Origin of the sequence: Campylobacter sp. CFSAN093246 (assembly GCF_012889415.1) — a bacterium.
In the GTDB taxonomy this organism is placed as follows: Bacteria; Campylobacterota; Campylobacteria; order Campylobacterales; family Campylobacteraceae; genus Campylobacter_D; species Campylobacter_D jejuni.
Genome location: NZ_CP040613.1, coordinates 114,872 through 171,247 on the forward strand (window position 1 = coordinate 114,872; position 56,376 = coordinate 171,247).

The window sequence follows — 56,376 nt, forward strand, 5'->3', positions numbered from 1 at the left end:
CAAGCTTTTGCACAATTTGCTAGTGATTTAGATGAGGCAAGTAGAAAACAACTTGAACGTGGACAAAGAATGGTTGAACTTTTAAAACAACCACCTTATTCTCCGCTTAGCGTTGAAAAACAAGTAGTTTTAATTTTTGCAGGAACCAAAGGTTTCTTAGATGATATTGCTGTTTCTAGAATTAAGGAATTTGAAGATGGAATTTATCCTTTTATTGAGGCAAAACATCCAGATATTTTTGAGCAAATTCGCTCTAAAAAAGCTTTAGATTCTGATTTGGAAGAAAAACTAGCTAAAGCCATTAATGAGTTTAAAGCAAATCATTTATAAGGTCTTTTATGTCTAATTTAAAAGAAATTAAAAGAAAAATTAAAAGTGTTCATAACACTCAAAAGACTACAAATGCTATGAAGCTAGTTTCTACTGCTAAGTTAAAAAAAGCAGAAGAAGCAGCTAAAAGATCAAAAATTTATGCACAAAAAATCGATGAAATTTTGAGTGAAATTTCATTTCAGATCAATAAAATTGTTCACAATGAAGATGATGTGCGTTTATCTTTGTTTCATAAAAAAGAACAAATTAAAACCGTAGATTTAATATTTATCACTGCAGATAAAGGCTTATGCGGTGGTTTTAATATTAAGACTTTAAAAACAGTAAGTGAAATGCTAAAAGAATATGAAGCAAAAAATATTAATATTCGTCTTAGAGCTATAGGTAAAACTGGGATTGAATATTTTAATTTTCAAAAAATAGAATTGTTAGAGAAATATTTCCATCTTAGTTCTAGTCCTGATTATGAGAAAGCATGTGAAGTAATTCATGCTGCTGTAGATGATTTTTTAAATGGAAATACAGATGAAGTGATTTTAGTTCATAATGGTTATAAAAATATGATTACCCAAGAACTTAAAATTAATCATCTTATTCCAGTTGAGCCAAAGAGTATTGAACAGACTCATAATTCTCTTTTAGAGCTTGAACCGGAAGGAACTGAGCTTTTAAAAGATTTAATGAAAACGTATTTTGAGTATAATATGTATTATGCGTTAATCGATTCTTTGGCGGCAGAGCATAGCGCAAGAATGCAAGCTATGGATAATGCAACTAATAACGCAAAGGCAAGAGTGAAACAACTAAATTTAGCTTATAACAAAGCAAGACAAGAATCCATTACTACTGAGCTTATAGAGATTATCAGTGGTGTTGAATCAATGAAATAGTAAAATTTTAAGGAGAAGATAAATAATGCAAGGATTTATTTCACAGGTATTAGGTCCGGTTGTTGATGTAGATTTTAACGACTATTTGCCTCAAATTAATGAAGCAATTGTTGTAAATTTTGAAAGCGAAGGAAAAAAACATAAACTTGTTTTAGAAGTAGCAGCTCATTTAGGAGATAATAGAGTTAGAACTATTGCTATGGATATGACAGATGGTTTGGTAAGGGGCTTAAAAGCTGAGGCTTTAGGTGCTCCCATTAGTGTTCCTGTTGGTGAGAAAGTTTTAGGAAGAATTTTCAATGTTACTGGAGATTTGATCGATGAAGGTGAAGAAATTTCTTTTGATAAAAAATGGGCAATTCATAGAGATCCACCAGCTTTTGAAGATCAAAGCACAAAAAGTGAGATTTTTGAAACAGGGATTAAAGTTGTAGATTTACTTGCTCCTTATGCAAAAGGTGGTAAAGTAGGTCTTTTTGGTGGTGCAGGTGTTGGTAAAACTGTTATTATTATGGAGCTTATTCACAATGTTGCATTTAAGCATAGCGGCTATTCTGTATTTGCAGGTGTGGGTGAGAGAACTCGTGAAGGAAATGACCTTTATAATGAAATGAAAGAAAGTAATGTTTTAGACAAAGTTGCTCTATGTTATGGACAAATGAATGAACCACCAGGGGCAAGAAATCGTATTGCTTTAACAGGTTTAACAATGGCTGAGTATTTTAGAGATGAAATGGGTCTTGATGTGCTTATGTTTATTGATAATATCTTTAGATTTTCACAATCAGGTTCTGAAATGTCAGCACTTTTAGGAAGAATTCCATCAGCTGTGGGTTATCAACCAACCTTAGCAAGTGAAATGGGTAAATTCCAAGAAAGAATTACTTCAACTAAAAAAGGCTCAATCACTTCAGTTCAAGCTGTTTACGTTCCAGCTGATGACTTAACAGACCCAGCTCCAGCAACTGTTTTTGCTCACTTAGATGCTACAACGGTTTTAAATAGAGCTATTGCTGAAAAGGGTATTTATCCTGCAGTTGACCCACTTGACTCAACTTCAAGAATGCTTGACCCAAATATCATTGGAGAAGAACATTATAAAGTTGCTCGTGGTGTTCAATCAGTGCTTCAAAAATACAAAGATTTACAAGATATCATCGCCATTTTAGGTATGGATGAGCTTAGCGAAGAGGATAAACTTGTAGTTGAAAGAGCAAGAAAGATTGAAAAATTCTTATCACAACCATTTTTCGTTGCAGAAGTTTTCACAGGTAGCCCAGGAAAATATATAAGCCTTGAAGATACAATAGCAGGATTTAAGGGAATTTTAGAAGGTAAATATGATCATTTACCAGAAAATGCTTTCTATATGGTTGGAAATATAGATGAAGCTATTGCAAAAGCGGATAAATTAAAAGGTTAATTTATGAACGATTTGATTAATTTCGAGATAGTTACGCCTTTGGGTGTAATCTATCAAGGAGAAGTAAAATCTGTTACTTTACCGGGTAGTGAAGGAGAATTTGGCGTGCTTAAAGGACATGCTGCTTTGGTTTCTTCTTTAAAATCTGGAGTAATTGATATTGAAAAAGCTGATTTAAACCATGAATTAATTGCTATTGATGCTGGACATGCAAAGGTAGATGAAGATAAGATTTGCGTGTTAGCAAAGGGTGCGGTTTGGGTTTGTGGAAGTGATGAAAGTGAGATTGAAAAAAATCTTGCTCAAGCAAAAGATTTGATTAAATCTATGAGTTCTGATAATGCAGCTTTAGCAGCAACTTTTTCAAAACTTGATAATGCAAGGATGCATTAATGAATTTTGAAGCTATATTTCATTTTTTCAATAGTTCAAGTATTATTACTTATATAGTTTTATTATGGCTTTCTTTATATTTTATTTTAGCATTTAGTATTTTGTTTGCTAGATTGACTTATTTGGCTACATGGAGAAATAAAGAAAAAGAAAGTTTAGAAACTTTGCTCTTGGGTGAGAAGGATTTAAGTCGTACTGATTCGATTTTAAGAAAATGTAATGATACAACTTCAAATCATTTAGAAATCTATAAAAATTTAGCAAGTCGCCGCGCTTCTGCTGGACTTACTTGGCTTAGTATTATTGCTTCAACTTCACCTTTTATAGGTCTTTTTGGGACAGTTATTTCTATACTTGAAACTTTTGGTGGGCTTGGAACTCAAAATTCTTTAAGTATCATAGCTCCTAAAATCAGCGAGGCTTTAGTTGCTACAGGTTGTGGTATTTTAGTAGCAATTCCTGCTTATACATTTCATCTCATCATTAAAAGAAAAGCTTTTGAACTTTTAAGCATTATTGATAGCGAGATTAAAGTTATAAGTTCGAGTAAATAAGGTTAAAAATGCCATTTGATGATGAAAAACCTGAACTTAATATCACACCTTTAGTAGATATTATGCTTGTATTGCTTGCGATTTTAATGGTAACAGCTCCAAGCATTACTTATGAAGAAAAAATTAATCTTCCACAAGGTAGTCAAAAAAATACCAGCACTCCAACTGTTAAGAGTTTAATTATTAGTATTAATGCAAAGAAAGAAATTTTTTTAAATCAAGAAAAATACGATTTTATAAGTTTTGCTGATAATCTTGCTCAAAGAAAAGCACAATTTAATACCGAAGATCCGGTTTTTATACGCGCTGATAAAAGCTTAAAATATGACGATGTTATTTCAGTCTTAAGAAGTGTAAAAAATTTAGGATTTAATAAAGTTGCTTTACAGACTGAATAATCATGAAAAATTATGGTTTGAGTAATTTAAATTCGTTTTTACTTGCTTTAGCAATATATATTAGTATAGTAATTCTTGTTTTTTTTAGACTTGTAAGCGAGGTTGAACCTGCTATACAATATACTGATATAAAAGATAGTTTTGTAGATATTGAACTTGCTGAACCATCAAAACAAGTTATTACTCAAAGCAACACTCCTAAAGAAATACAAAAACCAACAGAGCAAATTGATATAGAAAAGCTTTTTGCTCAGACTACAAATAAAACAGTTAAAACTGAAGATATTGACCAAAAGGCAAGTAATTTTAATGAGCTTTTTGGAAATATTAAAGAAATACAAGAAGAAAAGACTACAAAAATTCAATCAAGTGCTAAATCAGGAATTTCTAGTGCCCCAAAACCTCAAGCTTCTGAACTTGTAAAACAACTTAATGATAGTTTACTTCAAGAAGAAAGTTCAACGCAAGGCGAAAGCACAAAGGCGCAAAAGATTGGAATTTATGATGAATTTTTAGGGAAAGTTGTGCGTATTATCACTCAAAGATGGACTCAGTATTATCCAAATAGTGAAAAAATTTCTGTTAAGGTAAAAATTTTTATTGATGAAAATGGAAAATTTGGCTATACTTCAGTTGAAAAAAGTGGGAATCCTTTATATGATGCTAAAGTGGCTGAATTTTTAGAAAGTCAAAAAGGTAAATTTATTACTTATCCTCCGCAAAATAAAAATATAAGCATTACCATGAATTTAAGAGATGAAGTAAAAGTTAAAAATGATTAGGAGAAAAAAATGAAAAAAATTGTAGCAATTTTTTTAGTCTTTTTAGGAAGTCTTTGGGCAGAAGATCCAGTGATTGATGTTGTTAATTCTGGTGTAGTTTTACCAAAGATTATTGTTAAAGACAATTCAAATTTAAGTGATGAGAATTTAAAGAAAAGCTTTTATAATATCATTGTGAACGATTTGAAAGTAAGTTCAAACTTTGAAGTTGTTGCTAATGCAACTGAGACAAGTAATTATATTTTTGAATACACTTTAAATAAAAATGGTAACACTTTGAGTTTAAATGTAAAAATAAAAGCTGGCGGTTCTGATAAGTCAGAGCAAACTTATACTTTAAATGGTTTAGAGCAATATCCATTTTTGGCACATAAAAGTGTCAAAGCTTCTGTAAATGCGTTAGGACTTGCACCTGTTGATTGGATGGATCATAAAATTTTGATCGCGAGAAATTCTAGCTCTAAAAAAAGTCAAATTATTATGGCTGATTATACTTTAACTTATCAAAAAGTTATTGTTGATGGTGGACTTAATTTATTTCCAAAATGGGGAAATAAAGAACAAACTCTATTTTATTATACAGCTTATGATCATGATAAGCCAACTTTATACCGTTATGATTTAAATACCAATAAAGCTAGTAAAATTTTATCAAGTGGCGGTATGGTTGTAGCAAGTGATGTGAATGTAGATGGAAGTAAACTACTTGTTACCATGGCTCCAAAAGATCAGCCTGATGTTTATTTATATGACTTAAATACCAAAAATCTAACACAATTAACTAATTATTCTGGTATTGATGTTAATGGAAATTTTATTGGCTCAGATGATAGTAAAGTGGTATTTGTAAGCGATCGTTTAGGATATCCTAATATTTTTATGCAAGATTTAAATAGCAATAGTGCTGAACAAGTTGTTTTTCATGGTAGAAACAATTCGGCTGTTTCGACTTATAAAGATTTTTTGGTTTATTCAAGTCGTGAACCAAATCAAGCAGGTGTTTTTAATATTTATTTGATGTCAATTAATAGTGATTATATTCGTCAACTTACAGCAAATGGAAAAAATTTATTTCCAAGATTTTCTAGTGATGGTGGAAGTATAGTATTTATCAAATATTTAGGTGCGCAAAGTGCTTTGGGTGTTATTCGTGTAAATGCAAATAAGACTTTTTATTTTCCTCTTAGGGTTGGAAAAATTCAATCAATTGATTGGTAAAAATTTCAATTTTAGGTTAAAATTAATTAAAAATTAGATATAATAATAAGAATTTATTAACTTTGAAAGGTCATAAATGAAAAAAATTCTTTTTACTTCAATCGCAGCTCTTGCAGTTGTTATTAGTGGTTGTAGCACAAAAAGCACTAGCGTAAGCGGTGATAGTAGTGTTGATTCAAATCGTGGTTCAGGTGGAAGTGATGGTTGGGATATTGATTCAAAAATTTCTCAACTTAATGATACTTTAAATAAAGTATATTTTGATTTTGATAAATTCAACATTCGTCCTGATATGCAAAATGTTGTAAGCACAAATGCTAATATTTTTAACACTGAAGTAAGCGGTGTAAGTATTACTGTTGAAGGAAACTGCGATGAGTGGGGAACCGATGAATATAACCAAGCTCTAGGTTTAAAAAGAGCAAAAGCTGTAAAAGAAGCTTTAATCGCTAAAGGTGTAAATGCTGATAGAATTGCTGTTAAAAGCTATGGAGAAACAAATCCTGTGTGCACTGAAAAAACTAAAGCTTGCGATGCGCAAAATAGACGTGCTGAATTTAAATTATCAAGATAATTAATGAAAAAAATATTCACAGTAGCTCTTCTTGGAGCTACTTTACTTTATGCAGAAAGCTCAGCTTTTGGTGCAGGAGATATAACAAGCAATTCTTCTTATGGTTTAACTTCAAATGAAAAATTATTTAAAGAAAAGTTAGATAATTTAAATAATGAAAATATACAAACAAATGCTAGAATTAATGAAATTAACGAAAGAATCGAGGGTTTACAAAGCACTTTAGAAGGTATAAATTCTCAATATGCCAAATCAAATTCTAGATTAAGTCAAGTTGAAGAGAATAATCAAAATATTGAAAATAATTTTACTAGTGAAATTCAAAAATTAAAGGCTTATGTTGAAGAAAGTAGAAAAATTCAAGAAGCTAATAATAAGCAAGTAAAAAAAGTTTTAGCCGAACTTAGTTCTTTAGTAGATGCTATTAATGCAAATTATGTTTCTAAAAACGAATTAAATGATGCAAATTTAAGCGTTAAAACTATTACACCTAGTGTTGTTGTTTCAACTACAGATTCAAATAGTACCATTGAAAACAATAATACTCAAAATACCCAAGATGATAAAGCAAAACAAATTGATGAATCTTGGAAAAAGAAAAAAAATAATGAAATTTTAGAATTAGCGATAAAAGATGTTGATAAAAATGCTTTTGAAGATTCCAAAGCAAAATTAAATTTTCTCATAACAAAGCAGTATAAACCTGCAAGAGCAAATTTTTGGTTAGGGGAGATCGAGTATAAACAAAAAAATTATAACAATGCTATTGTTTATTATAAAAAAAGTTCTTCTTTGAGTACAAAAGGAGATTATTTCCCAAAACTTTTATATCATACTGCCATTTCATTGGATAAAACAGGTGATACAAAAACAGCAAATGGTTTTTATAAAGCTTTAAAAACTAATTATCCAAATTCACCCGAAGCAAAAGCTTCACCTAATAGAAAATAAATTAAGGAGATAAAATGGCTATAGAAAAAAATAGTGTAGTTTCAATGTTTTATGAGTTAAAAGATGCAAATACAAATGAAGTTTTAGAATCAAATTTATATTCTCAACCTATTTCTTTTATTTTAGGCAAAGGTCAGATTTTAGAAAGCTTAGAAGAAGAAGTGATGAAGCTTGATTGCCCTAGCAATGCTGATGTGGTAATTAAAAAAGAAAAAGGTTTAGGCGAATACGATGAAAATGCCGTTCAAACTTTACCAAAAGAGCAATTTGCAGGTATTGATTTAAAAGTAGGTATGGAGCTTTTTGGCGAAGGTGAAAATGGCGAAACCGTTCGTGTAACTGTAAAAGAAATTGGTGAAAATGATGTGACAATTGACTATAATCATCCTTATGCAGGTCGTGATTTGCTTTTTTCTTTAAATATCGTAGATGCTAGAGTTGCGAGTGAAGATGAAATTCTTACAGGTATTATCGCAGGAAGTCATAGTTGTGGTTGTGGAAGCGGACATGGACACGATCATCATCACGGACATGGACATGGTGGCGGCGGTTGCTGTGGTGGCGGCGGTTGCGGTTGTCATTAATGAATGCTGCGTTTATATTTCCAGGTCAAGGCTCTCAAAGTCTTGGCATGGGAAAAGATTTTTATGAAAACTCTATAAAAGCCAAAGAACTCCTTCAAAACGCAAGTGATTTTTGTAAGATTGATTTTAAACATTTGCTTTTTGAAGAAAACGAAAAACTCAATCAAAGTGAATTTACTCAACCCGCCATCGTTTTAAATTCCTTAATGGCTTATAGTGTTTTACTTGAAAAAAAACCTGATTTAAGTTCGAAATTTGCTTTAGGGCATTCTTTGGGAGAATTTTCAGCCTTAGCTGTCAATGGTGCTTTTGATTTTTTAGAGGCTCTTTCTTTGGTCAATAAAAGAGGGCTTTTCATGCAAGAAGATTGTGCAAAAGTTGAAGCAGGTATGATGGTGGTTTTGGGGCTTGATGATGAAAAGGTTGAAGAGCTTTGTCAAAAAGCACAAAAAGAAAACAAGCAAATTTTCGCTGCAAATTATAACTGCGATGGACAAATCGTTGTAGCAGGTTTAAAACCTGATTTAGCAAGTTATGAAAGTGTATTTAAAGAAGCAGGAGCTAAAAGAGCTATGCTTTTAAATATGAGCGTGGCAAGTCATTGTCCTCTTTTGGAAAATGCTTCAGCTAAGCTTTGTGTGGAGCTTGAAAAGGTGTTAAAACCAAATTTTAAAGCCGTAATTTCTAATGCAAATGCCAAAATTTATACAAGCAAAGAAGAAGCCCTTGAGCTTTTAAAAGCACAACTTATCTCTCCTGTGCTTTATAAACAAAGCATTAAGGCATGTGAAAATGAAGTAGATTATTTCATAGAATTTGGCGCAAGTGTGCTTAAGGGTTTGAATAAAAAAATCACTTCAAAAGAAACTTATGCTTTAACAAATATGAATGATATTGATGAATTTTTAAAGGTTGTATGATGAAAATAGCAATTTTAGGAGCCATGAGTGAAGAAATCACTCCTTTACTTGAAACACTTAAAGATTATACGAAAATAGAACACGCTAACAATACTTATTATTTTGCAAAGTATAAAAACCATGAACTTGTTTTAGCGTATTCTAAAATTGGCAAGGTAAATTCTACTCTTAGTGCTAGTGTGATGATAGAAAAATTTGGCGCACAAGCTTTGCTTTTTACAGGAGTTGCAGGTGCTTTTAATCCTGAACTTGAAATTGGCGATTTGCTTTATGCAACAAAATTAGCTCAATACGATCTTGATATTACTGCTTTTGGACATCCTTTGGGTTTTGTTCCAGGTAATGAAATTTTTATCAAAACCGATGAGAAATTAAACAATCTTGCTTTAGAAGTTGCTAAGGAATTAAATATCAAACTGCGTGCAGGCATTATTGCAACGGGTGATGAGTTTATTTGCGATGAAGCAAAAAAAGCAAAAATTAGAGAAATTTTCAATGCGGATGCTTGTGAAATGGAAGGCGCAAGTGTGGCTTTGGTTTGTGATGCTTTAAAGGTGCCTTGTTTTATCTTAAGAGCTATGAGTGATAAAGCAGGGGAAAAGGCTGAATTTGATTTTGATGAGTTTGTGATCAATTCAGCTAAAATTTCAGCCAATTTTGTGCTTAAAATGTGCGAGAAATTATGATAAATCTTAGCAAAAAACTCATACGCCAAGTTGCACAAGCTAATGCTAAATTTGGACTTATTAAAGATGGAGATAGGGTTCTTTTAGGGCTTAGTGGCGGGAAAGATTCTTTGGCTTTAGCCCATCTTTTAAATCGTATGCAAGCTCACGCTCCTTTTAAATTTGAACTTGAAGCGGTAACTTTGAGTTATGGTATGGGCGAGGATTATTCTCATCTTCATGCACATTGTGAAGAACACGGCATTAAACATAGCGTGCTTGATTCAAATATTTATGAAGTTTCAGGCGATACCATAAGAGAAAATTCAAGTTTTTGTAGTTATTTTTCGAGAATGCGTCGTGGAGCTTTATATACTTACGCTCTTGAAAAAGGTTTTAACAAGCTTGCTATAGCTCATCATTTAGATGATGCAGCAGAAAGCTTTTTTATGAATTTTATTCATAATGGAGCTTTAAGAACCTTAGCGCCTATTTATCAAAGCAAACGCGGTATAACCGTGATACGCCCTTTGATTTTTGTGCGAGAAAGACAGCTTAGGGATAATGCTACGCAAAATGAACTTAGCGTGATAGGAAATGAATTTTGTCCTGGTATGAAACTCAGCGAAAAAAATGTGAAATTTCCACACGCTAGAGAAGAAGCTAAACAGCTTTTAGCAAATTTAGAAAAAGATCATCCTAAGCTTTTTACAAGCTTAAAAACTGCTTTTACAAATTTACACACAGAAAGTTTTTGGCTTCAAAAGGCATAAAAGCATGAAAAAAGCTTTTGTTTTAGTGGATTATCAAAATGATTTTATTGATGGAAGTTTAGGTTTTGATAAGGCTTTAAAAATCAAAGAAAATATTTTTAAAGCCTTAAATCAAATCGATTTTAATAACACGCATTTGCTTTTAACCTATGATACGCATGATGAGCATTATCTACAAAGTAAAGAAGGTTTAAATTTACCTGTAAAACATTGCATTAAAGAGAGTTTGGGTTGGCAAATGCCAAAGGAATTTGAACCTTTTTTACAAAAAGCTCATAAAATTTTTTATAAAAATACTTTTGGTAGCTTAGAATTAGCTAATTTCATACAAAAAAGTGATTATGAAGAACTTCATTTTGCAGGGCTTGTTTCTCATATTTGTGTGTTTTGTAATATTATTTTAGCTTTTGGTGCTAAGCCTAATGCAAGGATAATTTTACACCAAAATTTAAGTGCAAGTTTTGATGAAAATTTAGAAAAATCCGCTTTTGATATACTTAGGGCTTATGGTATTGAAATTGTTTAATGCAAGGCTTTATACTTCATACTCAAAAAGTTAAAGATGAGGATTTGATTGTTTATATTTTAAGTCCTAAAATGCTTATTAAGGCTTATCGTTTTTATGGACTTAGACATTCTAGTATTTTAAGCGGCTATAAAATCGACTTTGCTTTAGAAGAAAATCCTAGTTTTTTACCAAGACTTAAAGATGTATTGCATTTGGGATTTTTATGGATTATGCAAAGGGATAAAATGCTTATTTGGCAAGAATTTATCCGTCTTTTATATAGGCACTTAAAAGATGTAGAAGAGCTTGATAGTTTTTATTTTGATTTACTTGATGAGTGTGTGAAAAGGTTTGAAAAACAAAATCCAAAGCGTGTTATTGTTGATGCTTATTTAAAAATTTTGGAATTTGAAGGAAGATTGCATAAAGATTTTTTTTGTTTTGCCTGTGATGAGAAAATTCAAAATTCCATTACATTGCTAAGGGCTTTTTTACCTTCGCATTCTCAATGTGCTTTAGGATTTGAGTTTGAAGAGAAAAAACTAAAACAATTTTATAGTAGTAAAAATTGTGCGATTTTTGATGATGAAGAAATAGAAAATTTATATCATTTGATTAAGGAAGGTTTATGATATTAAGTGATGAAAAATGTGATTTTTTAGAATCTATAGCAAGTTTTTTAAGTCCTAAAGATGTGGAGCTTGTCTTTGTGGATAGTAAAGAAATGCAAGAAATTAACTTAGAGCAAAGAAAACAAGATAAAACCACTGATGTACTTTCTTTTCCACTTGAAAATATCGATGAGAGTTTGCCTTTGGGTTCTGTTGTGATCAATGTGGATTTGGCAAAAGAAAAGGCTAAAGAGTTAGGGCATAGCTATGAAGAAGAAATAAGCTTGCTTTTTATCCACGCTATGCTTCATTTGTTAGGTTTTGATCATGAAAATGATAATGGAGAAATGAGAGAAAAAGAGAAAGAACTTATAGAGCATTTTAATTTACCTAAAAGTTTGATTGTAAGGACTTTGGAAGATTAAGTAAGATTTTTTTCAAGGGCTAGAAGACTTGCGCTTTATATTTTAAATATATGAGTAAAAATATTAAAAAAAATCATTTTTGCCGATTTACTTTAGAATAAAATTTATTCCAAGGTGATAAAGATGATAGTATTTCCTCTAAGCTCTTTTAATAGATATTTTGGAAACAATCCTTTGCAAACACTTACCAAAATAAGAGATGAAAGTATTGAAAATGGAAATCCCGAGCTTACAAAAAAACAAAGAGAAGAATTAGGTAATGATTTGATAGATTTGTATAAGATTTCTAAAAAATTCAGCGATAAAATAGAATTAGTCGAGGGTTCAATAGAAGATAAGCTTAGAAACAATGAATTACCAGAATCAGAAGTTAAAAATTTATTTCAATGGATGGATGAAAATGCTAAACACCCTCGTTGGATGCATATTGATGGCGTGAGTTATGATGAAGCTTATGTTAAAATTTTTCACACAAGCAAAAGTATAGATGAATTTAAAGAAAAATATCTTGAGCTTCAAAAAAAATATTTTGTTGATTTTAACAATATTGATTCATCGCAGAAAAAACTGCAAGAAACTTCAGAAGAAGACAAAAAAGCTTTCAAACCTATACAAGTAGAAAGTAAAAGCGAAACCTACAAAGATGATAATAAAATGAATGAGCTTTTAAGAAAACTACTAGAAACTAAATTTGGCACAAGCGATGAGCTAGAAATTCTTTTTGGTATGAATTTTAGCAATGATAATGCAGGGGAATTTAATAAAATTCTTTCTCAAAACACTTCAGCAAAAATTATAGATATTAAGGCTTAAGATTTTTTAAATTATAAAAATCAATCAAGTTAAACTAAAAAATTCTTCTATTTTTTTTCGCATTTCTTCGACATTGTCGATACGATTAACGGTATCTCTAAAGGCTGAAGCGTCTTTATGCCCTTTAGAATACTCGTGTAAATGCTTGCGAAATATACTTACGCCTTGATCTTTGTAGTGTTTTATCATTTCATCAAAATGAGTGAGTATGATTTCTTTTTTGAGTTTTTCATCTACACTTTTACCGCTTTTGATTTCATAAAATATCCAAGGATTTCCTACGCTCGCACGCCCTATCATGAGTCCATCACATTTTGTGATTTTATAAACTTCTTTAGCGTTTTGTGCGTTAATATCGCCATTTGCAATCACAGGAATTTTCACGCTCGCTTTAGCACTAGCAATGGATCCATAATCGGCTTTTCCGCTATAAAGCTGTTTTCTTGTGCGTCCGTGGATACTTATAAAATCCACCCCCAAGCTTTCACAAATTTTAGCCATTTTTTCAGGATATTTTTCATTAAATCCTAGTCGAAATTTCACACTTGTAAGGCTTTTTTTATTGTTTTCTTTAATCACTCCTACAAGATTTTTAAAAAGCTCTAAATTTTCTAGCAAAGCACTGCCAGCACATTGTTTAACAACTTTATTTACAGGGCAACCGCAATTAAAATCGATCCCATCTACAAAATCCATTTCATTTAGCATTTGCACTGCTTTTTTTAGCACTTCTTTATCTCCACCTGCAATTTGGACTATATAAGGATTTTCTAATTCAGCTCTTTCTAGCATATGTAAAGTTTTAGAACTTTCATAAACTAAGGCATTAGAACTTATCATTTCACTTATGGTAATATCAGCACCAAATTTTTTTACTACATTACGAAAAGGCAGATCTGAAAAACCTGCCATAGGGGCTAAAAACAGGGGTTTTTTGCTAAAATCTATCATTGTATGAGTTGATTTAGATCGATTTTGATATTTTTTTCACGCAAGGCTAAAAAGGCTTTAAAATCATTAAATTTTTTATCATCATTGTGAATTTGTTCTCTTAACTCATCTAAAAGTCCAAATTCAGCCAAAAGATATAAATATGCTCTTAAAGCTTCGCTTTTTTCATTTTTAATTTTGTTAAAAATTCCTAAAATAGCATCAGGATTTAAAAGTTTAGTACTTAGTTTTGCTGCGTTAAGATAGTCTTTTTCGCTTAATATGTTGTGTGAAAGTAAAACTTCATATTCTGCTACACTAAGTTCTAAATTTCCTTCTTTAAAACGCTTAATAAGTGTGAGAACTTCAGAAGGCTTTTTAGGGATTTTTACATTTTTAATTTGCTCATAACTAGCTTTTTCTATAAGAGTGTTAAAAGCAATTTCTTCAAATTCATCTTTGATTTCATTAAGGTTTTTAAGTTTGTTATAGGCATAATTTGCATCATTTTTGAGATGATTTTTTTCATTTTGCAAATATAAAACATTGTTATTTTCGAGTTTAAATTTGCTAAGGTTAAAAAATTCGTTTTTATTTAAACCATCAATAAGATCTAAAATTTCATTGATTTTATTTGAGTGTGGAATTTTTTCATGTGTTTTTATGGTTTTAAAAAGTTGTGCTACAGATCTAAATTCTTTTGTTTGAAAAGTGGTTTTAAGATCTTTTTCAAGGAGTAAATCTTGAGTATAAGCTTCAAATTTAGCTGCATCTTTAAAAAAATGCTTAAATTTTAAATAACGCAAAAATCCATAAAATGCTATGTGTAAAACGGCTAAAATCATATAAATAAATAAAGGAATAACAAGCCATATCATAATAGGTAGTTCAAAGGTATAAGTGCTGATATTTAGAGTATAGCTTCCTAGTTCTAGATGCCAAGCAAAGGCAAAAATAAGTGCTATATAAATAAAACTTGCAAGTAAGAAGAGTTTAATTTTCATGTTTTTTTCCTTGTTCTGCAATTTGACGGCAAGTGATACAATATCTTGCGTGAGGTTTGACTTTTAGTCTTTGAGAGTCGATTTCATCATCGCAAGATTCGCAAATTCCATAAGTGCCGTTTTTGATTTTATCTAAAGAATCTTCGATTTCTATAAGTTCTTCTTTGAGATTGGTGCTGATAGCAAAGTCAATTTGAGAGCCTGTTTCTATGACAGAAAAATCTACACTATCGCTTGGGACGCTATTGTGAAGAGCTTCGATTTCATTTGAATTGCTTTGCAAATTTTCTAAGATGGCTTTTTTTCTTTCTTCTAAAATATTTTTGAAATTTTGTATTTCATTTTTTTTCATTTTAAAACTTTCTATTTGTGATAAGGGTGATTGTTGTTGATGCAAAATGCACGATAAATTTGTTCTAAAAGTAAGGTTTTAACAAATTGATGTGCTAAAGTAAGTTTGCTTAATGATAGTCTAAAATCCAAACTTTGATTAAATTCTTCTCTTAAACCATAAGCACCTCCTATAAAAAAACTTAATTCATTTTTATCTTGGATGAGTTTTGCAAATTCTATACTTGTAAGATCTTTCCCTTTTTCATCAAGAGCGATACAATAGCCTTTTTTATAAGGCATAAAAGCTTCTTCATAGCTTTTTTTTGCTTCTATGGCATTTAAATTTTGAGCTAAGGCTATTTTTTTATTAAAAACATTTATTTCTTTTAAAGTGGCGTATTTGGAGATGAGTTTAGAGTATTTCTCACTACAAGTTTTAAATTCATCACTTTTTTGAATACAAAAGATATTAACTTGCAAATTATTTTCCACTAAAAAATTTTAGTACATCGCTAAGATATTGTTTTTGTTCTCCTCTTTCAACTATGGCATCTATAAGTCCATGTTCTAACAAGAACTCTGCTTTTTGAAAACCTTCAGGTAAATCTGCTCCTATAGTTTGTTTAATAACTCTTGCGCCAGCAAAACCTACTAAAGCTTCAGGTTCAGCGATGATTAAATCTCCAAGCCAAGCAAAAGAAGCACTTACTCCACCCATAGTAGGATCGGTTAAAATGCTAATATAAGGAAGTTTTTCTTTGCTAAGAAGTTTAAGTGCAGCACTAGTTTTGCTCATTTGCATCAAAGAATAAGTACTTTCTTGCATTCTAGCTCCACCGCTTGCACTTACGATGACAAGAGAAGTTTTGCTTGTGATAGCTCTTTGTATAGCTCTAACAATTTTTTCTCCTTCAACAGAACCTAAAGATCCGCCCATAAAAGAAAAATCAAATACAACAAGTTGGGTTTTTAAACCATTGATTTCACATTCTCCACTGATGACAGAACTTTTTCTACCTGTTTTACTTTCACCTTCGCTAAGGCGTTTTTTATAGGATTTGCTATCAACAAATTTTAAAGGATCTATAGCTTCTAAATTTGCATCATACTCAATAAAACTGCCTTCATCGCTTAAAAGTTTAATACGTTCATCAGCTGAAATTCTCATGTGATAATTGCATTTAGGACAAACATTAAAACAAGATTCTATTTCTTTATAATACATCAAAGCATGACAACTTTGGCACTTTACCCAGTGATTTGGCGCTTCTTTAACGCTAGGTTGTTGTCTTCTTATTTTTGAAAAAATATCTGCAAAATTCATATATTCACCTAATTATTTTTTAAAAATTCTAAGATTATATCAAAAATTTTTTTGTCTTGGCTTAGGAGAAGGAAATTTTCATTTTTTTCTATATATAAATTTTGATGAATTGCTAAAGCAGCTGCTGTATCAAAAATTCGTGTTTTTCCAAGAATTAATACAAAACTAAAATACGAAGCATAAGCAAGACTTAAGGCTGTTGCACCCAAAGAGCGAAATTTTAATTGATTTTTTGTTAAAAAATCGAGAAGTTCTGGATAAAGTGAAATTTTTTCAACTATACCTATTTTAGAAAATAGATTAGGTGTTAAGGGTGAGTATTTTGGATCGGAAAGATTGGATTTAAAAGCTTGTTTGTTATTAAAAGCAAAAATTTCTTGACTGACAAGATTGCAAACAAAAGCACTTTTTGCCTGATCTTTTTCCATAAGAGCTATAGAAGTTCCATAAAATGGTATTTTAGAAACAAAATTTGAACTTCCATCCAAAGGATCAAGAATCATTTGTTTTGGGCTAGCTTTTCCGATCAATCCGCTTTCTTCAGAAAAAATTTGTCCAAAACAACTAAGATATTTTATGAAAATTTGTTCATATTTTAAGTCAAGCTCATAGCCTTGATTTTTATCATAGCCTAATTTAGAGCAAAGTTTAAGATCATTTTGTGGGATATTGTTTAGATACTTGCGTATTTGCAAATTTGCATTCAAGCAAGCATCTAAAAATTCTTTCATTAAAAGCGTGTTCCAAGATTAAATTCAAAACTATTAGTATCATCACCTTTTTTATCATTAAGAGGTTTGGCAAATACAAGTTGTAAAGGTCCAATAGGTGTAATCCATTCAATGCCTATACCTGTACTCATTCTTTTTATTTCATCTAAATTTTTACGCCCTATCATACCATAATCAAAAAACACGCTACCACGAAGTTTGATTCTATCAATCAAAGGAAAACTAAGTTCTACGGAATTGGCAAAAGCTATGGTTCCGCCTATTTCATCTCCCCATTGATTTTTAGGACTTACTGTTCTGCTTTCAAAACCGCGTATCGATCTAATACCACCTAAATAAATTCTTTGGTTAATTGGTAAATAACCTTCATCCCATACTTTATAAAAACTCGCTTTATAGCGATAAATAAGATCATATCCTATATAGTCTTGCAAACCTTGATAAAAGTTAAATTTAGAGCTTGATGAAATAAATTCTTGATCTCCGCCAAGTCCAGCGTATTCTAAACTAGTTGAAGCAATAATACCTGATCGTGGCAGATAATAATCATCTGTATCGTTAAAGGTGATTGCTGGAGTTATAGAGCTTTTAATACTTTTGCCAAGTTCATATCCTGTTCTTAAAAGAGTTGGACTTAAGTGATATATATCGCTTTGTTCAAGATTATAAGTTAAGCTTACATTATAGTATCTTGCAAATTGGCGTCCAATTGTTATATCAAAGCCGTAATTTTTTTCTGAATAATTATCCCATTCATAGTCATTTGAATAAAGTGTTCCACCCAGACTATATTGACTATCAAGAACGCGTGGATTTACGAGACTAATCCTTCCCGATAAAGTATCATCGCTTTTATCTACGCTTACAGAGCTTTTTATTCCTGAACCAAAGATATTTGTATCCGATAAAGAAGCGTTAAGCAAAATACCATCGCTTGATCCATAGCCAATGCCTCCAGAAATAGCTCCTGTAGAAGCTTCTTTAACATCAACAATCAAATCAATATGTGTATCATCAACTTTTTCTTCTTTGATATTTACATCGTCAAAATAAGAAGTTCTTTTTAAAGCATTTTTTGACTCGCTTAAGTCTGTTCTATTGTATAAATTACCTTCTGTTATATATAATTCTCGGCGTATGACGCGATCTACGGTGCGTGAATTTCCTGAAATAATAACATTTCTTATATAAACTTTATCGTGAGGGATTACTTTAAATACAACGGTGGCTTCTTGAGTTTGATCATTTTTTTGAATATCAGGATAGACTTCTACAAACGCATAACCCAAATCAGCACTTTGTGTTTCTATGGTTTTAACATCTTTTCTAATGTCTTCGATATTGATAGTTTTGCCAGCGCTTGATCTTAAATCTTTTACGGTTTGTGCATTTTGCTTATCATCAAATAAAGGATTTTCTATGCTTATACTTTTAATTTTATAAGGCTTTCCTTCTTTGATAAAATAAGTCAAATTTGCTTGATAAGTATCTGTGTAGGTTTTAAGATAAGGGGAGGATACTTGAACATCTAAATATCCTTTTTTCATATATTCATCAGCAATTCTTGAACTATCGTTACTAAGTTCAAAAACTTTTAATTTTCCATCATTGCGTCCCCACATCCATCCCATAAATTCTTTTTCTTTGTTAACAACAGCAGGTTCTATATCAGAATATGAAAATTTCTTTGCTCCACTTAAATGAACATTATCAATAATGATATTTTCACCACGATTTACTATAAATTCAAGCTCTAGTCCATCAGTATTTTCTAAAGTCTTTTTTTTGTATTCTACAATAGTATCAAAATAACTTTTTGCTTCATAATAAGCTTTAATGCGTTCAATAGCTTCTTTTATATTTCCTTCATCAAGTAGTGTACCTCTTTTAATCCCTAAAATACTTTCAACTTGTTTTCTATCATTTGAAGCTATACCTGTGATAGTAACCTTTGCTATAGTTGGTTTTTCAGTAACTATAATTTCCAAAATTCCATTGTTGTTTTCTACTGCAATATTTTCGAAATAATTTTGTTTATAAAGATTAAGAATAGCAGTGTTGATTTTTGCAGGATTTATTTCCTCGCCTATTTTAAGCCCCGCGATATTTATAGCGCTTGTGTTCGATAAATGATTTAATCCGATAAATTTAATATCTTTAATGGTTGCTGCATTGGCCATAGCAACTAAAGCACAAATACTAATAAGATGTTTTTTCATTGATTTTTTACCTAAAGCTTTATTAAAAGCTGTATAATAGCAAAAAAAATTTAACAAAAAAACTAAGGTAGAAAGTATGAAAATAGCAATTATAGGGCTTGGGCTTATGGGTGGATCTTTAGGGCTTTGTTTGAAAGAAAATAAGCTTATTTCTTGTGTTTATGGTATGGATTTAAGCAAAGAAAATGAAAAAGATGCCCTGCAATTAGGTCTTATTCATGAGCTTATAGAATTTAAAGATTTAGCTTTATGTGATATGATTTTTGTCGCAACTCCTGTTGATGCTATTATAGAAATTTTGCAAAAGTTAGTTGATTTGCCTTCTAATGTAACAATTATAGAGCTTGGAAGTACAAAAAGAAAAATTATAGAAAGTTTGCCTAAGAATTTAATCAAACAAACTCTTTTTGCTCATCCTATGACAGGAACTGAAAATTCAGGTCCAAAAGCAGCTTTTAAAGAGCTTTATAAAGATGCAGTTTGTGTTCTTTGTGATAGTGAAATAGCTGATGATTTACATCAAAAAAGAGCGGTAGAAATTTTTTCTCATTTAGGGATGAAAATTGTTTTTATGGATAGTAAAGCCCATGATCATCATGTTGCTATTATTTCTCATTTGCCTCATGTTATAAGTTTTTCTTTGGCAAATTTTGTAATGAAGGAAGAAGATAAAAGAAATATTGTTCATTTAGCCGGAGGATCTTTTAAAGGTATGAGCAGAATTGCCAAATCATCGCCACAAATGTGGGAAAGTATTTTTTTACAAAATAAAGATAACTTATTAAGTTCTATTGATTTTTTTCAACAAGAATTAGAGAGATGTAAACAAATGATACAATTAGACAAAAACGATGAATTAAGAGAATGGATGAAACAGGCTAATACCCTAAGAGAAATTTTATAAATTTGCTAGATATTTACTGAAAATATAATAGAATTTATATTAAAAGCAACAAAAACATTGAAAATTTTTAAGGAAGGTTATGGCAAAAAGAAAAGGCAAAACTTATTTATCTGTTTTAATTTTAGTTTTAATAGCAATTTTGATTTTTTTTATTTCAAGATTAAGTATTTTTGAAAAAAATCCTCCTCAAATTTTAATGCCAGATGTTGTATATACTGATCTTAAAAAACCTATTTTAGTGCATATTAAAGATGATGAAAGTTCTATCAAAAACGTACAAATTATATTGCATAAAGACGACAATACTAGTGCAATGGTTATAGCAGATGAAAAGATTTCTAATTTAAAAGATATTACCTTACAAGTTGCTTTGCCAAAATTTGGTTACAAAGAAAATGTAAAATCTTTTGTTTTGGAGGTGATAGCTAAAGATTCTAGTTTTTGGAATTTTTTTAGTGGCAATGAAGCAAGAAAACAAATTGCGGTATTAGTAGATAATACGGCTCCAAAAATCAATATCATAAGCAATTCTTACCAAATCGAGCAAGGTGGTGCTGGGGCAGTTGTTTTTAAGGCTGATGATGCTAATTTAGATAAGGTGTATATAGAAACAAATAAAGGTAAAATCTTTAAAGCCACACCTTATGTAAAAGAAGGATATTATGCGGCTTTGATTGCTTGGGATGCAAGAGATGAGGAATTTCGTGCATTTGTTATCGCTACGGATAAAGCGGGCAATATTTCAAAAGAACGTATAAGGTATTATTTTGTTAATCGTAAATATCGTGTTTCAAATATCAATCTAACGGATAAATTTTTAGATGGAAAGATTGAGAATTTAGCAAATCAGTACGCTCCAAAAGATAATAATCTCAATCGTTATGAAAAATTTAAGTTTGTCAATGAAACTTTAAGAAATAGCAATGAAAAACTTATCCATGAAATCACTTCAAAAGTACCTGAGGAAAAAATTGATAATTTTGATTTGAATTTATTTTTACCTCTTAAAAATGGTATGAAAGTAGCGGATTTTGCTGATCATAGGTATTATTCTTATAATGGGCAATTTGTGAGTGATTCTTATCATATGGGGCTTGATCTAGCAAGCGTAGCACAAGCTCCTATCATAAGTAATAACGCAGGCAAGGTTGTTTTTGCTGCTGAAAATGGAATTTATGGTTTAAATTTAATTGTTTATCATGGTTTTGGAGTATATAGTCTTTATGGGCACTGTTCTTCTAAAAATGTTGATTTAGATGAAATGATTAATAAACAAAGCATTATAGGCAAAACAGGAACAAGTGGTTTAGCCTTAGGCGATCATTTGCATTTTGGAGTTTTGGTTCAAGGGGTTGAAACGCGTCCTGAACAATGGCAAGATAAAAAATGGATAGAAAATAATATTTACAATGTTTTAAATGATGGTAAAAAGATAATTTTAGGAAAAAATTAATGAAACAATTAACTTTAGCAAAAACTGTCAAAGGCGTAGGTATAGGACTTCATAAGGGTGAACCCATAGAAATTACTTTAGAGCCTTTAGAAGCAAATAGTGGTATAGTATTTTTTAGAAGTGATCTTAATGCAAGCTATAAGGCAAGTCCTGAAAATGTGATCAATACTCAAATGGCAACTGTTTTAGGAGATGAAAGAGGGTTTATTTCTACAATAGAGCATTTAATGAGTGCGATTAATGCTTATGGAATCGATAATGTACGCATAGTTTTAAATGCAAATGAAGCTCCTGTTATGGATGGATCAAGTATTAGTTTTTGTATGATGCTTGATGAAGCAGGGGTAAAAGAACTTGATGCGCCTAAAAAAATTATGGTAATTAAAAAGCCTATAGAAGTAAGAGATGGTAATAAATTTGTGCGTTTAACTCCTACTAAAGAACCCCGTATTAATTACACAATTAAATTTGACAATGCTGTTATAGGTGAACAAAGTTACAATTTTGAATTCAGCAAAAAAAATTATATAGAAAACATAGCAAGAGCTAGAACTTTTGGTTTTTTAAAAGATGTTCAAGCTCTTAGGAGTATGAATTTAGCACTAGGTGGAAGTTTAGAAAATACTATAGTGGTAGATGAAAATCGTATTTTAAATCCTGAAGGTTTGCGTTTCAAAGATGAGTTTGTAAGACATAAAATTTTAGATGCAATTGGAGATTTAACCTTACTTGGATATCGTGTTTTTGGGGATTATACTTCATATGCTGGGAGCCATCATTTAAATCATTTACTTACTAAAGAAGTTTTAAAAGATAAAGATGCTTATGAAATTGTAAGCCTTGAAAAAACAACCCAAAAAGCTTATGAAAAGGTATTTGCATAAAAACTTCTCTTTTACTTAATACTTTATCTAAGCCTTTAATGATCGGAATTTATCAAGATGATAAACTTATAAAAACTTATAAAAGTGAAGAAAAAGCAAGCGAATTTTTACCAAAAATTTTAGATGAATTGCTTAAAGAGTATGATTTTACAAGTTTAATCTATGCTAATGGTCCAGGTTCTTATATGGGGATTAAAATTTCTTATGTAAGTTTGAGTACTTTAAGTATAGTAAAAAATATTCCTTTATTTGCGGTGAGTGCTTTTGAATTAAATGGCTATAAACCCATAAGTGCAAATAAAAATTTTTGTTTTGTATATAAGGAAGGTGAAATTTGTTTAGAGCAAAATATCCCAGCAGAGTTTTTTTTACCAAAAAATTTACAAGAGCTTAAACTAAATAATGATAATCTTCCCTTTTATTTTTTAGATGCAATTTAGGATGAAATTTGAAAATTTTAGTTCCAGCTACGAGTGCGAATTTAGGGCCAGGTTTTGATTGTTTAGGACTTAGTTTAAAGCTTTTTAATGAAACTCAAATCCAAAAATCAGGTGTTTTTAGCATTAGTATTGGAGGCGAGGGAAGTGATAATATTTTTCTTAAAAAAAACAATATATTTGTAAATATTTTTTATGAAATTTATGAAAAACTAAGCGGAAAAAAAGATAATTTTCGTTTTATTTTTCAAAATAACATTCCTCTTTCAAGAGGATTAGGAAGCTCTTCAGCTGTGATTGTTGGAGCTATTGCCAGTGCTTATTATATGAGTGGATTTAAGGTAGAAAAAGAATGTATTTTAGATGAAGCTTTAATTTATGAAAACCATCCAGATAATATCGCTCCAGCTACTCTTGGTGGTTTTGTGTGTTCTTTGGTTGAAAAAAATAAAGTTTATAGTATCAAAAAAGAGATTGATAAAGATTTAGCTGCTGTGGTTGTGATCCCAAATTTGGCAATGAGCACGGAACAATCACGCCAAGCTTTGGCCAAAAATTTAAGTTTTAATGATGCGGTTTTCAACCTTTCTCATGCTTCATTTTTAACCGCTTGTTTTTTGGAGAAAAAATATGAATTTTTAAAATTTGCAAGTCAAGATAAGCTCCATGAAATCAATCGTATGAAAAACTTACCCGAGCTTTTTGAAGTGCAAAAATTTGCCTTAGAAAATAAAGCTTTAATGAGCACACTTTCAGGTTCGGGATCGAGCTTTTTTTCTTTAGCTTTTAAAGATGACGCTTTAGCTTTGGCAAAGAAAATACAAACAAAATTTAAAGATTTTCGTGTGCAATATTTAGAATTTGATGATAATGGCTTTGAAATTTGCTAAAAAATATAAAAAAAAGATATAATTTTGAAAAAACATATACCAATTAGAATGTGCATAGTGTGTAAAAACCGCTTTGAGCAAAATATGTTATTTAGATTTAAAGTTGTTTTAGGAGATATTGTGCCTAAAGCAGAACATGGAAGAAGCGGATATTTATGTCAAAATTGTATTGAGAGAGAAGATAAAGTCTTACAAAAAGCATTTTCTAAAATATGTAAAAATTTAAATACTAAAATTACTCAGCAAGGACTTAAGGAGATATTTTTAAATGGCAAAGATTAGAATTCATGAAATCGCAAAAGAATTAGGTTATGATAGTAAGGAAATTATTGAAAAGGCAAATGAATTAGGACTTGGAATTAAAACAGCATCAAATGCTGTAGAACCTGAGATTGCGGCAGCTATTTATGAGTATATACAAACAAGAGAAATTCCAGAAGCTTTTAAGAAAAATATCAAAACTCCTACGGCAAAAAAGCCTAAAAAAGAAAATATAAAAGAACAAGAAAAGCTAAATGAATCTGAAAAAAAAGAACCTAAAAAAGAAGAAAAGCTTAAACAAGAAGTTAAAAAAGAAGAATTAAAAATTGAAAAAGAAAATGCAAAAGAGGAAGAAAAACAAGAAATTATTGATGCTCATAAGCCACAAAGCCTTGCTAGTGCAACTTTAGCCAAAAGACGCGGACTTGTTATTGTTAAAAAGAAAAAAGACGAAGAAGAAATTCAAGTTAAAAAAGAAGAAGTAAAAAATTCAAATGATATATCTATCAATAATGAAGAGCGCTTAAGTTTAAAAACTATGTTTTCAAATGCTGATGAGAGTTTAAAGAAAAAGAAAAAAGAAAAAAAATCTTTTGTTGCGAGTAAAAAAGAAAGTACCGAAAAAATGAATTTTTTAGATGAACATGATTTTGGTGATATTTCTTTAGATGATGAAGATGAGGTAGTATTACCTGATTTTAGTGTAAAAGAACAAGAAAAACCACAAAATATCAATAAAAAACAACCTAATTTTATAAGACAAGCTGTTGGAAATTCTGCGGGTTTTGGGTTTGAAGGTGGAATTCAAAGAAGAAGTCGTAAAAAACCATCTAAAAAGATTGAAAAAAAGGAAGTAGAAGAAGTAGGTAGCGTTGCTATTTCTAAAGAAATTCGTGTGTATGAATTCGCTGATAAGATAGGAAAAAGCACTAGTGAAGTGATTTCAAAACTTTTCATGCTTGGAATGATGACAACAAAAAATGATTTCTTAGATGAAGATGCGATTGAAATTTTGGCTGCTGAATTTGGTATAGAGATCAATATCATTAACGAGGCTGATGAGTTTGATTATGTAAAAGACTATGAAGAAGAGACTGATGAAAAAGATTTAGTGACTAGAGCACCTGTGATTACCATCATGGGGCATGTTGATCATGGTAAAACTTCTTTGTTAGATTATATTAGAAAATCACGCGTTGCAAGTGGTGAAGCAGGGGGTATTACTCAGCACGTGGGTGCTTATATGGTAGAAAAAAACGGGCGTAAAATTACTTTTATCGATACTCCAGGTCACGAAGCTTTTACTGCTATGCGTGCAAGGGGTGCAAGTATCACTGATATTGTAATCATCGTTGTAGCCGCAGATGATGGGGTAAAACCACAAACCAAAGAAGCGATAAATCATGCTAAAGCAGCAGGTGTGCCTATTATTATTGCTATTAATAAAATGGATAAAGAAGCAGCAAATCCCGATATGGTAAAAACTCAACTCGCAGAAATGGAAATCATGCCAGTAGAATGGGGCGGATCTTATGAATTTGTAGGAGTTTCGGCTAAAACAGGAATGGGGATTGAAGATTTGCTTGAAATCGTGCTTTTACAAGCTGATATTTTAGAACTTAAAGCCAATCCAAAAAGTTTTGCTAAAGCAAGCATTATAGAAAGTTCTGTGCAAAAAGGGCGTGGTGCGGTGGCTACTATCATCGTGCAAAATGGAACACTTACTGTAGGAAGTACCGTGGTTGCAGGCGAGGCTTATGGAAAAGTGCGTGCGATGAGCGATGATCAAGGTAAAGCCTTAAAAGAAATTAAACCAGGCGAATGTGGGGTTATCGTAGGGCTTAGTGAAGTAGCAGATGCAGGTGAAATTTTAATCGCAGTAAAAACCGATAAAGAAGCAAGAGAATATGCTAATAAACGCCACGAATACAATCGCCAAAAAGAACTTAGCAAATCCACTAAAGTTAGCATTGATGAGCTTGGAGCTAAGATCAAAGAAGGTAATCTAAAAGCCTTGCCTGTTATTTTAAAAGCTGATGTGCAAGGATCTTTAGAAGCCTTAAAGGCAAGTTTAGAAAAACTTAGAAATGATGAGATTAAAGTGAATATCATTCATAGTGGAGTAGGAGGAATCACGCAAAGTGATATAGAGCTTGCAAGTGCGAGTGAAAACTCTATAGTACTAGGTTTTAACATACGCCCAACAGGGGAAGTTAAAGAGCGTGCTAAGGATAAAGGCGTAGAAATTAAAACTTATAATGTAATTTATAATCTTTTAGACGATGTAAAAGCCTTACTTGGTGGTATGATGAGCCCGATTATTTCTGAAGAGCAATTAGGACAAGCAGAGATTAGACAAGTGATCAATGTGCCAAAAATCGGACAAATCGCAGGTTGTATGGTAACTGAAGGGGTGATTAATCGTGGAGCCAAAATTCGCCTTATCCGTGATGGAGTTGTGGTTTATGAAGGAAATGTAAGTTCGCTTAAACGCTTTAAAGATGATGCTAAAGAAGTGGCAAAAGGCTATGAGTGTGGCGTAGGTATAGAAGGGTGCGATGATATGAGAGTGGGTGATTATATAGAAAGCTATAAAGAAGTAGAGGAACAAGCAAGTCTATGAACCCAAGTGAGATTAAAAAACTACGCACTGAAAGTATCTTAAAAGAGCTAATCCCTGAAGCTTTAGCAAATTTAGATGATGAAAATTTGAAAAATTTGTGTGTAGTGGATGTAGAGTGTAAAAAAGGCAGATACGATGCTTTTGTGTATCTTGATAAGATGTTTTTTAATGTTCATGAGCAAGAAAAAATTTTATCTTCTTTAAAAAAGGCAAGTAGAGCTTTGCAAAATTACTGCATGAGTGAGCAGGGCTGGTATAGGTGTCCGAATTTTCATTTTAAATTTGATGATAGGCTTGAGTATCAAAACCATATGGATGCACTTTTTGAAAAAATAAAAAAGGATAAAAATGAATCTTGAAGCCCTTTGCAAAGAAGCAGGACTTAGTTTTTATGATGATGAGCTAGTAAGTGAAAATGGCAGAAAAATTTATAGAATTTATGTACAAAAAGAAGGCGGGGTAAATCTTGATGATTGTGTAAGGCTTAGTGAAATTTTATCGCCTATTTTTGATGTAGAGTCACCTGTAAATGGAGAGTATTTTTTAGAAGTATCTTCACCAGGACTTGAAAGAAAACTTAGCAAGATAGAACATTTTGCAAAAAGTATAGGTGAACTTGCGAAGATCACAACCAATGAAAAAGAAAAAATCGAAGCAAAAATCATTGCTGTAGATGATGAAAATATCACTTTAGAAAATTTAGAAAATAAAGAAAAAACTACTATAAATTTTAATGATATAAAAAAAGCTAGAACCTTTGTGGAGTGGTAAGAAATCTAAATATGATTTAAAAATAACATAATTTAAGGATTTGGTAATGTGGAATTTAGATGAAAAAAAATTACAAGAAATGCTTGATGGCTTTTTAAATTTTCAAGAAGTATGGACTTTAGAAAAAGTTAAAAATATGACTCTTGAAGAATATACTAACATTAAAAAAGATAATCCAAATAGAGATGATTTTACTTTTTGGATAGAAAGTAAATTGGATAATCTAGGAAGTATTTGGGGTGGCTCAGCTTTTAAATTTGGTATATATAGAAGAAATGATGAAAGTCAGAAAGAATCTTCTAGCGGTAGATTATATAGTCAAAATTATGCTTGGATTGCTAAATATGGCAATAATGAAAATGAAGCATTTAATAATATCAAAGAAAAAATCATACAAATAATACAAGCAAGTCAAGATAATAATTTAAAAACTATAGAAAAAATAGATTTTGGGGATGCAATTAAATGGAAAATAGCTTTTCATTATCAAGATGTAAAGAATATAAAAATAGTTAATATTTTTTCTAAAAATGTTTTAGATTTAATATCTTTAAATGAATTTAAAGAAAAATTAAAAATATATCAAATACATAAAAAATTATTAGAGAATAAAAATTTATCATTAGTTAAAATGATAGAAAATATAGCTATTCCTTTATGGAATAAATATGGCATGGATAGTCAAAATTATATAGATAAAATGAAAAATTTATTTAGTGAATATTTAAATAAAAAGAAATTAGATAAAAATACTATAAATAAATATATTCAAGTTATAGAAAATATATCAAAAGAATTTTTAAAAGAAAATCTATATAGTTGTGATTTATTTAGTTTTGATCAAAATATAAATAAATTAAATAAAAATGAAGAATTTAAGTTAAAAAATAGCAATGGACACAATATGTATTCTAGTGCATTGAATTATTATAGAGCTTTTTTGATTGATTATTATGAACAAGATATTTTTATAACTGAAAGAGTGCAATCTGAGGAATCAAATATGAAAATTATACCATTAAATCAAATTCTTTATGGACCTCCAGGGACAGGAAAAACTTATCATACTATAGATAAAGCTTTAGAAATTTTAGGTGAAAATTTAGAAAGTAGAGATGAGAAAAAAGCAAAATTTGATGAGTATGTAAGAAAGGGACAAATATTATTTACCACTTTTCATCAAAGCTATGGATATGAAGAATTTGTAGAAGGTATAAAGCCTATAATAGACAATGATGAAAATTCTCAAGAAGTAAAATATGATGTAAAAGATGGAATTTTTAAAGAATTATGTGATAAATCTTTGAAAAATTATATTTTATCAATGCAAAATGAAAATGAAATTGATTTAGATAAATTAATTTTTGAATTTGCTAATTATATTAATCAAGATTTTTTAAATAAAGGAAATGAATTTCCTTTAGAAAATAAAGTTAGTATTAAAAAAATTCTTTTAAACTTTAAAGATGAATATCGTTCTTTTTCATTGGGTGGTTCAATTAAAAGTCCTCAAAGCTTAACTATAGATATTATAAAAAGAGATTATCTAAATTTTAAAAATAAAAAAATTCTATCTTTTAAAGATATTAAACCAAAATATGATAGTCAAAGTGATTATCATGGTAATGCAATTTACTATTTTATGTTTTATAATAAATTAAAAGAATTTGAAAATATACAAAATGAAAAATTTAAAATAAAAAAAGAAATTTTAAAATCTTACATAATCATCATAGATGAGATTAATCGCGGTAATGTGAGTAAGATTTTTGGTGAGCTTATAACCTTGATAGAACCTAGTAAAAGGATAGGTGAAAAAGAAGAGTTAAAAGTGACTTTGCCTTATAGCGGTGAAAAATTTGGAGTGCCTAAAAATGTTTATATCATAGGCACTATGAATACAGCCGATAGAAGCATAACTTCTCTTGATACAGCTTTAAGAAGAAGATTTGAATTTGTAGAGATGATGCCTGATGTGAGCAAATTATCTATGGATTGCGAAGGTATTAATTTACAAGAATTATTAAAAGCTATAAACACTCGTATAGAATATTTACTAGATAGAGAAAAAACCATAGGTCATGCATTTTTTGTAAGTGTTGAAAATTTAGAAGATTTAAAAAAAGTTTTTCAAAATAAAATTATTCCGCTTTTGCAAGAGTATTTTTATAATGATTATGCTTTGATTAATGCGGTTTTAAATGATAATGATATGATTTTTGAAGATAAAAAAGACGATAAATATCTTCAAAAAATAAAAAATCTAGATAGTGTTAATAGCGAGAGAAGTATTTATAATATTGCTTCATTTGATGATAAAATTTGGGATAAAATAGAAATATATCAAGCAATTTATAATGATGAAATAGCAAATAAATTAAAAAACGAAAATGAATAGTATTTTTTCCATCATCGAATACCAAGCTTTTTCTAAAGAAGATTTAAAAGAAATTTTCAAAGAAAAGGCCGAAGGGTTTTATAAAGAGCTAGAAGACTTTGCAAAAAATAATGAAAATCTTCTAGGCTTTAAAAACAAAAATTCCTTAAAAGCTAAAAATTATGTCGGCATTATACAGACTAAAAGCGGGGTTTTGGAGATTTTGCCAAAATGCACGAATTTAGATAGTTATAAAAAAGAAGATAGTTCTTCAAATCATGACAAAGAAAAACTAAGAAGATGTTATGAATTAGACAATATTTCTAAAAATAATGATTTTTATGAAAAAGATTTTAAATTTAATCCTAAAAATCTTTTGATAAATATGCTAAAAACCTTAAAAAACTCCCCCTTTAAAAAATCACAAATTTCATCTTTGCAAAGTTCTAAAATTCCTTTATTTGAAGTGTTTATCACTATGTTTTTAGATGAATTTGATAGCGTATATAAAAAAGGCTTGATGAGATCTTATCTAAGTTGCGAAGAAAATAGGGCTTTTTTAAAGGGAAAATTACTATTTAACGAGCATATCAAGCGAAATTTGATACACAAAGAAAGATTTTTTACAAGCAATGATGAGTTTGTTTTAGATATAGCACCCAATCGTTTGATAAAATCAACGCTAAATTTTTTAAAATCAAAAACAAGTTTGAATAAATTTAGACTTATAAAATCTATGCAAATTCTCGATGAGGTAGAATTTTCTAAAAATTATGAAAAAGATTTTAGTTATAAAATTTCAAGACATTTTGATTATTATGAAAACTTGCTTTTGTGGTGTAAAATTTTCTTAAAAAATGAAAGTTTTATGCCTTATCATGGTAAAAATGAAGCTTTTGCTTTGCTTTTTCCTATGGAGAAAATTTTTGAAGATTATGTAGCTTATATGCTAAAAAAAGTAAATCCAGCTCAAGATATTAAAGTTCAAAACAATGGAAAGTATTTAATCTCAAAAAATGATGAAAATTGTTTCATGTTAAAGCCTGATTTATATATAGAAAATAAAATGATCCTAGATACCAAATGGAAAATTCCAAATGATAGTGAAGATGAGAAAAAACAGGGTATAGAACAAAGCGATTTGTATCAAATGTTTGCTTATGCTTGCAAATTTAAAATTTATGATATTAAACTTGTGTATCCTTTATGTGAAAAAACTCAAGATTTACAAAGAAAAATCGCAGAAAAATTTTTTGTTTTTAAGGCAAGCGAACATTTGTATTTTAAAGAACAAGGGCAAAAAGATATAAAAGTGCAAGTGTTTTTCGCACCCTTACCTTTTTAAAAATTTGCCTATCAAATGCACTAAAAAACCAAAACAAGCTACAGCTATGATGCAAGCACCGCTTGAGAGATTAAGATAATAGCTAAGTATAAGTCCTAAAACACAAAAAATCATACTTAAAAAACTTGCCAAAATCATGATAAAGCCAAGTCTTTTAGTAAAATTTTCAGCAATAAAGCTTGGGATACTAAGTAAAGCCATAACTAAAATAAGCCCTACAAGGCGTATAGAAATAACTATACAAAAAGCCATAAGGGCGATTAAAAGATAATGAAAAAAACTTGTATTGATACCACGAACTTTTGCAAATTCCGCATCAAAGCTTAATGCTTCAAATTGTCTATAAAATAAAAAGATCAAAAGTACCACCACGCTATCAACCAAAGCCATAAGCCATAAATCTTGTGTTCCTACAGCCAAAATGCTCCCAAAAAGATAAGCCATTAAATCTGTGTTATAACTAGGGTTTAAATCGATTAAAATAATCCCAACAGCCATTCCAAAAGCCCATATTACAGCGATAATACTATCACTTCTGTGTTCATAGTGTTTAGCTAAAAAAGCTACTAAAAAAGCCAAAAATAAAGTAAATATTCCCGTGCTTAATAAAATAGGCAAAGAGAAATAAAAAGCTATACCTATACCACCAAAAGCCCCATGTGTTATACCTCCAGCCATAGAAAAAAGGCGATTTATCATCACCAAAGTGCCTATGATCCCACAAGCTATACTGACTAAAATCGCTCCTAGTAAAGCGTTTTGAAAAAAGGTGAAATTTAAAATTTCAAGCATTATTTTCCTTTGAAAATTTTAAACAAAAATTTTCTTTTTTAAATTCTGTTTTTTTCAAATTTCTTCTTGTAAATTCTTGTTCGCATAGTTTTTTACTATCGCAATTTTCTTCATCGCAAAAACAAGTATTTAAACTCATTTCTACATCACAAAAATGAGAGTGGTTTTCGTATAAATGTTTTAAAAATGAACTTTTTTCTTTTTCTTTAGTGTTGGTATGCAAGAAAAGTTCTTTGTTTAAATGTGCAATTTTATCGCTATAAGCTAATACAAGGTTGATATCGTGACAAATGAGTAAAATTCCCATGCCTTTTTGGTGCAAGGAGCTTAGAAGTTCAAAAATTTGTATAGCAGATTTGTTATCAACGCTTGCGGTAGGTTCATCTAAAATAAGCATTTTGCATTCACTAGCTAAGGCTCTTGCGATAAAAACACGTTGCCTTTGTCCTCCGCTTAGAGAATCAATGGTTTTGTTCCAAAATTTTTCCATTCCTACACTTTTTAAAGCTTGCATAGCTTTTTCTTTATCTTTTTTCCCATAAAAACCAAAAATTTTTTTACTTACAAGTCCCATAAGAACGATTTCAAGTACTCTTGGGCAAAAATTAGGATTGGCTAGAGTGTGTTGAGGAACATAGCCTATTTCTTTTCTTTGAAGAGCTTTGAAATGGATTTCATTTTTGGATTTTAAAAGTCCTAAGATAAGTTTTACGAGTGTTGATTTTCCTGCACCATTTGGACCTATGATAGAGAGAAAGTCTTTATTGTCATAGCTAAGATTGATGTTTTTTAAGATGATTTCATTATCATAAGCGTAGTTTAGATTAGAAATTTCAAAAAAAAGCATCAAAAAACCTGATTATAAATTATGAGAAAAGGCATCAGCAGTTTTTAAAAGCTCATTTTCCCAATCATAAGATAAATGATCTATTTTGTAAATTTTTGCATCACATTCTTTAGCAAGTGTTTTTGCTGCATTTTCAGGGAAACCATTTTGAACAAAAATGACTTTTAAATTTTTATCTTTCATTAGAGTGATAAGTTTTTGCAAATCTTTGCTTTTTGGTTCCTTACCTAAAATTTCTACAGGAATTTGCGTAAGATTATAGCGTTTTGCAAAATATGTCCAAGAAGGATGATAAACTACAAATTCTCTATTTTTTAATTTTTCTAATTTTGAGGCAATTTGTAAATTTAAACTATCCAATTCTGCTAAAAATTTATCTAAATTTTCTTTATATAAATTTTCATTTTGTGGATATTTTTGAATCAAGGTGTCATAAATATTTAAAGCCATAGTTTGGACTAAAATAGGATCTAGCCAAGTATGAGGATCAAAATGCTCATGTTCGTGGTGTTCATGCTCATGAGAGTGTTCGTGTGTATCATGAGTTTGAATCAAAGCTATGTTTTTTTGCATATTTACAACTTGAAGTTTTGAAAAATTTTGTTTAAATTTATCCGTAAAAACTTTTTCAAATTCTAAGCCTATAGTGAAATAAATATCACTTTTTTCAAGTTTTTTCATAGTACTTGGTTTAAATTCAAAATTATGCTCATTGCTATTTGGGGGCAAAATAACATTGACATCTAGAGTATTTGCAGCTATTTTTTTAACAAAAAATGCTTGAGGTGCTATACTGACACTAACTAAATTGCTACTAGTATTTTGTTCTTGCTCTAAATTTTTAGCTTGTGTGAAAGTATAAAATATCCCTAAAGATAAAATAAATAATAGAATTTTTTTCAAAATATTTCCTTCGATATAAATTTTTTAAATTATAACGATATTAAGCTTAATACATAGAATTTTCGAAGCGATATTTATTTAAATAAAAATAATAAATATAAATTAATTTAATATTTATTAAATGAAATTTTTTATCACTTTTATATTTAAGTAAAAATTTAGATTTTTTAATTTATAATTCTTAAGAAAATTTAGCATTATTTTATATTTTATAAAATTAATGTTAAAAGTTCTTTTACAAAAATTAATTAAATTTAAAAGGAAAAATATGAATAATATCAAAATAAAACTTTCTGTTATTGCAAATTCAATTGCAATTTTTGCTTTAAGTATTTTGAGCATCATTAGCTTTTACTTTACAAAAGATTCTTTGTATCAAAGTACGCTTTATACTGAAACAGAACTTCTTAAAGCAACACAAATTTCTATAGAGGATTTTAGATCCAGAAATATATCTTTGCTTAATACTCTTGAAAAAGATATATTAAAATTACCCTATGAAGCACTAAATTCTCAAGATAACATAGTTAATAATGTAGGGGCCATATTAAAATACTACCGCAATAGTGGAAATTTGCTTGCTGTTTATATTGGTTTAGATAATGGTGAAAATATCATGAGTAGTGATCTAAGCGAGAAAAAAAATACTAATATAACTATAAATGGAAAAGCCAACAACTATAATGCAACTACTAGGGAATGGTATAAAGAAGCTAGAAATAGTAATCAAATCTATATAACCCCAGCTTATATTGATGCTATTAGTAATGAATACTGCATTACTTACTCTAAAGCTCTTTATAAGGATGGTAAATTTATTGGTGTTTTAGGAATTGATATTTTATTAACTAGTTTACAAGATCAAATCGCTAGAACTCCAGGCAATACCTTTGTTTTTGATAATAAAGATAAAATTTTTGCAGCCACCAACGAAGCTTTATTAGATCCTTCGGTAGACCATTCTCCTGTTCTAAATGCATATAAAGCTCATGGTGATAACAACTTCTTCTCTTATAAGTTAAATAATGAAGAAAGACTTGGAGCTTGTACTAAAGTCTTTGCTTATACAGCTTGTATTACCGAAAGCGCTGATATTATAAATAAACCTATATTTAAAGCAGCATATATACAAGTTATAGCCTTAATTGTTATGATATCTATTAGCATCATCCTCCTTTATTTCATCGTATCAAAATACCTCTCCCCACTTGCAGCTATCCAAACAGGTTTAACTTCATTCTTTGATTTTATCAACTATAAAACAAAAAATGTTTCTACTATAGAAGTAAAAAGCAATGATGAATTTGGACAAATCTCAAATGCTATCAATGAAAACATTCTTGCTACTAAAAGAGGCTTAGAACAAGACAATCAAGCCGTTAAAGAATCAGTTCAAACCGTATCAGTTGTAGAAGGTGGTAATTTAACAGCAAGAATTACTGCTAATCCAAGAAACCCACAACTTATTGAACTTAAAAATGTTCTAAATAAACTTCTTGATGTTTTACAAGCTAGAGTAGGTTCTGATATGAATGCTATTCATAAAATTTTTGAAGAATACAAAAGCTTAGACTTTAGAAATAAATTAGAAAATGCTAGCGGTAGTGTAGAATTAACTACTAATGCTTTAGGTGATGAAATAGTTAAAATGCTAAAACAAAGTTCAGACTTTGCTAATGCCTTAGCTAATGAAAGTGGAAAATTACAAACTGCTGTTCAAAGCTTAACCACTTCTTCAAATTCTCAAGCTCAATCTTTAGAAGAAACTGCAGCAGCTTTAGAAGAGATCACTTCTTCTATGCAAAATGTTTCAGTTAAAACTAGTGATGTTATCACTCAATCTGAAGAGATTAAAAATGTTACAGGTATTATAGGTGATATTGCAGATCAAATCAATCTTTTAGCTTTAAATGCAGCTATTGAAGCAGCTCGTGCTGGAGAACATGGTAGAGGCTTTGCAGTGGTAGCTGATGAAGTTAGAAAGTTAGCTGAAAGAACTCAAAAGTCTTTATCAGAAATTGAAGCTAATACTAATTTACTTGTTCAATCTATCAATGATATGGCAGAAAGTATTAAAGAACAAACTGCAGGTATCACTCAAATCAATGATAGCGTAGCTCAAATTGATCAAACTACTAAAGATAATGTTGAAATTGCTAATGAATCAGCTATTATTTCTAGTACAGTAAGTGATATAGCTAATAATATCTTAGAAGATGTTAAGAAGAAAAGGTTTTAATTAGTCATTTATACCTAGTGAAAAACTAGGTATAAATTTTTTCTTCAATTTAAATTTTTCATCAAAGTTTCTAAAAAGTTTCCAAATATTTTTATACTTCCATTGTTTTAAATTTCAATATGGGGTAAAAACAAATGGAAAGAAGATTGTTTTTAAAAGGTTCAGCTTTAGGTTCTATGGTGGCTTTTTTTGCAAGTTCAAATTTAAGTGCTGCTATGCTTAAGGATAAGGATTTGCTAGGTTTTAAAGCTGTTAGTGCAAGCACACAAGATAAAGTTATAGTACCACAAGGTTATGAAGCAAAGGTTTTAATTTCTTGGGGTGATCCACTTTTTAGTAAAGCAAAACCTTATGATGAAAATAAAATCATCGACATGAATGCAGTTAAAAATGCTCATTTGGTTTTTGGAGATGACAATGATGGTATGAGTTTTTTTCCACTTTCAAAAAACAGAGGAATTTTAGTCGTTAATAATGAATATATAAATCCTGAAATCATGTTTAATCATCATGGTAAAAATTTAAGCAAAGAAGATATTTTATATGAGCAAGCCAGTGTGGGTGTGAGTATCTTAGAAATCGAAAAAAAAGGTGATGATTGGACTGTGGTTTTAGACTCTAAGTATAACCGCAGAATCGATGCAAACACTAAAATGCAAGTAAGTGGAGCAGCTAAAAAAGAAGTTTTAAAAAATGAAAAATTTGTTCATGGAACTTTTGCAAATTGTGCAAATGGACAAACACCTTGGGGAACTTATATCACCTGTGAAGAAAATTTTGATGATTTTTTTGGAAGTTTAGATGAAAATCTAGAATTTAATGACTCTCTTAAACGCTATGGATTTAACAAAACTAGTCTTTATGGATGGGAAAAATTTGATGAAAGATTTGATTTAGCTAAAAATATGGATGAAGCCAATCGTTTTGGTTGGATAGTGGAAATCAATCCTTTTGATGCACAAAGCACACCTGTTAAAAGAACTTCTTTAGGGCGTTTTAAACATGAAAATGCAGAAATTATCGTAGAAAAAGATGGTTCTGTTATAGTTTATATGGGTGATGATGAGATGAATGAATTTATTTATAAATTTGTTAGCAAACATAAATACAAAAAAGGTGCTGATACAAGTAAAATTTTAGATGAAGGTATTTTGTATGTAGGACAGTTTAACGGCAATGTGGGAGATTTTAAAGGACAGGGAAAATGGATAGCTTTAGAATATGGCAAAAACAGCTTAAATGAAAAAAATGGTTTTAAGTCTCAAGCTCAAGTACTCATCAATACGCGTCTTGCTGCAAGTATTGTAGGTGCAACTCCTATGGATAGATGTGAATGGATAGCAAGCCATAAACAAAGTGGTTCTAAAGAAGTATTTGCAACACTAACGAACAACAAAAATCGCCAAGAACCTAATGCAGCAAATCCAAGGACTAAAAATGTTTATGGACAAATTTTAAAATGGATGCCAAAAAATTCTCATAAAGACGATGATTTTACTTGGGAAATTTTTGCTCTTGCTGGAAATCCTGATAACCAACAAGGCTTATATAAAGGCTCAAATAATATTACAAGTGAAAATAAATTTAATTCTCCTGATGGACTTAAATTTGATAGAGATGGAAGACTTTGGATACAAACAGATGGATCTTATTCTAATAAAGATGAATACGAAAGTATGGGAAATAACTGCATGCTAGCAGCAAATCCAAAAACAGGGGAAATTAGACGCTTTTTAACAGGGCCTATTGCTTGTGAATTAACAGGGATTGCTTTTAGTGAGGATTATACTACAATGTTTGTAGGCATACAACATCCAGGAGAAGGTTTGAAAGGTAGTACTTTTCCTTATGGAAAAACACCAAGATCAAGTGTAATGATGATAAGAAAACTTGATGGTGGAGTGATAGGAAGCTAAATAAAAATAAAGTTGCTTTTAGCAACTTTATAAAATCTTAATGCAAGCTTTCTATATAAGCCATAGCACTTAATGCAGCTACAGCTCCATCACCTGCAGCACAAATAACTTGCTTAGGCGCATCTTTTCTAAGGTCCCCTGCGGCAAAAAGTCCAGCAACGCTAGTTTGCATTTTAAGATCAACACTTACTTGCCCACCTTCTTCCATATTGCATAAAAACTTACTATCGTCTTGTTTTAAAATTTCATTTCTTACGTTAAGACCAACAAAAGTAAAAATTCCTGGAACATTTAAATCTCTAATACTACCATCTTTTAATTTTACTTTTACTCCAGCAACACCCATTTTATCGCCATATACTTCATCTACACTTGCGCTAGTAATGAGTTCTATTTTTTCGTTTTTCTTAACTTTTTCTACTGTAGATGGAGCTGCTCTAAACTCATCTCTGCGGTGGATAAGATAAATCTTAGAACAAATATTTGCTAGATATAAAGCTTCTTCTAAAGCCGTATCTCCACCACCTAAAACTGCAACTTCTTTATTTTTATAAAAAAATCCATCACAAGTTGCACAAGTGCTTACACCTTTTCCAAAAAATTCATCTTCGCCCTTAAAACCTGCTTTTTTTGGAGCTGAGCCTGTACAAACTATCACAGCTTTAGCAAGTTCTGTTTTACCACCTTCTAATTTGATGGTAAAACTTCCATCACTATTTTTTAAAATTTGTTCTACTCCAACCATTTCATGTTTTAAACCAAAACGCATACATTGTTCACTCCAAGGAGCCATAAAAGAAATTCCATCCATAACTTGGGCTACACCTGGATAATTTTCTATCTCAGAACTTGAGGTAATTTGTCCACCAGGCATACCTTTTTCAAACATTACTACATTTTTAAGGCCACCTCTAGTTGCATAAAGTCCGGCACTAAGTCCAGCAGGACCTCCACCTATGATTGCTACATCTAACATTTATATTTCCTTTATATTGAATTTTATTATTAATAATGATATAAAAATTATTCTTAATAGTAGTTAATAAAAATTATTATTTAGTATAAATTTGAAATTTTTAAGAAGAAGGCTAGTTATACTAGCCTTTAGTTTATAGTAAAGAGTTTAATTTATCGCTAATTGCTTGTTTAGATTGTGCACCAACGAGTTGATCTACAACTTCACCATTTTTAAAGAAAATAAGCGTAGGAATAGAGCGAACACCAAATTCAGCTGCTAAATCACCTTGTTCATCTGTATTTACTTTGCAAATTTTAGCTTTACCATCGAAGTCATTTGAAAGTTCATCAATAACTGGAGCAAGCATTCTACAAGGTCCGCACCATGGAGCCCAAAAATCAACTAAAGCTACACCTTCTTTTGCTTGAGCAAAATTATCACTTGTTAATTCAATATATTTTCCCATAATTTTTCCTTTCTTTAATTTTTGTCTAATTGTATTTTATTTTTTTAAATATCAGCTTAAAAACTTATATTTTCGCAAAATTGTATCACATCATTTTTAATGCAAATCAGATCAATCTGAAAATCCGATGAAATTCCATTTTTAAGATGATAAAATTCTATAGTTTTTAAAATTTTTTCAAGTTTTTTTCTATCCAAACGCTCGGAAACTTCATAATCATTTTGAGTAAATTTAACCTCTATAAAATGTAAAATTTCATCTTTTTTGGCTATTATATCGATTTCTCCAAATTTAGAATGGAAATTTCTTTTTAAAATTTCAAAGCCTTGTTTTTTTAAAAATTTACAAGCCTTATCTTCCCCTAAAATTCCATCTAAATAAGCTTTTACACCCATTATTCTATACGCATCATAAAAGGCTTGGTTTTTATAAAATCTTGTTTGCGTAAAATTTCAAGCAAATTTTGTATGCTTTTTTCATAAGTTAAATGTGTAGTAAAAAACAAAGTACTGTAATTTTCATCATTTTTTTTAGGTTTTTGTAAAAAACTATCGATAGAAATATTATTTTCACTCATCAATTGTGTGATTTTAGATAAAATCCCTATTTTATCTTCAACTTTCACCCTTAAATAATATTTTGTATAAATTTCATCTTTGCTTAAAAGCTTGTATTCTAAAGTATTCACAAAACCAAGCATTGGTGCTTTTACCTGATCTCTTGCTATATCCATAAGATCTGAAATCACAGCACTTGCAGTGGCCTCTCCTCCTGCTCCTGCTCCATAATACAAACTTTCACCCAACAAATCTCCATTAATGCTTATAGCATTCATCACTCCATCAACTTTTGCAAGCATTTTTTCTTTATCTATCATAGTAGGATGCACCCTTAATTCTACTTTATTTTCACGCACCTTAGCTATACCTAAAAGTTTTATGGTAAATTCAAACTCATTAGCAAAATACATATCTTCAGGTGCAATTTCACTAATACCCTCGATCAAAATATCTTCAGGTTTAGCTTTAAGATTATAAGCGATACTTGATAAAACAAGCAGTTTATGTGCTGCATCTTGCCCTTCTATGTCAAAAGTTGGATCAGCCTCTGCATAACCTAAATTTTGAGCTATTTGCAAAGCTTGTTTAAAACTCATATTTTTTTGACTCATAGAACTTAAAATATAATTACTCGTACCATTTAAAATCCCTTTTATAGCCAAAATATTATTTGCACTTAAACCTTCTTTTAAAACCTTGATAATAGGAATTCCTCCAGCCACACTTGCTTCATAACCAAAAGCTAAATTTTTAGCCAAATTTTCAAGTTCATAACGATGATAAGCAAGCATAGCTTTATTTGCAGTAACAACAGCTTTTTTCTTTTTTAAAATTTCACTCACTATTTTAAAAGCTTCATCCACCCCACCCATTAATTCTACAAAAACATCTACATCAGCATTTAAAATTTCTGCAACGCTATGAGTAATTGGAATTAAAGCATTTTTTTTAGGACTTCTAGCAAGAGCGATCACAGGAGTTATGCTTTGCCCACATCTTGCACGAATAAGTTTATCATTTTCTAAAAGAAATTTAACCACCGCACTTCCAACAGTGCCATAACCAAGAATCGCTACTTTCATAACTTACTCTTTTAAATATTTTTTGATATTACGTGCAGCTTGGCGTATGCGATTTTCATTTTCAATTAAAGCAATTCTTACATACTCATCACCTGCTTCGCCAAAACCTACCCCAGGACTTACTGCAACACTAGCACGCTGTAAAAGTTGCTTTGAAAATTCTAAACTTTTTAAATGTCTTTTGCTTTCAGGGAGTTTTGCCCAAACAAACATACTTGCTCTTGGTTTTTGAAGTTTCCAGCCTGCATTTTCAAAAGCTTCAAGTAAAATGTGCATTCTTTTATCATAAGTTGCACGGATTTCATCTACACAAGTTTGATCTCCATCTAAAGCTATGGTAGCTGCTACTTGAATAGGTGTGTACATACCATAATCAAACCAAGATTTTATTTTTTTAAGCGCACTGACTAAGCGTTTATTTCCTACTACAAAACCCACGCGCCAGCCTGCCATATTGTAAGATTTTGAAAGAGTGTAAGTTTCTACCGCTACATCTTTTGCGCCTTCAATTTCCAAAATAGAAGGAGTTTTATAGTCATCATAAGTTAAATCTGCATAAGCAATATCTGAAATAATATAAAATCTTTCTTTTTTTGCCGTTGCTATCAATCTTTCATAAAAACTTTTCTCACAAGTTACTGTTGTTGGATTATGCGGGAAATTAACAACGACATATTTTGGACGCGGGATGCTTTCATTTAAAGTTTTATGTAAATTTTCAAAAAATTGATTTTCATCAAGCTCAAATTTTTCATTATAAGCTAAAGGCATTTTTGCTACATTACCTCCTGCTATAATAAAAGCTTGAGTATGTATAGGATAAGCAGGAGTTGGCACAATAGCAACATCTCCAGGATTTATAATCGCTCTTGCAAGATTTACAAAACCCTCTTTTGAACCCATAGTAGCTACAACTTCATTTTCAGGATCTAGGTTGACATTATATTTTCTTTTATACCAATTACAAATTGCTAAGCGAAGTTTATAAATCCCCATGGATGTAGAATATCCCGAGGTTTTATCTTTGTTAGCACTTTCACAAAGTTTATCTATAATGTGTTGTGGAGTTTTACCATCGGGATTTCCCATTGAAAAGTCGATGATATCCTCTCCAGCACGTCTTGCTGCCATTTTTATCGCATTTACTTCTGCGAAAACATAATTTGGAAGTCTTTCTATGGTATTAAAACGGATTTCATCAAACATTTCTTAATCCTTTATTTTTTAAGTGTGATTTTTAAACCCCTGCGTATATTATCTAAACTATACATATCGCTTACAATAGCATATATAGCACCATTTGGAATAAGTTCTGAAAAATGATTATTTTTATTTTCGCTTTTTACTGCTTTAATTAGATTCAGATTTTTATCTAAAAAGAAGATTTTAGGAAACCAATTGTCTAAATCATTTGCATCAATAATCAAATTTGTAGCATTTTTTAAATCAAGCACATAGTCTTTAAGGGGTTTTTCTAATGATTTTGGAGTATTTAAATTAACATTTGTATTGGTTTTTAATACAGCATTGGAAAAATTTAAATCATATTCATAGTCATATGCCCCAATGCGCTTAATATTATCTATATAGACAGAATTTTCTTTTAAGAGATTGTAAAGCGTTCCAGGATCTAAAACATATTGAGAATCTACTTGTATGGTATAGTCAATATTTCCTTCTCTTAAAATCAAATCTGTAGGGATAAAATATATATATCCGGCATCTGTTAAAACATCGGATAAAATTTTAAAAAACATAACTTCATCAGCTTTTGCTTTAAAATTTAGTTTTAGACTTTGAGGATTTGATAGTGTTAAGGCAATTAAAGAATTGGTTTTTAATATTTGAGATATTTTTGCAATATCACAATTTCCATTATTATCTATGTAAGAATTATTTGAAAATAATAATTCTAGTTGAGAATTTTTACTAGGATTGTTTACTAAATTTTTTGCTAATTCAAGACTTGAGATTGCAAAAGATATATTAACCCAAAAAGTAAGAATAATAATTTTTTTTACCATTCTTTACCTTTATTTAATTTTACAAATTCAGCAGCTGAAATACTGGTAATTTTTCCATCTTTAATCAAGAAACGTTTTGAAATTCCTACAGGAAATTTTTGTTCTTTATTTTCTTGATCAAACATTGTTAAAGCTGCAGCCCCTGTTAAAATTAACTGATCTTTATCTAAAGAAATATTAAAATCTTTTTCTTTAACAAAGCTTGTTTTTTTAAGGCTTTTTAAATCTATCAAACCTATCCAAATCTTGGTAGAGGTTTTAAAATGTGCTTCTTTTAAAGAATCAGTTTTTAGTGTATTTGTGTCTTCTTGGATTTGGGTATTTTTTTCTTCATCGAGTAGAGTTGTGTTATTTTCACTGATATTATTTTCTATGCTTATGTTTTTATCATTTTCTTGTAATGAGGTGTTTTGGCTTGGTAAAACGCTCTCTGTTTGATTTGTTTCTTGTGCTTTATTGTTGTCTATAACAACAACATTGTTTCCACTTAAAGATTTTAAATTTTCTTGTGCTTGTCCTATTATGTCTATAACTGTTGCACTAGTATTATTTTGTTCATCTTTGAAAAAAGTTTTAAGTGTATCAAAATAATAAATTCCACTTCCTATAATCACTAAAACAATAAGAACAATCAAAAAAGGCCAAGCGTTAGAGGATTTTTGACTATAAGCATCTAGTTTTGGGGTTATCATTTTTGATTTTGTTTGTGGAGTAGGATTGTTTTCGTTAAGATAAGCTTCATACTCTTCGTTAAAATCACTAAAGTCGAGTTCGTATTCTCTGCTTAAAATTTTAACAAAACCTTTAACATTAAAACGACTTAAAACAGCAAAATTCTTTTCTACTAAAGCTTCAAGAAAATCAAGTTCAATTTGCGTTTTTGCTGCAACTTCTTTTAAATTTAATTCTTGTATTTTTTTCCAATTAAGCATTTAACATCCTATCACAAAGTATTGCAAAAGCAGCGCTGACATTAAGACTATCAAAATTATTTTTCATCGCAATGCCCACACATTCATCGCACTTTTTTATAATTTTAGAGCTTAAACCAAAACCCTCACTACCCAAAACTAAAACTTTTTTACCATTGCTTATTTTTACACTGTGAATTTCTTTTCCCGAGCCATCGCTCGCATAAAAATAAAAACCTACTTGTTTTAGTTCGTTTATTACACTTAAAGCATCGTTGCTTATCACAATAGGTAAATCAAGAGCCGCTCCGCTGCTTGTGCGAATTACTCCTTCCATGGCTAATTTTTCACCAATAAAAATTAAAGCCCCAACCCCTAAAGCATAAGCTGTACGCGTGATAGCCCCTATATTTCCTACATCACTAATTCCATAAAGCATAACAATAAAATCATTTTTTTTGATCTCATTTAAATTTGCAAAAGAACTTTCTTTAATATCTAGCAAAAAACCTTGATGATTTCCACCTTTCGCATAAGCTTGAGCAGTTTTAAAATCAAGTTTTTTGATTTTAAAACCTGATTTTGCGATTTTGGAAAAAGTAATTTTATCACATTCTTTTGCTAAATAAAGCTCATTGATACAGTCTTTATGATATTCTAAAATATAAAAAAATATTTGCTTCCCATAAACTATCATATTAAAATTTTACCTAATCTTGACTTAAAAGCAGTTTTTGATAAATTTCTTTTGCATTTTTTCCATTGATCTTTGATAATAATTTTGCTTTTGCTTTTAAAGACAGCTCTAAATCCATAATATCTTTTTCACAAAGAGTATTTTGCAAAAAATTTTGCTCTTTTGATTGCAGTACTACAACCCATTCACCGTTTAAATTAGACTTTTTTAAAATTTCAAAAAGCTCTTTAGCATTGCCTTTAAATTTTTTTTCAAATTTTTTACTGATTTCTTTAATCAAAAAAATTTCTCTTTGGCTGTCTAGAATCATAATTTGTTCTACTAAAGATAAAATACGCTTGGGGGATTCGTAAATAATACTTGGATAAGGAAGGTTTAAAATTTTTTCTATGTCTTTTTGTCTTTCTTTGCCTTTATTTGCTAAAAAACCAATAAAGATAAATTCTTTTTGACAAAATGCTGAGCTTACAAGAGCAACTAAGGCTGCATTTGCACCTGGTAAAATTTCATAGGTGATATTATTTTCTTGTGCAAATTCTACCAAAGCCTTGCCAGGATCACTAATCCCTGGCATTCCTGCATCGCTTAAATAAGCTACATTTTTTTCAAATATCTTTAAATCAATACTTGCTAAAACTTCTTTTTCATTATGGGAGTGTAAGGCTATAAATTTAGAAATATGTATATCAGTGTGAAATTTGGTATTTAATAACGAAATCAAAGACTTACTTACTCTTGTATCTTCGCAAAACACAAGATCGCAAGTCTTTAAAAGTTCTAAGGCTCTAAAAGAAATATCGCTTAAATTTCCTATGGGAGTAGGAATAAAATAAAGCATAATTATTGCATTGCGTATTTTTTCTTAAATTTCTCTACACGACCTGCAGCATCTACAATTTTTTCACTGCCTGTAAAAAAAGGATGGCAATTTGAACAAATATCTACTCTTAATTCTGCTTTGTTTGACTTTGTTGTAAAAGTATTTCCACAAGCACAACTTACTTTGCATTCTACATATTCTGGGTGAATTTCTTTTTTCATTAGTTTTCCTTAAAAATTAAAACAATAAGCCGTGATTATAAATTATTTAACATAAAAAAGAGATTAATTTAAGAAAAGTTAAAGCAAAATTTTTGAAGCTATAGCTATAATAGCTGTTTGACTTTTTAGAATATTAGAGCTTTTAAGAGAGATTTTCCGGTTAAACAATAATCTCTCATCATTGTTAAATCCACCTTCAGGACCTATAAAATATAATTCTTTTTCATCGAAATGACTTTGTTGTTCTCCTTGAAAATCAACCATAATTGCATTTGGAAATTTTTGAACAAATTCTTGAGTGCTTTGGTGGATAATTAAATCCATTTTAGTATTTCTACCGCATTGTTCACAAGAAGAAATAATGATTTTTTCAAATCTTTCTAAATCGATTTTAAAATTTCTTTGTGAAAAATTTGTAAAAACCAAATGTAACTTTTTTACTCCAAGTTCATTTAAGAAAGGTAGAGTTTTTTCTAAAATTTTAATATCTATAATGGCTAAGGCTAAGTTTAATTCACTTTGTTTTATATTTTGTGATTTTTTGTTTAAAAATTTTAAAGTGCAAGAATTTCTTGTTAAATTTGTGATTGTATAGTTGTAAAGAAAATTATCTTGTAAATTTCTAAGATTTAGCTCCGAATTTTCCTTTACTCTTCTTACTTTTAAATGGTTAAAGTTTTCACCTTGAAGTTGTATAAACTCTTCTCCAGCTTGCTTGTTATACAAAAATTGCATTTTATAGATATCTTTCTATTAAAAAAGGCAAAAACAATAAAAAAATTTCAAAAGGTAAAATCAAACAACTAATCCATCTAAAAGTGGCATATTTTCTAAATCTTCTTGCTTTTTTAAAACAAACAAAGTGAAAAATTGCTAAGGCAAAAATTAAGATCCAAGAAAAAATCATTACCCAGATATTGACATTCATTTGAAATTGTTTCATTGCTGATAACAAACAACCTGTAAAAATAATCAAAGCTAAAAATAAATAATAAATTGGTAAAAATAATCGTATTCTGCGAATAAAAATGAATTCGGTTTTAAAATTTCCTTGTGTTAGTATAAGATAAAAAAGCATTAAAAAACCGCTCGCATAAAGACTATAAAGATGTAAAGCTAAAAAGAATTCGTAACTTTGATCCATTATTTTCCTTTGTTTATAAAATCAGCTAAATTTTGAATTTGTTCATCACTTAAAAAACTATGGTTTTTATCTTTTATCGTTTTTATTTTTTGTATAAAAATTTTATTGCTCAAGATTTTAATGGCCGTGCTGTTTTTAGGTTTTAATTCCCCTTTTTCTCCATGACAAGTGGCGCATTTTTGTTTATATAAAGAGTTGATAATACTAGGATTGACTTCATGTTCATCATTTGAACTTTGTGCTTCATCATCTACAGGTAAAGGCAGGTTGGAGTCACTTAATTCTGTTTTTTCATCGTTTTGTTCTATTTGGACTACTTCTTGATCTGTATTTTGAGTCTTGGAAATATTTTTTTCATCATTAGAACAGGCAGATAAAACTAATAAAAAAAAACTTAAGGCAATTAAAATTTTAGCTTTTTGCATTAAATCTCCTTTGGATTTATAAAAATTTCTTCATTTTTTAATTTGTTATAAAAATCTATATCATTCCATTCTGCTTTAATGCCATTGGAAAATTCTATGTCTTGAAGTGAAATTTTTGGCATTAGCTCACTATAGGCATCTTCTCTAAAACCTTGTGCATAGCCTGTTCTTGTTTCATGAACAATGATGCTTTGTAAAGTCACTCCTTGTTCTCCATTTACCATTTTTGTTTGTTTTAATAAAGCATCTATAAGTATGAAAAATACACGACAAAAATTTTCAGCACTTACATTAACAGGCAGGCAAATCCAACGACTTGAATATTTTTTCATTTCTTCTAAATATTTTGCGTCATCATATTTAAAAAGAGTGATAGCATGATCAAAACTATCAATAATTTGGCGTATATAGGTTTTTAAAAGTCCAAAATCATAGACCATTCCAGCATTATCTAAATATTTGCTTTCAAGTAAAACTTCAACTTTGTAAGAATGTCCATGAATGCTACTTTTGCAACGCTTAGAAGAACAAAATCTAACAATGTGTGCGTTTTCAAATTCAAATAATTTTCTTATAATCATACACCCTCTTTATCGTTCCAAAGACGAATATGAATTCTATCAGAATAATTATAACCATTCTTAATACAAAATTCAGCAATTTTTTGAGCATTTTTTTTAAGGTTTTGCTCATTTTCACCCATAGGCATACAAAAAATTTGATTTGGAGCTTCTTTTAGAATTTCATTGATTTCTAAAAATGAATTATCAAGAGTATTGGCATCTAAAACAAATTTATAAAAACTATCTTTTGCGTAATTTTTAAATGCTTTTAAAGCTTTAAAATTTAATCGTTTATCTTTTTTTATCCCACTATTTTGGAGTTTAACGCTTAAAGCAAAAATACATTCTTTGTAAAAAGGATATCTATCAAAATCAATTTCTATGCTTCCATTGCTTTCAAAGTGTATTTCGAATTTATTTTTTAATAACATTTGGATAAATTCTATAAATTCAGGATTTTCATAATGGATTAATGGCTCTCCACCTGTGATAACAACTATAGGATCAAAGTCTTTTTTTAATTTTATCACTCTTTTTAAAAGTTCATTAGCATTTAAAGTTTCATAACTTTCTTTAAAATCTTTTGTGAAAACAGCTCTTATCGTGTCACATCCAATGAGAGTTTTATCGTTTTTTGATATTTTTACATTAAAACCTAAACAGTTGAAATTGCAACCAGCAAAACGCATAAAAATAGCTAATTTTCCATTATATTTGCCTTCTCCTTGAATGCTTAAGAAACTTTCAACAAGTTGCAAAATTAACCTCCAGTTTGATAAAAAGCACGAGATGAGGTTTCATTATCAACAACACTCCATTTATTTTTTTCTGGTTTATTTCTTAATACTTCTTGTAATATTTCTACAGCGGCTTTAATATCACCTTTTCGAACCGCTTCTTTTATGCTTAATGCTTCATCAAAATAAAGGCAAGGTATTAACAAGCCTTCAGCACTTAAGCGTATGCGATTGCAAGAATCGCAAAATTCATGGCTATGAGGATCTATAATTCCAAATTCATAATCATCTGCCTTGTAAATACTCACAGGTGCTTTTTCATCTTTTTTTATAAGTTGAATTTGATATTTTTGACTCAAAATTTGTATAATTTCATCTCTTTTTAATCCTTGTAATTTACCATAAGCATGAGTATTTTCCATAAATTCTATAAAGCGAATTTGAGCTTTTTTTGATTTTGCAAATTCCAAAAGAGATATCAGTTCATCATCGTTTAAATTTTTAAGAGCTACAGTATTAAGTTTTACTTTCAAATCTAGATTTAAAGCTTCATCAATTCCAGATAAAACACTATCTAATACATCTTTTTGCGCAAGAGTTTTTGCTTTTTTGTGATCTAGGGTATCAAGTGAAATATTAAGTCGTTTAAGTCCAGCATTTTTTAGGTCTTTAGCAAAGTCTTTTAGTAAAAATCCATTTGTAGTTATAGCAAGGTCAATATCGCTTTTATAATCGCTAATCATTTTTATAAAAATACTTAAATCTTTTCTTAATAAAGGTTCCCCACCTGTTATACGGATTTTTTCAATTCCTTCGTCTATAGCTGCTTTAACAAATAAAAAAAGTTCTTCAAAGCTTAATAAATTTTCTTTTGGCTGATAATCGAAAGGAATTTTTGGCATACAATAAAGGCAGCGAAAGTTACATCTTTGTGTAACTGAAATTCTAAGATAATTTATCTTTCTACCGAATTGATCTATAAGCATTTATTTTCCATTCTATTTTATTAATTTCTTAAATTTTAAGACAAGTTCTACATTTCCAGTGCCAATGCGTAAATCTTTAGCGATTTGTTCTATGCTTTTTCCTTCTTTGAAAAGATTTTCTATTTTTTGTTCTTCTGTATCGTAATTTGGTGTAAGTTTAGCCATGCTTTGTGCTTTTTGTTCCAAATTTAAAAGACGATTTTGTTGTTCATTTTGAAAATCTTCTATGATATGTTCCATAGTTTTTAGTGTTCTTAAAACAGGAGTGATTTTTGAACTGATTTGTTTATCAAGTTCAATCATAATTTCTTCTTTTAAAAGAGAGGTTTTATAGTCTTCATCCTCTTCGCTATCATCTTTAACTCCTAATTCTTTACGAAAATAATGAAGTTCTTTGGTAATATCTTCTATCACATTTTGAAGTTTTGCTATTTTTGCATTATTTTCTCTTTCTTTGATATTCATGTAGGCTAGCATTGCAATTAAAAGCACAATTATAAAAACTAAATAAAGTACATCATCACTCATTCTTGGCCTTTCTTATTTCTTATCATATTTCTTTGGATTTCAACAACAAAAGCATCAAAAGCCATTTTGTCTTCAGGCTTAATTTTGATAATTTTTGCCAATGTTTGACTTTGAGCTTTGATAAAAATAGCTATTTTTTGATTATTTAAATCAAATCTTAAATAATATTCTTTATCTTCTTCTAAAATAGTATCCAAAAAATTTAGATACTCAAAATTTAAAGATTCTATTACCCCTTTTTGCTTAAGTGGTATAAGTTCTTTATTTTTATCTAAAGAATTTTCAAGTCTTAAAATATCTTCTTTTAGACTTAAAAGAAGATCAAAAATAATTTTTTCACCCTCGTCAAAATCAATGCGTAAAGCAAGTTTTTTCCATTTTAAAATTTGAGAAATTGCTCCAAGTTTTAGGTATTCTCCAAGAAAACGGTTATTTTCTATTTCACAACATTCTAAATGAGCTTCAAATCCTGCTTTAAAAAGTGCTAATTCCATAATAAATCAATCCAAATAAAAATAAAAAAGATAATACTTAAATAACCATTTAGAGTAAAAAATGCTCTATCAATATGAGCAAAATTCTTATGAACAATTTTATGTTCCAAGGCTAAAATAATACCGCTTATAATTACCCCAATAAGTGCTATTTTTCCAAGTGCTACACCCCAAACTTCCCACACAAAAAGAAGCCAAAATAATACCGCTAAAATATGGCAAAAAGATGATATAAATAAAGTAGCCTTTGAACCAAATTTAGCAGGAATAGAGTGAAGTCCTATTTTTTTATCATACTCCATATCTTGTAAAGAATAAAGCAGATCAAACCCAGCTGTCCAAAAAGTTACACCTAAACATAAAATAACGCTATAAATGTGAATTTCACCCATAATTATAACACTTCCTGCAATAGGCGCAAGTCCTAAACAAAATCCTAAAACTAAATGTGCTAAAGAACTAAAGCGCTTAAAAGCTGAATAAATAGCCAATACCAAAAGCACAGGAAAAGACAAATAAAAGGCCAAGGTATTAATAAAATAAGAACATGATATAAAAATAAGTGCATTAATAATGATAAAAATCCATACGCTTTTTCTACCTATTTTTCCACTGACATTAGGGCGATTTGCACAACGAGGATTATCCTTATCTATATCTTCATCCATTAAACGATTTGTAGCCATGGCAAAATTTCTTGCACTTACTGCACAAATAATGCCTAAAATCAACGCCTTAAAACCAAACCAAGCAGTGTCATTTGCAAGTTTTGATGCTACAATCATAGAGGAAAATAAAAAAGGCAAAGCAAAAATAGAATGCTTAAATACTACAAGTTCTAAAATATCTTTAAATTTTATCCAGAATGTGTTCATTTTTCTACTTTAAAATATTTTTTGCTATGATTTTACTAAAATTTTTATAAATTTTAGGATAAATATTAAAATGTTTTTTGAAATAGCATTAATAGGAACAACCGCGAGTGGAAAAACATACATAGCCAATACTTTAGCAAGAGAATTTAATGCTGTTGTTTTAAGTCTTGATAGTCTTTGTGTTTATAAAGAGATTAATATAGCAAGTGCCAAGCCTTCACAAGATGATCTTGCGAGTATAAAATACTTTGGGGTAAATTTATTGAGCGTGAATGAACATTTTAATGTTGAGTTATTCATAAGAGAATATCAAAAAGCAAAAGAATTTGCTTTAGCTAGAAATTTACCTCTAATTATAGTAGGTGGAACTGGATTTTATTTAAAAACTATGATAGATGGTTTAAGTGAAAAAACCTTAGAGTCAAAGAGTTCTTTAAATAACGATGAAATTTATGCTCTTTTATTAAATATTGATCCAAACTATAAAATAGAAAAAAATGATACTTATAGATTAAAAAAATGGCTGGGTATTTATGAACAAACAAGAGAAATTCCTAGTGAATTTTTAAAAAGAACACAAAAAACTGGGGTGCTTAAAGATATAGAAATTTATGAGCTTGCGTGGGATAAAGAAATTTTAAAAAAACGTATTAAAACTAGAACAAAAGAAATGCTTGATAATGGACTTTTAGATGAAGCAAAAATTCTTTTTTCTAAATTTGATCATAAACTTAAAGCATTAAATTCTATAGGTTTGAAAGAGTGTAAAGAATATTTAGATGGAGAAATTTCCTTTAAAGAGCTTGAAAATTTAATCACGATACATACTACACAACTTGCCAAAAGACAAAGAACTTTTAATAAAAAATTTCAAAGTAAAGCCTTGGAATTTGATAAAGCTTTAGCTACTTTAAGAATGAAATTTTCAATCGAAAAATAAATGTTCTATTAGAATTTTTACTCCTAGTATAATTAAAACCAATCCGCCTAAAAGTTCAGCTTTATTTTTAAGATAAATTCCAAATTTATTCCCTATTTTTAGAGCAATGATACATAAAATGAAGGTGATAATACCTATTAAAAATATAGCTAATAATAAATTTACATTTAAAAATGCAAAACTCACACCAACTGCTAGTGCATCGATACTCGTAGCAATTGCTAAAGCTAGCATGGTTTTAAAGCCAAATTGATTGGCATTACTATCGCAATTTTCATTTTCCAATGACTCTTTGATCATTTTTAATCCTATTAAAGAAAGTAAAATAAAAGCTATCCAATGATCAATACTCGCAATAAAAGATGCAAAAGTTATGCCTATAAAATAACCAATAGTTGGCATCAAAGCTTGAAATCCACCAAAATAAATTCCAACAATAAGATAATGTTTTAAATGTAGTTTTTTAACACTAAAACCTTTGCATAGTGATACAGCAAAAGCATCCATTCCTAAAGCACAGGATAAAAAAATAAGACTATAAAAATCCATAACAAATCCTAAAATTTTATAAAAAATTGAAGATGAAATTATAATCAAACAAAGATAAAAATCACATAATTTTGATATATTTAATTAAATTTTAAGAAATAAATATATATAATTCAATTTCATTTTTATTTTTTACTCCTTAAAAGTGGCCCATTCGTCTAGCGGTTAGGACATCGCCCTTTCACGGCGGTAACACGAGTTCGAGTCTCGTATGGGTCACCACTTTTTAATTTTTCTTTTAAAATAACAATTTTTTCATTTTTTCTATTGAAATTTAATAAATATTAATAATTTATTTTGTAGAATACGAATAGCTTTTGATATAAGTCTATTATAGACTTATATCAAGGCTGGGCATTATTGAGCTGGTGTTTGCTCTTTTGTTTTTTTGTGAGTTTTAGCTTCATGTTTTTTATCAGCTTTAGCTTTTGAATGATGAGCTTTTGTATGTGTTTGATTTACATCGCTTGGAGTATTAGCTGCAAAAACATTAGCTGCGAAAGCACCTAGTAATGCTGAGATTAGTACAACTTTTTTCATATTTTCCTCCTTATGAATAATTTTTAGTTGCAAATTAATTGTAATTATTAAAAATCAACAAATAGATATTTTTTGTAAAAATATTTCAAAAAAATATAATTTTTTATATATATTTAAATTATTATTAAAATATATTATAAATGTATCTTATTTTATTTAGATTAAATAAATAGAAATTTTACCCACTAAGCTTTTAAGATATTTTTACTCTTTTTAATATTATTATGGTAATATTTTCAATATCAAACTAAAAATAAAGGAGAAATTATGTTTGAATTAAGAAAATTACCTTATGATACCAATGCTTTTGGTGATTTTTTGAGTGCTGAAACTTTTAGCTATCATCATGGAAAACATCACAATACTTATGTTACAAATCTAAATAATCTTATTAAAGATACTGAATTTGCAGGTAAAGATCTTGTAAGTATTATCAAAACTTCAAATGGGGGCGTATTTAATAACGCAGCTCAAGTTTATAATCATGATTTTTATTTTGATTGCATTAAGCCAAGTACAGGCTGTGGCTGTGGCGGTTCATGTCAAAGTATAGATGCTAATTTACAAGCGGCACTAGAAAAAGAATTTGGATCTTTAGAAAATTTCAAAGCTGAATTTATCAAAGGCGCTACAGGAGTTTTTGGTTCAGGATGGTTTTGGTTAGTTTATAATACTAAAAATCAAAAACTAGAATTTGTAGGTACTTCAAACGCAGCTACACCAATTACTGAAGATAAAGTTCCTTTACTTGTTGTAGATGTTTGGGAACATGCTTATTATGTAGATCATCGCAATGCACGCCCTGCTTATTTAGAAAAATTCTATGCTCATATTAACTGGGAATTTGTTGCAAAAGCTTACGAATGGGCTTTAAAAGAAGGCATGGGATCAGTTAGCTTTTATGCAAATGAACTTCACCCTGTAAAATAACTTTAATCCTTTTTGTGCTAGAATGGATTTTGACATTAAGTCAACATTCTACACAAAAAGGGGCAAAAATGGATAATTCTTTATCTGCATATACTCAAAAATATGACAAAGAAGGTTATGGATTTCAATATCCTGATGGTCATGTTATAAGATTTTACGAGAGAATCTTAAAATACAAACTAAGCAAAACAAGTGGAAAATTACTTGATTTTGGTTGTGGAAATGGAGTGCATTCTAAGTATTTTAAAAATATAACCGGGGGGGGGTATAGAGCCTTATGGCATTGATATAGTTCCTAGTTTAAAAAAAGTTTGGGAAAAAGATCCTTGCTTAGATTCTAAAAATTTTCACATCATATCTCCTAATTCTAGCTTTAAAAAACTCTTCAATACAAAAATGGATTTTATATTTGCAAATCAAAGCTTATATTATCTTACAAAACAAGCTTTTAAAGAAGCTGTGCAAGAATTTTATGAACTATGCAATGAAGGAGCTATTATATTTGCAACCATGATGAGCGATAAAGGCTATAGTATGTATGAAAGAGGAGAACTTATGGATAATAGCTTGCGTGAAGTAAAAGGATGTCCAAGTGGTAGATTGAGTGGTTCTTCATATATACGCTTTACTAAAGACATAGAAGAATTAAAAGAAGATTTTAAACCTTTTAAACCTTTATTTTGGGGAGATTATGAATTAATTAATCTGTATAATTTTGAAGGCAGTGTGGAGCACTTTATTTATATAGGACAAAAGTAAGTGCTCTAGCACTTACTCTCCTAAGCTTGGAGTCATTTCGATAATCTTCCAAGGAAGTCCTTGAGAATTCAGCTCTTCCATAAAAGGCTTAGCGTCAAATTCTTCCATATTAAACACGCCTTTTCCTTGCCAAATTCCTTTAGCGATTAATTTCGTACCTATCATAGCAGGAACACCTGTAGTATAGCTCACAGCTTGCGCGCCAGTTTCTTTGTAACATTCTTCATGATTGCAAACATTATAAATATAAACTTGTTTGTCTTTTCCATCTTTTTTACCACGAATCACGCAACCTATATTGGTATAACCTTTAGTGCGTGGTCCTAAACTTGCAGGATCAGGAAGCAAGGTTTTTAAAAATTCTATAGGAATGATTTCTTTACCTTGGTGTATCACAGGTTTAATTCCTAGCATTCCAACATTTTCAAGACATTTCATGTGAGTTAAATAACTTTGTCCAAAAGTCATAAAAAAGCGTATTCTTTTTAAACCTTTGATATTTTTTACCAAGCTTTCAAGTTCTTCATGATAAAGCAAATAGCTATCTTTCACTCCTACTTCTGGATAATCCCACTCCATTTTTATTTCCATAGGCTGCGTTTCTATCCACTTGCCATTTTCCCAATAACGCCCTTTAGCAGAAACCTCACGCAGATTGATTTCAGGGTTAAAATTCGTCGCAAAAGCATAGCCATGATCACCTGCATTGCAATCTAAAATATCTATATAAGAAATTTCATCAAATAAATTTTGCTGTGCATAAGCACAAAAAACATTAGTTACACCAGGATCAAATCCACTTCCTAAAAGTCCTAAAATTCCTGCTTGTTTAAACTCATCATTTCTCGCCCATTGCTCTTTGTATTCAAATTTAGCTAAATCAGGATGTTCATAATTTGCCGTATCTATATAATCAATCCCTGCTTTTATACAAGCATCCATTAAACTCAAATCTTGATAAGGCAAAGCCACATTGAGTAAAATTTGTGCTTCTGTTTTCTTGATAAGTTCTACAACTGCATTGCTATCATCAGCATCAATTTGCGCCGTTTCAATTTGAACCCCTAAACGCTCTTTGATAAAAGCAGCGATTTCATCACATTTGCTTTTTGTTCTACTAGCTAAAGTGATTTTACTAAAAGTATCAGAATTCATTGCGCATTTTACAG

The 56,376-nt window shown here is 29.8% G+C and carries 67 protein-coding genes and 1 tRNA gene (2 of these 68 only partly in view); 36 read left to right on the forward strand and 32 right to left on the reverse strand.

What is annotated here, in order from left to right; translation table 11 throughout:
- From atpA to FBE87_RS00615, 18 genes are all read left to right on the forward strand, one after another.
- A protein-coding gene (gene atpA, locus FBE87_RS00530) for a F0F1 ATP synthase subunit alpha (RefSeq protein WP_002851836.1) crosses the window boundary here: on the forward strand, nt 1-330 show its 3' end. It extends 1,176 nt beyond the left edge of the window; the window shows 330 of its 1,506 coding nt (coding positions 1,177-1,506); the start codon falls outside the window, past its left edge; it ends in the stop codon at nt 328-330.
- An 8-nt stretch (nt 331-338) separates the two neighbouring features.
- Nucleotides 339-1,223, forward strand: a complete 885-nt coding sequence (gene atpG / locus FBE87_RS00535) for an ATP synthase F1 subunit gamma (protein WP_002851834.1) — start codon at nt 339-341, stop codon at nt 1,221-1,223.
- Nucleotides 1,224-1,248: 25 nt separating this feature from the next.
- Complete coding sequence (gene atpD / locus FBE87_RS00540; protein ID WP_002852005.1) at nt 1,249-2,646, forward strand: F0F1 ATP synthase subunit beta; 1,398 nt, start codon at nt 1,249-1,251, stop codon at nt 2,644-2,646.
- A gap of 3 nt (nt 2,647-2,649) precedes the next feature.
- Nucleotides 2,650-3,039: an ATP synthase F1 subunit epsilon gene (gene atpC / locus FBE87_RS00545; protein WP_002851752.1), complete on the forward strand. Its 390-nt coding sequence runs from the start codon at nt 2,650-2,652 to the stop codon at nt 3,037-3,039.
- Nucleotides 3,039-3,593: a MotA/TolQ/ExbB proton channel family protein gene (locus FBE87_RS00550; RefSeq protein ID WP_002854361.1), complete on the forward strand. Its 555-nt coding sequence runs from the start codon at nt 3,039-3,041 to the stop codon at nt 3,591-3,593. The genes atpC and FBE87_RS00550 overlap by 1 nt, the downstream gene beginning before the upstream one ends.
- A gap of 8 nt (nt 3,594-3,601) precedes the next feature.
- Entirely contained in the window at nt 3,602-3,991 is a 390-nt protein-coding gene (locus FBE87_RS00555; protein ID WP_002858790.1) for an ExbD/TolR family protein, read from the forward strand.
- A 2-nt stretch (nt 3,992-3,993) separates the two neighbouring features.
- A complete protein-coding gene (locus tag FBE87_RS00560; protein ID WP_002859784.1) occupies nt 3,994-4,773 on the forward strand; it encodes a TonB C-terminal domain-containing protein in 780 nt (259 codons plus the stop codon).
- A 9-nt stretch (nt 4,774-4,782) separates the two neighbouring features.
- Nucleotides 4,783-5,991: a Tol-Pal system protein TolB gene (gene tolB, locus FBE87_RS00565; RefSeq protein ID WP_002858647.1), complete on the forward strand. Its 1,209-nt coding sequence runs from the start codon at nt 4,783-4,785 to the stop codon at nt 5,989-5,991.
- Nucleotides 5,992-6,067: 76 nt separating this feature from the next.
- Entirely contained in the window at nt 6,068-6,565 is a 498-nt protein-coding gene (pal, locus tag FBE87_RS00570; protein WP_002851617.1) for a peptidoglycan-associated lipoprotein Pal, read from the forward strand.
- Nucleotides 6,566-6,568: 3 nt separating this feature from the next.
- Nucleotides 6,569-7,516: a tetratricopeptide repeat protein gene (locus tag FBE87_RS00575; RefSeq protein ID WP_002851738.1), complete on the forward strand. Its 948-nt coding sequence runs from the start codon at nt 6,569-6,571 to the stop codon at nt 7,514-7,516.
- Nucleotides 7,517-7,530: 14 nt separating this feature from the next.
- Nucleotides 7,531-8,100 (forward strand): peptidylprolyl isomerase, encoded by a 570-nt coding sequence (locus FBE87_RS00580; RefSeq protein WP_011049593.1) that lies wholly within the window; start codon nt 7,531-7,533, stop codon nt 8,098-8,100.
- A gap of 47 nt (nt 8,101-8,147) precedes the next feature.
- Nucleotides 8,148-9,020 (forward strand): ACP S-malonyltransferase, encoded by an 873-nt coding sequence (locus FBE87_RS00585; protein ID WP_229151379.1) that lies wholly within the window; start codon nt 8,148-8,150, stop codon nt 9,018-9,020.
- Nucleotides 9,017-9,706 carry an aminodeoxyfutalosine nucleosidase gene (pfs, locus tag FBE87_RS00590; protein ID WP_002859787.1) on the forward strand — a complete coding sequence of 230 codons (690 nt, stop codon included), beginning with the start codon at nt 9,017-9,019 and terminating at the stop codon, nt 9,704-9,706. The genes FBE87_RS00585 and pfs overlap by 4 nt, the downstream gene beginning before the upstream one ends.
- Nucleotides 9,703-10,458 (forward strand): tRNA 2-thiocytidine(32) synthetase TtcA, encoded by a 756-nt coding sequence (locus FBE87_RS00595; protein WP_002857529.1) that lies wholly within the window; start codon nt 9,703-9,705, stop codon nt 10,456-10,458. The genes pfs and FBE87_RS00595 overlap by 4 nt, the downstream gene beginning before the upstream one ends.
- 4 nt (nt 10,459-10,462) lie before the next feature.
- The gene (locus tag FBE87_RS00600) at nt 10,463-10,984 is read left to right on the forward strand and encodes a cysteine hydrolase family protein (RefSeq protein ID WP_168977205.1); all 522 of its coding nucleotides are present in this window, start codon (nt 10,463-10,465) and stop codon (nt 10,982-10,984) included.
- Nucleotides 10,984-11,598: a recombination protein RecO gene (gene recO, locus FBE87_RS00605; protein WP_002851895.1), complete on the forward strand. Its 615-nt coding sequence runs from the start codon at nt 10,984-10,986 to the stop codon at nt 11,596-11,598. Before FBE87_RS00600 ends, recO begins: the two co-directional genes overlap by 1 nt.
- Nucleotides 11,595-12,002, forward strand: coding sequence for an rRNA maturation RNase YbeY (ybeY, locus tag FBE87_RS00610; protein ID WP_002851664.1), 408 nt, complete (start codon nt 11,595-11,597; stop codon nt 12,000-12,002). Before recO ends, ybeY begins: the two co-directional genes overlap by 4 nt.
- Nucleotides 12,003-12,125: 123 nt before the next feature.
- Nucleotides 12,126-12,815 carry a hypothetical protein gene (locus tag FBE87_RS00615; RefSeq protein WP_002851870.1) on the forward strand — a complete coding sequence of 230 codons (690 nt, stop codon included), beginning with the start codon at nt 12,126-12,128 and terminating at the stop codon, nt 12,813-12,815.
- A 24-nt stretch (nt 12,816-12,839) separates the two neighbouring features.
- Here FBE87_RS00615 and FBE87_RS00620 read toward each other — a convergent pair whose 3' ends face one another.
- The 7 genes from FBE87_RS00620 to bamA are packed head-to-tail and all read right to left on the reverse strand — an operon-like array spanning nt 12,840 to nt 19,356.
- Nucleotides 12,840-13,766, reverse strand: a complete 927-nt coding sequence (locus tag FBE87_RS00620; protein WP_002823485.1) for a tRNA-dihydrouridine synthase — start codon at nt 13,764-13,766, stop codon at nt 12,840-12,842.
- Nucleotides 13,763-14,749 carry a hypothetical protein gene (locus tag FBE87_RS00625; protein WP_002851806.1) on the reverse strand — a complete coding sequence of 329 codons (987 nt, stop codon included), beginning with the start codon at nt 14,747-14,749 and terminating at the stop codon, nt 13,763-13,765. The genes FBE87_RS00620 and FBE87_RS00625 overlap by 4 nt, the downstream gene beginning before the upstream one ends.
- On the reverse strand, nt 14,739-15,101 hold the full coding sequence (dksA, locus tag FBE87_RS00630; RefSeq protein ID WP_002851949.1) for a molecular chaperone DnaK suppressor DksA: 363 nt from the start codon (nt 15,099-15,101) through the stop codon (nt 14,739-14,741). The genes FBE87_RS00625 and dksA overlap by 11 nt, the downstream gene beginning before the upstream one ends.
- Before the next feature lie 11 nt (nt 15,102-15,112).
- Nucleotides 15,113-15,562, reverse strand: coding sequence for a 23S rRNA (pseudouridine(1915)-N(3))-methyltransferase RlmH (locus FBE87_RS00635; RefSeq protein WP_002851666.1), 450 nt, complete (start codon nt 15,560-15,562; stop codon nt 15,113-15,115).
- Between the two features lies 1 nt (nt 15,563).
- Nucleotides 15,564-16,406, reverse strand: coding sequence for an acetyl-CoA carboxylase, carboxyltransferase subunit beta (accD, locus tag FBE87_RS00640; RefSeq protein WP_002851791.1), 843 nt, complete (start codon nt 16,404-16,406; stop codon nt 15,564-15,566).
- Nucleotides 16,407-16,414: 8 nt separating this feature from the next.
- On the reverse strand, nt 16,415-17,137 hold the full coding sequence (locus tag FBE87_RS00645) for an inositol monophosphatase family protein (RefSeq protein ID WP_165433107.1): 723 nt from the start codon (nt 17,135-17,137) through the stop codon (nt 16,415-16,417).
- Nucleotides 17,137-19,356: an outer membrane protein assembly factor BamA gene (gene bamA / locus FBE87_RS00650; RefSeq protein ID WP_002851708.1), complete on the reverse strand. Its 2,220-nt coding sequence runs from the start codon at nt 19,354-19,356 to the stop codon at nt 17,137-17,139. Before bamA ends, FBE87_RS00645 begins: the two co-directional genes overlap by 1 nt.
- 76 nt (nt 19,357-19,432) lie before the next feature.
- Here bamA and FBE87_RS00655 point away from each other — a divergent pair, with 76 nt between their 5' ends.
- The 11 genes from FBE87_RS00655 to FBE87_RS00705 all read left to right on the forward strand — a co-directional run bounded on the left by FBE87_RS00655 (nt 19,433) and on the right by FBE87_RS00705 (nt 31,301).
- Complete coding sequence (locus tag FBE87_RS00655) at nt 19,433-20,260, forward strand: prephenate dehydrogenase (RefSeq protein WP_100621818.1); 828 nt, start codon at nt 19,433-19,435, stop codon at nt 20,258-20,260.
- 79 nt (nt 20,261-20,339) lie between these two features.
- On the forward strand, nt 20,340-21,713 hold the full coding sequence (locus FBE87_RS00660) for a M23 family metallopeptidase (protein WP_002858680.1): 1,374 nt from the start codon (nt 20,340-20,342) through the stop codon (nt 21,711-21,713).
- On the forward strand, nt 21,713-22,597 hold the full coding sequence (gene lpxC, locus FBE87_RS00665) for a UDP-3-O-acyl-N-acetylglucosamine deacetylase (RefSeq protein WP_002851689.1): 885 nt from the start codon (nt 21,713-21,715) through the stop codon (nt 22,595-22,597). Before FBE87_RS00660 ends, lpxC begins: the two co-directional genes overlap by 1 nt.
- Nucleotides 22,598-22,635: 38 nt before the next feature.
- Entirely contained in the window at nt 22,636-23,037 is a 402-nt protein-coding gene (locus FBE87_RS00670; RefSeq protein ID WP_002851789.1) for a tRNA (adenosine(37)-N6)-threonylcarbamoyltransferase complex dimerization subunit type 1 TsaB, read from the forward strand.
- Between the two features lie 8 nt (nt 23,038-23,045).
- Nucleotides 23,046-23,924, forward strand: coding sequence for a homoserine kinase (gene thrB / locus FBE87_RS00675; protein ID WP_002888538.1), 879 nt, complete (start codon nt 23,046-23,048; stop codon nt 23,922-23,924).
- A 24-nt stretch (nt 23,925-23,948) separates the two neighbouring features.
- A complete protein-coding gene (locus tag FBE87_RS00680) occupies nt 23,949-24,206 on the forward strand; it encodes a YlxR family protein (RefSeq protein WP_002859353.1) in 258 nt (85 codons plus the stop codon).
- The gene (gene infB, locus FBE87_RS00685; RefSeq protein WP_060809714.1) at nt 24,193-26,808 is read left to right on the forward strand and encodes a translation initiation factor IF-2; all 2,616 of its coding nucleotides are present in this window, start codon (nt 24,193-24,195) and stop codon (nt 26,806-26,808) included. Before FBE87_RS00680 ends, infB begins: the two co-directional genes overlap by 14 nt.
- The gene (rbfA, locus tag FBE87_RS00690) at nt 26,805-27,167 is read left to right on the forward strand and encodes a 30S ribosome-binding factor RbfA (protein WP_002778650.1); all 363 of its coding nucleotides are present in this window, start codon (nt 26,805-26,807) and stop codon (nt 27,165-27,167) included. The genes infB and rbfA overlap by 4 nt, the downstream gene beginning before the upstream one ends.
- Nucleotides 27,157-27,579 carry a ribosome maturation factor RimP gene (gene rimP, locus FBE87_RS00695; RefSeq protein ID WP_168977206.1) on the forward strand — a complete coding sequence of 141 codons (423 nt, stop codon included), beginning with the start codon at nt 27,157-27,159 and terminating at the stop codon, nt 27,577-27,579. Before rbfA ends, rimP begins: the two co-directional genes overlap by 11 nt.
- Nucleotides 27,580-27,625: 46 nt before the next feature.
- On the forward strand, nt 27,626-29,977 hold the full coding sequence (locus FBE87_RS00700; protein WP_168977207.1) for an McrB family protein: 2,352 nt from the start codon (nt 27,626-27,628) through the stop codon (nt 29,975-29,977).
- Entirely contained in the window at nt 29,970-31,301 is a 1,332-nt protein-coding gene (locus FBE87_RS00705) for an McrC family protein (protein ID WP_002903406.1), read from the forward strand. The genes FBE87_RS00700 and FBE87_RS00705 overlap by 8 nt, the downstream gene beginning before the upstream one ends.
- Here FBE87_RS00705 and FBE87_RS00710 read toward each other — a convergent pair.
- From FBE87_RS00710 to FBE87_RS00720, 3 genes are read right to left on the reverse strand one after another with little or no spacing between them, the layout of a single operon-like run.
- On the reverse strand, nt 31,290-32,093 hold the full coding sequence (locus FBE87_RS00710) for a metal ABC transporter permease (protein ID WP_052822908.1): 804 nt from the start codon (nt 32,091-32,093) through the stop codon (nt 31,290-31,292). The two genes, FBE87_RS00705 and FBE87_RS00710, sit on opposite strands and share 12 nt — an antisense overlap.
- Nucleotides 32,086-32,940 (reverse strand): metal ABC transporter ATP-binding protein, encoded by an 855-nt coding sequence (locus FBE87_RS00715; RefSeq protein WP_002872247.1) that lies wholly within the window; start codon nt 32,938-32,940, stop codon nt 32,086-32,088. Before FBE87_RS00715 ends, FBE87_RS00710 begins: the two co-directional genes overlap by 8 nt.
- 12 nt (nt 32,941-32,952) lie before the next feature.
- Nucleotides 32,953-33,843, reverse strand: coding sequence for a zinc ABC transporter substrate-binding protein (locus FBE87_RS00720; RefSeq protein ID WP_002858739.1), 891 nt, complete (start codon nt 33,841-33,843; stop codon nt 32,953-32,955).
- A 220-nt stretch (nt 33,844-34,063) separates the two neighbouring features.
- Between FBE87_RS00720 and FBE87_RS00725 the strand changes: the two genes are divergently transcribed.
- Nucleotides 34,064-36,082, forward strand: a complete 2,019-nt coding sequence (locus FBE87_RS00725; protein WP_079460008.1) for a methyl-accepting chemotaxis protein — start codon at nt 34,064-34,066, stop codon at nt 36,080-36,082.
- Nucleotides 36,083-36,216: 134 nt separating this feature from the next.
- Nucleotides 36,217-37,998, forward strand: coding sequence for a PhoX family phosphatase (locus FBE87_RS00730; RefSeq protein WP_100626313.1), 1,782 nt, complete (start codon nt 36,217-36,219; stop codon nt 37,996-37,998).
- Between the two features lie 37 nt (nt 37,999-38,035).
- Here FBE87_RS00730 and trxB read toward each other — a convergent pair whose 3' ends face one another.
- The 19 genes from trxB to mqnP form a co-directional block, all read right to left on the reverse strand.
- Entirely contained in the window at nt 38,036-38,974 is a 939-nt protein-coding gene (gene trxB / locus FBE87_RS00735) for a thioredoxin-disulfide reductase (protein WP_002851648.1), read from the reverse strand.
- Nucleotides 38,975-39,107: 133 nt separating this feature from the next.
- Nucleotides 39,108-39,422, reverse strand: a complete 315-nt coding sequence (gene trxA, locus FBE87_RS00740; protein WP_002851800.1) for a thioredoxin — start codon at nt 39,420-39,422, stop codon at nt 39,108-39,110.
- Between the two features lie 56 nt (nt 39,423-39,478).
- Nucleotides 39,479-39,817 carry a YraN family protein gene (locus FBE87_RS00745; protein ID WP_002851874.1) on the reverse strand — a complete coding sequence of 113 codons (339 nt, stop codon included), beginning with the start codon at nt 39,815-39,817 and terminating at the stop codon, nt 39,479-39,481.
- On the reverse strand, nt 39,817-41,064 hold the full coding sequence (locus FBE87_RS00750; protein ID WP_002851705.1) for a homoserine dehydrogenase: 1,248 nt from the start codon (nt 41,062-41,064) through the stop codon (nt 39,817-39,819). Before FBE87_RS00750 ends, FBE87_RS00745 begins: the two co-directional genes overlap by 1 nt.
- Nucleotides 41,065-41,067: 3 nt before the next feature.
- On the reverse strand, nt 41,068-42,270 hold the full coding sequence (locus FBE87_RS00755; RefSeq protein WP_002854656.1) for an LL-diaminopimelate aminotransferase: 1,203 nt from the start codon (nt 42,268-42,270) through the stop codon (nt 41,068-41,070).
- Nucleotides 42,271-42,281: 11 nt separating this feature from the next.
- A complete protein-coding gene (locus FBE87_RS00760; RefSeq protein WP_002872895.1) occupies nt 42,282-43,088 on the reverse strand; it encodes a hypothetical protein in 807 nt (268 codons plus the stop codon).
- Nucleotides 43,082-44,020: a membrane protein gene (locus FBE87_RS00765; RefSeq protein WP_002854357.1), complete on the reverse strand. Its 939-nt coding sequence runs from the start codon at nt 44,018-44,020 to the stop codon at nt 43,082-43,084. Before FBE87_RS00765 ends, FBE87_RS00760 begins: the two co-directional genes overlap by 7 nt.
- Nucleotides 44,013-44,696, reverse strand: a complete 684-nt coding sequence (rlmB, locus tag FBE87_RS00770) for a 23S rRNA (guanosine(2251)-2'-O)-methyltransferase RlmB (RefSeq protein WP_002869758.1) — start codon at nt 44,694-44,696, stop codon at nt 44,013-44,015. The genes FBE87_RS00765 and rlmB overlap by 8 nt, the downstream gene beginning before the upstream one ends.
- Before the next feature lie 13 nt (nt 44,697-44,709).
- Nucleotides 44,710-45,534, reverse strand: a complete 825-nt coding sequence (rsmI, locus tag FBE87_RS00775) for a 16S rRNA (cytidine(1402)-2'-O)-methyltransferase (protein ID WP_002882152.1) — start codon at nt 45,532-45,534, stop codon at nt 44,710-44,712.
- A 2-nt stretch (nt 45,535-45,536) separates the two neighbouring features.
- Nucleotides 45,537-45,737: a 50S ribosomal protein L31 gene (gene rpmE / locus FBE87_RS00780; protein WP_002851603.1), complete on the reverse strand. Its 201-nt coding sequence runs from the start codon at nt 45,735-45,737 to the stop codon at nt 45,537-45,539.
- A gap of 78 nt (nt 45,738-45,815) precedes the next feature.
- Nucleotides 45,816-46,472 (reverse strand): 16S rRNA (uracil(1498)-N(3))-methyltransferase, encoded by a 657-nt coding sequence (locus FBE87_RS00785; RefSeq protein ID WP_002851903.1) that lies wholly within the window; start codon nt 46,470-46,472, stop codon nt 45,816-45,818.
- Between the two features lies 1 nt (nt 46,473).
- Nucleotides 46,474-46,881, reverse strand: coding sequence for a membrane protein (locus FBE87_RS00790; RefSeq protein WP_002851635.1), 408 nt, complete (start codon nt 46,879-46,881; stop codon nt 46,474-46,476).
- Nucleotides 46,881-47,306 carry a cytochrome c gene (locus tag FBE87_RS00795; protein WP_052822810.1) on the reverse strand — a complete coding sequence of 142 codons (426 nt, stop codon included), beginning with the start codon at nt 47,304-47,306 and terminating at the stop codon, nt 46,881-46,883. The genes FBE87_RS00790 and FBE87_RS00795 overlap by 1 nt, the downstream gene beginning before the upstream one ends.
- A complete protein-coding gene (locus FBE87_RS00800) occupies nt 47,306-47,887 on the reverse strand; it encodes a 6-carboxytetrahydropterin synthase (RefSeq protein WP_002858675.1) in 582 nt (193 codons plus the stop codon). Before FBE87_RS00800 ends, FBE87_RS00795 begins: the two co-directional genes overlap by 1 nt.
- On the reverse strand, nt 47,884-48,627 hold the full coding sequence (locus tag FBE87_RS00805) for a 7-carboxy-7-deazaguanine synthase QueE (protein WP_002851883.1): 744 nt from the start codon (nt 48,625-48,627) through the stop codon (nt 47,884-47,886). The genes FBE87_RS00800 and FBE87_RS00805 overlap by 4 nt, the downstream gene beginning before the upstream one ends.
- 2 nt (nt 48,628-48,629) lie before the next feature.
- Nucleotides 48,630-49,592, reverse strand: coding sequence for a GTP 3',8-cyclase MoaA (gene moaA / locus FBE87_RS00810; RefSeq protein ID WP_002868437.1), 963 nt, complete (start codon nt 49,590-49,592; stop codon nt 48,630-48,632).
- 12 nt (nt 49,593-49,604) lie between these two features.
- Nucleotides 49,605-50,120 carry a hypothetical protein gene (locus tag FBE87_RS00815; RefSeq protein WP_002851715.1) on the reverse strand — a complete coding sequence of 172 codons (516 nt, stop codon included), beginning with the start codon at nt 50,118-50,120 and terminating at the stop codon, nt 49,605-49,607.
- The gene (locus tag FBE87_RS00820) at nt 50,117-50,614 is read right to left on the reverse strand and encodes a hypothetical protein (RefSeq protein WP_002851641.1); all 498 of its coding nucleotides are present in this window, start codon (nt 50,612-50,614) and stop codon (nt 50,117-50,119) included. The genes FBE87_RS00815 and FBE87_RS00820 overlap by 4 nt, the downstream gene beginning before the upstream one ends.
- Entirely contained in the window at nt 50,605-51,489 is an 885-nt protein-coding gene (gene mqnP / locus FBE87_RS00825) for a menaquinone biosynthesis prenyltransferase MqnP (protein WP_002851905.1), read from the reverse strand. Before mqnP ends, FBE87_RS00820 begins: the two co-directional genes overlap by 10 nt.
- Nucleotides 51,490-51,559: 70 nt before the next feature.
- Between mqnP and miaA the strand changes: the two genes are divergently transcribed.
- Nucleotides 51,560-52,429 carry a tRNA (adenosine(37)-N6)-dimethylallyltransferase MiaA gene (gene miaA / locus FBE87_RS00830; protein ID WP_002851982.1) on the forward strand — a complete coding sequence of 290 codons (870 nt, stop codon included), beginning with the start codon at nt 51,560-51,562 and terminating at the stop codon, nt 52,427-52,429.
- Here the strand turns inward: miaA and FBE87_RS00835 are convergent.
- Nucleotides 52,415-52,978 carry a manganese efflux pump MntP family protein gene (locus FBE87_RS00835; RefSeq protein WP_002851996.1) on the reverse strand — a complete coding sequence of 188 codons (564 nt, stop codon included), beginning with the start codon at nt 52,976-52,978 and terminating at the stop codon, nt 52,415-52,417. The two genes, miaA and FBE87_RS00835, sit on opposite strands and share 15 nt — an antisense overlap.
- Nucleotides 52,979-53,125: 147 nt before the next feature.
- Between FBE87_RS00835 and FBE87_RS00840 the strand changes: the two genes are divergently transcribed.
- Nucleotides 53,126-53,200: transfer RNA gene (locus FBE87_RS00840), tRNA-Glu, on the forward strand.
- Nucleotides 53,201-53,335: 135 nt separating this feature from the next.
- On the opposite strand, the gene FBE87_RS00845 is transcribed toward FBE87_RS00840, so the two are convergent.
- Nucleotides 53,336-53,518: a hypothetical protein gene (locus FBE87_RS00845; protein ID WP_002851904.1), complete on the reverse strand. Its 183-nt coding sequence runs from the start codon at nt 53,516-53,518 to the stop codon at nt 53,336-53,338.
- 267 nt (nt 53,519-53,785) lie between these two features.
- On the opposite strand from FBE87_RS00845, the gene sodB reads away from it, so the two are divergent.
- The 3 genes from sodB (at nt 53,786) to FBE87_RS09160 (ending at nt 55,207) form a co-directional block, all read left to right on the forward strand.
- Entirely contained in the window at nt 53,786-54,448 is a 663-nt protein-coding gene (sodB, locus tag FBE87_RS00850) for a superoxide dismutase [Fe] (RefSeq protein WP_002851662.1), read from the forward strand.
- Between the two features lie 68 nt (nt 54,449-54,516).
- Nucleotides 54,517-54,735, forward strand: a complete 219-nt coding sequence (locus tag FBE87_RS09155) for a hypothetical protein (RefSeq protein ID WP_252726905.1) — start codon at nt 54,517-54,519, stop codon at nt 54,733-54,735.
- Nucleotides 54,736-54,844: 109 nt separating this feature from the next.
- Nucleotides 54,845-55,207 carry a hypothetical protein gene (locus FBE87_RS09160; protein ID WP_002851711.1) on the forward strand — a complete coding sequence of 121 codons (363 nt, stop codon included), beginning with the start codon at nt 54,845-54,847 and terminating at the stop codon, nt 55,205-55,207.
- Nucleotides 55,208-55,219: 12 nt separating this feature from the next.
- Here FBE87_RS09160 and FBE87_RS00860 read toward each other — a convergent pair whose 3' ends face one another.
- On the reverse strand, nt 55,220-56,376 hold the 3' portion of the coding sequence (locus FBE87_RS00860) for a saccharopine dehydrogenase family protein (RefSeq protein ID WP_002852026.1). 49 nt of this gene lie beyond the right edge of the window; the window shows 1,157 of its 1,206 coding nt (coding positions 50-1,206); its start codon lies off the right edge, out of view; it ends in the stop codon at nt 55,220-55,222.

Coding starts and splice junctions, on each gene's coding strand:
- atpG (WP_002851834.1), top strand. CDS start 339: ATGTCTAATTTAAAAGAAATTAAAAGAAAAATTAAAAGTGTTCATAAC.
- atpD (WP_002852005.1), top strand. CDS start 1,249: ATGCAAGGATTTATTTCACAGGTATTAGGTCCGGTTGTTGATGTAGAT.
- atpC (WP_002851752.1), top strand. CDS start 2,650: ATGAACGATTTGATTAATTTCGAGATAGTTACGCCTTTGGGTGTAATC.
- FBE87_RS00550 (WP_002854361.1), top strand. CDS start 3,039: ATGAATTTTGAAGCTATATTTCATTTTTTCAATAGTTCAAGTATTATT.
- FBE87_RS00555 (WP_002858790.1), top strand. CDS start 3,602: ATGCCATTTGATGATGAAAAACCTGAACTTAATATCACACCTTTAGTA.
- FBE87_RS00560 (WP_002859784.1), top strand. CDS start 3,994: ATGAAAAATTATGGTTTGAGTAATTTAAATTCGTTTTTACTTGCTTTA.
- tolB (WP_002858647.1), top strand. CDS start 4,783: ATGAAAAAAATTGTAGCAATTTTTTTAGTCTTTTTAGGAAGTCTTTGG.
- pal (WP_002851617.1), top strand. CDS start 6,068: ATGAAAAAAATTCTTTTTACTTCAATCGCAGCTCTTGCAGTTGTTATT.
- FBE87_RS00575 (WP_002851738.1), top strand. CDS start 6,569: ATGAAAAAAATATTCACAGTAGCTCTTCTTGGAGCTACTTTACTTTAT.
- FBE87_RS00580 (WP_011049593.1), top strand. CDS start 7,531: ATGGCTATAGAAAAAAATAGTGTAGTTTCAATGTTTTATGAGTTAAAA.
- FBE87_RS00585 (WP_229151379.1), top strand. CDS start 8,148: ATGGGAAAAGATTTTTATGAAAACTCTATAAAAGCCAAAGAACTCCTT.
- pfs (WP_002859787.1), top strand. CDS start 9,017: ATGATGAAAATAGCAATTTTAGGAGCCATGAGTGAAGAAATCACTCCT.
- FBE87_RS00595 (WP_002857529.1), top strand. CDS start 9,703: ATGATAAATCTTAGCAAAAAACTCATACGCCAAGTTGCACAAGCTAAT.
- FBE87_RS00600 (WP_168977205.1), top strand. CDS start 10,463: ATGAAAAAAGCTTTTGTTTTAGTGGATTATCAAAATGATTTTATTGAT.
- recO (WP_002851895.1), top strand. CDS start 10,984: ATGCAAGGCTTTATACTTCATACTCAAAAAGTTAAAGATGAGGATTTG.
- ybeY (WP_002851664.1), top strand. CDS start 11,595: ATGATATTAAGTGATGAAAAATGTGATTTTTTAGAATCTATAGCAAGT.
- FBE87_RS00615 (WP_002851870.1), top strand. CDS start 12,126: ATGATAGTATTTCCTCTAAGCTCTTTTAATAGATATTTTGGAAACAAT.
- FBE87_RS00620 (WP_002823485.1), bottom strand. CDS start 13,766: ATGATAGATTTTAGCAAAAAACCCCTGTTTTTAGCCCCTATGGCAGGT.
- FBE87_RS00625 (WP_002851806.1), bottom strand. CDS start 14,749: ATGAAAATTAAACTCTTCTTACTTGCAAGTTTTATTTATATAGCACTT.
- dksA (WP_002851949.1), bottom strand. CDS start 15,101: ATGAAAAAAAATGAAATACAAAATTTCAAAAATATTTTAGAAGAAAGA.
- accD (WP_002851791.1), bottom strand. CDS start 16,406: ATGAATTTTGCAGATATTTTTTCAAAAATAAGAAGACAACAACCTAGC.
- FBE87_RS00645 (WP_165433107.1), bottom strand. CDS start 17,137: ATGAAAGAATTTTTAGATGCTTGCTTGAATGCAAATTTGCAAATACGC.
- bamA (WP_002851708.1), bottom strand. CDS start 19,356: ATGAAAAAACATCTTATTAGTATTTGTGCTTTAGTTGCTATGGCCAAT.
- FBE87_RS00655 (WP_100621818.1), top strand. CDS start 19,433: ATGAAAATAGCAATTATAGGGCTTGGGCTTATGGGTGGATCTTTAGGG.
- FBE87_RS00660 (WP_002858680.1), top strand. CDS start 20,340: ATGGCAAAAAGAAAAGGCAAAACTTATTTATCTGTTTTAATTTTAGTT.
- lpxC (WP_002851689.1), top strand. CDS start 21,713: ATGAAACAATTAACTTTAGCAAAAACTGTCAAAGGCGTAGGTATAGGA.
- FBE87_RS00670 (WP_002851789.1), top strand. CDS start 22,636: ATGATCGGAATTTATCAAGATGATAAACTTATAAAAACTTATAAAAGT.
- infB (WP_060809714.1), top strand. CDS start 24,193: ATGGCAAAGATTAGAATTCATGAAATCGCAAAAGAATTAGGTTATGAT.
- rbfA (WP_002778650.1), top strand. CDS start 26,805: ATGAACCCAAGTGAGATTAAAAAACTACGCACTGAAAGTATCTTAAAA.
- rimP (WP_168977206.1), top strand. CDS start 27,157: ATGAATCTTGAAGCCCTTTGCAAAGAAGCAGGACTTAGTTTTTATGAT.
- FBE87_RS00700 (WP_168977207.1), top strand. CDS start 27,626: ATGTGGAATTTAGATGAAAAAAAATTACAAGAAATGCTTGATGGCTTT.
- FBE87_RS00705 (WP_002903406.1), top strand. CDS start 29,970: ATGAATAGTATTTTTTCCATCATCGAATACCAAGCTTTTTCTAAAGAA.
- FBE87_RS00710 (WP_052822908.1), bottom strand. CDS start 32,093: ATGCTTGAAATTTTAAATTTCACCTTTTTTCAAAACGCTTTACTAGGA.
- FBE87_RS00715 (WP_002872247.1), bottom strand. CDS start 32,940: ATGCTTTTTTTTGAAATTTCTAATCTAAACTACGCTTATGATAATGAA.
- FBE87_RS00725 (WP_079460008.1), top strand. CDS start 34,064: ATGTTAAAAGTTCTTTTACAAAAATTAATTAAATTTAAAAGGAAAAAT.
- FBE87_RS00730 (WP_100626313.1), top strand. CDS start 36,217: ATGGAAAGAAGATTGTTTTTAAAAGGTTCAGCTTTAGGTTCTATGGTG.
- trxB (WP_002851648.1), bottom strand. CDS start 38,974: ATGTTAGATGTAGCAATCATAGGTGGAGGTCCTGCTGGACTTAGTGCC.
- trxA (WP_002851800.1), bottom strand. CDS start 39,422: ATGGGAAAATATATTGAATTAACAAGTGATAATTTTGCTCAAGCAAAA.
- FBE87_RS00745 (WP_002851874.1), bottom strand. CDS start 39,817: ATGGGTGTAAAAGCTTATTTAGATGGAATTTTAGGGGAAGATAAGGCT.
- FBE87_RS00750 (WP_002851705.1), bottom strand. CDS start 41,064: ATGAAAGTAGCGATTCTTGGTTATGGCACTGTTGGAAGTGCGGTGGTT.
- FBE87_RS00755 (WP_002854656.1), bottom strand. CDS start 42,270: ATGTTTGATGAAATCCGTTTTAATACCATAGAAAGACTTCCAAATTAT.
- FBE87_RS00760 (WP_002872895.1), bottom strand. CDS start 43,088: ATGGTAAAAAAAATTATTATTCTTACTTTTTGGGTTAATATATCTTTT.
- FBE87_RS00765 (WP_002854357.1), bottom strand. CDS start 44,020: ATGCTTAATTGGAAAAAAATACAAGAATTAAATTTAAAAGAAGTTGCA.
- rlmB (WP_002869758.1), bottom strand. CDS start 44,696: ATGATAGTTTATGGGAAGCAAATATTTTTTTATATTTTAGAATATCAT.
- rsmI (WP_002882152.1), bottom strand. CDS start 45,534: ATGCTTTATTTTATTCCTACTCCCATAGGAAATTTAAGCGATATTTCT.
- rpmE (WP_002851603.1), bottom strand. CDS start 45,737: ATGAAAAAAGAAATTCACCCAGAATATGTAGAATGCAAAGTAAGTTGT.
- FBE87_RS00785 (WP_002851903.1), bottom strand. CDS start 46,472: ATGCAATTTTTGTATAACAAGCAAGCTGGAGAAGAGTTTATACAACTT.
- FBE87_RS00790 (WP_002851635.1), bottom strand. CDS start 46,881: ATGGATCAAAGTTACGAATTCTTTTTAGCTTTACATCTTTATAGTCTT.
- FBE87_RS00795 (WP_052822810.1), bottom strand. CDS start 47,306: ATGCAAAAAGCTAAAATTTTAATTGCCTTAAGTTTTTTTTTATTAGTT.
- FBE87_RS00800 (WP_002858675.1), bottom strand. CDS start 47,887: ATGATTATAAGAAAATTATTTGAATTTGAAAACGCACACATTGTTAGA.
- moaA (WP_002868437.1), bottom strand. CDS start 49,592: ATGCTTATAGATCAATTCGGTAGAAAGATAAATTATCTTAGAATTTCA.
- FBE87_RS00815 (WP_002851715.1), bottom strand. CDS start 50,120: ATGAGTGATGATGTACTTTATTTAGTTTTTATAATTGTGCTTTTAATT.
- FBE87_RS00820 (WP_002851641.1), bottom strand. CDS start 50,614: ATGGAATTAGCACTTTTTAAAGCAGGATTTGAAGCTCATTTAGAATGT.
- mqnP (WP_002851905.1), bottom strand. CDS start 51,489: ATGAACACATTCTGGATAAAATTTAAAGATATTTTAGAACTTGTAGTA.
- miaA (WP_002851982.1), top strand. CDS start 51,560: ATGTTTTTTGAAATAGCATTAATAGGAACAACCGCGAGTGGAAAAACA.
- FBE87_RS00835 (WP_002851996.1), bottom strand. CDS start 52,978: ATGGATTTTTATAGTCTTATTTTTTTATCCTGTGCTTTAGGAATGGAT.
- FBE87_RS00845 (WP_002851904.1), bottom strand. CDS start 53,518: ATGAAAAAAGTTGTACTAATCTCAGCATTACTAGGTGCTTTCGCAGCT.
- sodB (WP_002851662.1), top strand. CDS start 53,786: ATGTTTGAATTAAGAAAATTACCTTATGATACCAATGCTTTTGGTGAT.
- FBE87_RS09155 (WP_252726905.1), top strand. CDS start 54,517: ATGGATAATTCTTTATCTGCATATACTCAAAAATATGACAAAGAAGGT.
- FBE87_RS09160 (WP_002851711.1), top strand. CDS start 54,845: ATGGATTTTATATTTGCAAATCAAAGCTTATATTATCTTACAAAACAA.